Below are 49,947 nucleotides of genomic sequence, written 5' to 3'. Positions count from 1 at the left end.
CCCGCCGAGCATACAGGCCTCGGAAGAACCAATGGTGTTGGTGCCAACGGCCTGACCATTTTTCGGTGCAGGCGCATGCCACAGATCGGCAACCATGTTTACGCAACGCAGGTCGATTGCAGCGGATTGCGGATATTCTTCTTTGTCGATCCAGTTTTTATTGATCGACAAATCCATCAATTTATGGACGTTTTCGTCGTCCCAGGTCTGGCAGAAAGTGGCCAGGTTCTGACGAGCGTTGCCATCAAGATATAATTCATCATTGATAATCTGAAATGCAACATCATCGCGCATTTCGTGCAGCGGAAATCGTTTTGACTCCGCGATAGTAGAAATGGCCTTTGCACCAAAACGTGAATCGAGTAGTTCTGAGCGGAAATCCGTTAACAGCTTCTGGTCCATTTCGAACTCCTTAAATTTATTTGAAGGCAATAAAAAAGTAGGATTTATCCGCAATGGAAGCAAGGCATTACAGGCTTAATTTAAATAACAAAATCCTAAGCAGAAAAACGACTTTTTATAATATAAACATTTAATATGATAATATTAAAAACAGACTTTATTATCGTAATAAAAATCGCCCAAACACTCCTGTTCGGGCGATCAAATTAATTATTGTTTATCCTGCATATACGGCGTGTAAACCCCGTTCAGACTGTGCAGGAAAGCTACGATATCATCCACATCTTCCTGCGGCAGCTCTTTGCCTACCTGATAGCGCAGCATCAGTTTCACCGCCCCGTCCAGCGTCGGCACGTCACCGCGATGGAAGTACGGTGCCGTTAAAGCAACGTTACGTAAACCGGGTACTTTCTGACGCAATTTATCACGCTCTTCTTTAGTAACATTCATACGACCAATATCCGCCGCCGTAATTTCACCAAAGTTAAAGTCTTTTTTCAGCCCCAACGGTTCAAAGGAACGTCCGCCGAGAATAATACCACCATGACAAGTTGCACATTTATTATCTTTAAATAATTGATAGCCTTTTTTCTGTTGTGCCGTCAGAGCATTCTCATCTCCACGCAACCATTTATCAAATGGGGAATCCGGCGTAATTAATGTTTTCTCAAATTCAGCAATGGCATCAGTAATATTTTCGCCACTGAAACCTTGCGGATAGACTTCGAGGAACTGCGCTTTAAGCTGCGGATCTTTTTCCAGCTTAGCAATAATTTCGTCCCAGGATTTCGACGCCATTTCAATCGGGTTCAACGGCGGTCCACCAGCCTGATCCTGCAATGTTGCCGCACGACCATCCCAGAACTGCTCAACGTTAAATACTGAGTTAAATACCGTCGGCGCGTTAATCGGCCCAACTGCGCCACCAACACCAATCGATGTTTTTCTACCATCGACGCCTCCCGCATTCAACGCATGGCAATGAGCGCATGAAATGGTGCTATCAGCCGATAAACGAGGATCGTGATACAGCGCAAAGCCCAACGCCACTTTTTGCGCATCGGTAGGCAGTTTTTGCGGGATGGGCTGCACCGGTTCATTGCGATGCTCCGGAGCAGTATCATTGCTGGCGTAATATTCCGCGCGCTGTTTTGCAATCCAGGCCAGTATTTCCGCCCGCTCTTCATCACTCACCTTACCCGCCCAGTGTAGCGCGGTATAACGCGTTGGCGGCATAGTTTCATACTGCATCACCCATTCAATCTTATTCAGATCGCTTTGCGAAACGGGTTTATTAGCCAGCAGAGCCGCACGCACGGCCTCGAGGTTAAAAGATTTATATCCAAGCTTTATGTCGTAATCCATCAACTGTTTCGCGCCGGGAATATAATAATAGGCAGGTAATTCTGCCGAAGGCGTATGGCAATAATCGCATCCTTTTTCGCGGAGAAAGCCTAAAACCTTATTATTTTCACTGACAGCAGATGCCTGAACATCGGCCTGTTTACTGCGTTTATTATCGTGGTACCACACATAACCAGATAACCCTAAATAGCAAATCGCGACGCCAGCCAGGCCGATCGCGGTAATACGTGAGACCATTTTCATTATTCTTCCCTCACGGTGGTGAGTTATTGTGACCCAGAAAATTTTCCAGAATGCTGCAAACGTCTCTGCGAGACAAAGCCATCATAAAAAACAGGGAGATATGCTTTTTGATAGGAATCAATCAATTACATGAATATAAACTATCAATAAGATAGCCAGTGCCTATTACCCAGATCAGGAATGGCATATCATGATTGCGGCGAGAGCAGGATTGAATGTTCTGAAAATGAAAAACAACACGAAATCCGTATTTTTATAAATTCCATTGATATTAGTGCGTTATATTTTTTGGCAGGTTAATAAACGTGATCCACCGCACGCTTTGTCGCCCACCAGGCGGAGCGAATGACTACCCTTAAAGAAAAGCCCGATAATTAGCGACGAATTTCGGAGGTCGGATCCTTATGCTCAATCAGAAAATTCAAAACCCTAATCCAGACGAACTGATGATCGAGGTCGATCTCTGCTATGAGCTGGACCCGTATGAATTAAAACTGGATGAGATGATCGAGGCAGAACCGGAACCCGAGATGATTGAAGGGCTGCCCGCCTCTGATGCGCTGACGCCTGCCGATCGCTATCTCGAACTGTTCGAGCATGTTCAGTCGGCGAAAATTTTCCCCGACAGTAAAACCTTTCCCGACTGCGCACCCAAAATGGACCCGCTGGATATTTTAATCCGCTACCGTAAAGTGCGCCGTCATCGTGATTTTGACTTGCGCAAGTTTGTTGAAAACCACTTCTGGCTGCCGGAGGTCTACTCCAGCGAGTATGTATCGGACCCGCAAAATTCCCTGAAAGAGCATATCGACCAGCTGTGGCCGGTGCTAACCCGTGAACCACAGGATCACATTCCGTGGTCTTCTCTGCTGGCGCTGCCGCAGTCATATATTGTCCCAGGCGGCCGTTTTAGCGAAACCTACTATTGGGATTCCTATTTCACCATGCTGGGGCTGGCTGAAAGTGGTCGGGAAGATTTGCTGAAATGCATGGCCGATAACTTCGCCTGGATGATCGAAAACTACGGCCACATCCCCAACGGCAACCGCACCTATTATTTGAGCCGCTCGCAACCACCGGTTTTTGCGCTGATGGTGGAGTTGTTTGAAGAAGATGGTGTACGCGGCGCGCGCCGCTATCTCGACCACCTGAAAATGGAATATGCCTTCTGGATGGACGGTGCAGAATCGTTGATCCCTAATCAGGCCTATCGCCATGTTGTGCGGATGCCGGACGGCTCGCTGCTCAACCGTTACTGGGACGATCGCGACACGCCGCGTGACGAATCCTGGCTTGAGGACGTTGAAACCGCGAAACATTCTGGTCGCCCGCCTAACGAGGTGTACCGCGATTTACGTGCGGGGGCGGCCTCCGGTTGGGATTACTCTTCCCGTTGGCTGCGTGATACTGGTCGTCTGGCGAGCATTCGTACCACCCAGTTCATCCCCATCGATCTGAATGCCTTCCTGTTTAAACTGGAGAGCGCCATCGCCAACATCTCGGCGCTGAAAGGCGAGAAAGAGACAGAAGCACTGTTCCGCCAGAAGGCCAGTGCCCGTCGCGATGCGGTAAACCGTTACCTCTGGGATGATGAAAACGGCATCTACCGCGATTACGACTGGCGACGCGAGCAACTGGCGCTGTTTTCCGCTGCCGCCATTGTGCCGCTCTATGTCGGTATGGCGAACCATGAACAGGCCGATCGTCTGGCAAACGCCGTGCGCAGCCGGTTACTGACACCTGGCGGGATTCTGGCAAGCGAGTACGAAACCGGTGAACAGTGGGATAAACCCAACGGCTGGGCACCGTTACAATGGATGGCAATTCAGGGATTTAAGATGTACGGCGATGACCTTCTGGGTGATGAAATCGCGCGCAACTGGCTGAAGACGGTGAATCAGTTCTATCTGGAACAGCACAAACTGATCGAGAAATACCATATTGCCGATGGTGTTCCTCGCGAAGGCGGCGGTGGCGAGTATCCGTTGCAGGATGGGTTTGGCTGGACTAACGGTGTGGTACGCCGTTTAATTGGTTTGTACGGCGAACCATAATATTTTTACAGCCAGCCGCTAACTTCCTGCTGGCTGTAAAATTATCCTCTTCAGGAGGAGATATTTAACATCATTGCCGCCTGGGTGCGATTTTTGACTTCCAGACGGCGATACAGTGATTCCAGATGCGCTTTTACCGTTCCGGTACTGATATTCAGCGCCCTGCCGATCTCTTTATTTGATTCGCCCGCCGCTAACATGGTTAAAATCTCCCGCTGGCGGGCGCTTAACGATTTGAGATCTTTAATGTCCTTTTCCGGCGTCGTTCGCCAGTCTCCAGGCAGAAACATCATCCCCATCGCCGCACTATTGACCGCCAACGCAAATGTCTCGACGGTTGAATCACGAGGCACAATGGCCAGCACATTAAAATGAATAACTTCCTGTAACCACCGTTTGTTGCAATCCGTCGCCGTAATTAACACCTTAACCTCAGGAAATTGCACCACGGTTTTTTGCAGCAACCTGTAGCAAAACTCACCATCCTGATCGCCATCGAGCATCACTAAGGCTTCAGGGTAACTTTCCAGCTTTTGCCATAACTCGTCTGCCTGACTGGCCCCCTGAATACTCACTCCTGGAATACGATGCTGTAAACTGATTTTCATTCCATGAATAAATATTGACTGCCTGTCAAACATGACTATTTGCATAACTGAATCTCCACCTGAATACGTTAAAAAGACTTAAGTAGTGGAAGGGTATTACCCGCGAGAAAAAATAAGAATTCGCCATTTGGCGGTGGCCATTCTACAGAGATGACGCGTAGAAAATAGTTACCGATATAAATAGTTACAGCTAAACGCCTGAAATTACATGTCGAGGGCACTATTTAAAACAATTTTGAGGATTTCCTTATATTGATGGTTAGTACGCATGCAATTAAAAATGAAACTCCGCGACCACAAGCAAAAATAACAAATGGCAATGAGACAAAAATAAGCACAAATAGCCAACACGTCCTCTGTTCACTTTAAAGGGAATCGCTGAAAAAAACGCTCTGTTTAGGGAAATTCACCTTTCTCATAAAGCTATTCCGCCCTTTTCCTGCTGAGAAATCGCCACATTCGTCATGACAACATTGTGAAACCCGGCATTAGATGTTAGAAAAAACAATAAACAATGCGATATGCGCGCTACTGTTTCGCTGTGAACAACAATTGGTCAAAGAAATGGATAAAATTCACGCAATGCAGTTGTTCATCAAAGTCGCTGAGCTGGAAAGTTTTTCCCGCGCAGCGGATTTCTTTGCTTTGCCAAAGGGAAGTGTTTCGCGCCAGATACAGGCACTGGAACATCAACTTGGCACCCAGCTTCTCCAGCGCACCACGCGGCGGGTCAAACTCACGCCAGAAGGCATGACCTATTATCAACGGGCAAAAGATGTGTTGAGTAATCTCAACGAACTGGACGGTCTGTTTCAACAGGATGCCACCAGTATCAGCGGTAAATTACGCATCGACATCCCGCCAGGAATCGCGAAAAGCCTGTTACTGCCGCGTCTGTCGGAATTTCTCTATCTGCATCCGGGAATTGAGCTGGAGCTGAGTAGCCATGACCGTCCGGTAGATATTCTTCACGATGGTTTTGATTGCGTGATACGCACTGGCGCGTCACCGGAAGATGGCGTTATCGCCCGTCCCCTCGGCAAACTGACCGTGGTCAATTGTGCCAGTCCACACTATCTGACGCGCTTTGGTTATCCGCAAAGCCCCGACGATCTGGCTTCACACGCAATAGTGCGTTACACACCGCACCTGGGTGTACATCCGTTAGGTTTTGAGGTTGCCAGCGTTAATGGCGTCCAGTGGTTTAAGTCTGGCGGCATGTTGACGGTAAACAGTAGCGAAAACTATCTCGCCGCCGGTCTTGCCGGTCTGGGGATTATTCAGATCCCGCGCATTGCCGTGCGCGAAGCCCTGCGTGCCGGGCGGCTTATTGAAGTATTACCTGGCTACCGTGCCGAGCCGCTGTCCCTTTCACTGGTTTATCCGCAGCGTCGGGAGCTTTCCCGGCGTGTAAACCTGTTTATGCAGTGGCTGGCTGGCGTAATGAAAGAGTACCTGGACTGACCGACTATACTTTTTAAGAATGACCACGACAGAAGGACAAAAGAGCGGATGACGCAGGAAAACGAGATCAAACGTCCCACCCAGGATCTGGAGCACGAGCCGATTAAGCAGTTGGATAATAGCGAGAAAGGCGGCAAAGTTAGCCAGGCGCTGGAAACCGTCACCACTACTGCCGAGAAAGTCCAACGCCAACCGGTTATTGCGCACCTGATTCGCGCGACAGAACGCTTTAACGATCGGCTGGGTAACCAGTTTGGTGCGGCTATCACCTATTTCTCATTTTTGTCGATGATCCCGATTTTGATGGTGTCGTTTGCCGCAGGGGGCTTTGTGCTGGCCTCCCATCCGATGTTGCTACAGGATATCTTCGACAAAATTCTGCAAAACATCAGCGATCCGACGCTAGCCGCCACGTTGAAAAACACCATCAACACCGCCGTTCAGCAGCGTACGACTGTAGGGCTTGTCGGCCTGGCGGTGGCACTTTATTCCGGCATCAACTGGATGGGTAACCTGCGTGAAGCGATTCGTGCCCAGTCGCGCGATGTCTGGGAACGCTCGCCGCAAGATCAGGAGAAGTTCTGGGTAAAATATCTGCGTGATTTTATTTCGCTGATTGGTTTGTTGATTGCGCTGATTGTGACGCTTTCTATCACCTCGGTTGCCGGTTCTGCGCAGCAAATGATTATTAGCGCCCTGCACCTGAACAGCATTGAGTGGCTGAAACCGACGTGGCGGTTGATTGGCCTGGCGATTTCCATCTTCGCCAACTATCTGCTTTTCTTCTGGATCTTCTGGCGGTTACCGCGCCACCGTCCGCGCAAAAAAGCCCTGATCCGCGGAACATTTCTGGCTGCTATTGGTTTTGAAGTGATTAAAATCGTGATGACCTACACCCTGCCATCGTTGATGAAATCACCCTCTGGCGCAGCATTTGGTTCCGTGCTGGGGCTGATGGCATTTTTCTACTTCTTCGCCCGTTTGACGCTGTTTTGCGCGGCGTGGATTGCCACCGCCGAATATAAAGACGACCCGCGAATGCCGGGGAAAACGCAGCCTTAAAATAGGCCGGATGCGGCGTACGAATTTATTCGGCCTGGCTCCCCGTAGGCCGGATAAGATGCGCCAGCATCGCATCCGGCTATAATGCACACATAACCTCTTGAAACTCTTTCCCAGAGCCTCTTTAGCCATCTATTCAGGAGCAAACAATTTCATTCCAACTCATAACCCCAGCATATAAATCCAGTTGGTAACTTTTATTTAACCTAAAACCAGTTTAATCCACCATTTATAAAATTATGTGAAGCATTTCATAGAAGAAAAATCACTGGCTTAAACATTATCCCCTTTTTGCCTGATTTTTGACCATTTCCGTGATTTGTTACACATTGAAATATCACTTTTGCTGTGCGTAATATGGCTATTCGTTAGCCAAAAAATAAGAAAAGATTATGCAAGCAACAGCCACAACACTCGACCACGAGCAAGAATACACGCCGATCAACTCGCGTAATAAAGTCCTTGTCGCCTCTCTCATTGGCACGGCCATTGAGTTCTTCGACTTTTACATTTACGCCACTGCGGCCGTTATTGTGTTTCCGCATATCTTCTTCCCGCAGGGCGATCCAACGGCAGCAACGCTACAGTCGCTCGCCACCTTCGCCATCGCCTTCGTCGCGCGCCCCATTGGCTCTGCCGTTTTTGGTCATTTTGGCGATCGCGTTGGGCGTAAAGCGACGCTGGTCGCCTCGTTGCTAACGATGGGGATTTCGACCGTGGTGATTGGTCTGCTGCCAGGCTATGCCACGATTGGTATTTTCGCCCCGCTGCTGCTGGCGCTGGCTCGATTTGGTCAGGGTCTGGGCTTAGGTGGTGAATGGGGCGGCGCGGCGCTGCTGGCGACTGAAAACGCCCCACCGCGCAAACGTGCATTGTACGGCTCCTTCCCGCAGCTGGGCGCACCGATTGGCTTCTTCTTTGCCAACGGCACTTTCTTGCTGCTTTCCTGGCTACTGACCGACGAGCAGTTTATGAGCTGGGGCTGGCGTGTGCCATTTATCTTCTCGGCGGTGCTGGTCATTATCGGCCTGTATGTTCGCGTGTCGCTGCATGAGTCGCCGGTGTTTGAGAAAGTCGCTAAAGCGAAAAAACAGGTGAAGATCCCGCTGGGTACGCTGCTGACCAAACATGTTCGCGTAACCGTACTGGGTACGTTCATTATGCTGGCAACCTATACGCTGTTTTACATCATGACGGTCTACTCTATGACCTTTAGTACCGCAGCGGCGCCTGTTGGCCTTGGTTTACCGCGTAACGAAGTACTGTGGATGTTGATGATGGCGGTTATCGGTTTTGCAGTGATGGTTCCGTTGGCGGGTCTGCTGGCAGATGCTTTTGGTCGCCGTAAAAGTATGGTGGTGATCACTACGCTTATCATTCTGTTTGCCCTGTTTGCCTTTAACCCACTGTTGGGTTCTGGTAATCCAGCATTGGTGTTTGTTTTCCTGCTGCTGGGCTTGAGTTTGATGGGCCTGACCTTCGGTCCGATGGGCGCGCTGTTACCAGAGCTGTTCCCGACAGAAGTGCGTTACACCGGAGCATCGTTCTCTTACAACGTATCGTCGATTCTCGGGGCTTCCGTTGCGCCATATATCGCGGCCTGGTTGCAGACTAACTATGGGTTAGGCGCGGTGGGGTTATATCTGGCGGCGATGGCCGGACTGACGTTAATTGCCCTGCTGTTAACGCATGAGACGCGGCACCAGTCGTTGTAGTCGTTTTAACTGCCGGATGTCAGACATCCGGCAACTATCATCACTTCTTCATCTGCGACAAAATTGTCCGGCACTGATTAGCCTCCCCTTCGGAAGGTGAGATCAGTGCCAGCAATGCTGCCGCTGGCGTAACCAGCGTTGCCAGTGCCGCCGCAACGGCTCCGCGAGCAATCAACGGCCCGGCTTTCACCCCAGCCTGCGGATTTTTAAACGTCCCACGCACATACAGCGGCGAACGCAGTGTGATAATCCGAATCCCTTTACTCTCCGGATCAATAGTCAAATCCAGCTGTTCCGAAGCAAAACTTGCCGTGCCGGTAACGTTAATCAACGCGTTCTCAGTATCGAAAGCAAAAATCTGCGGGCGCGCCACGCCGTTGGCAATATCCAGATTCGCCGCCGCGCAGTTCACCCGCACCTCATCGTCACCAAATATCGCACCGACAATGTAGTTACCAACATTCAGCCCGACAATCTCCATCAGGTTGCGGCTCACCAGCCCGTCATTCATCAACAGTTTCAGGTTGCCATTACTGTTGCCTAAAAGCGCCGCCACCGAGTTACCGCTACCGCGTAGTTCCGCGTCACCATTCATTTCCCCCAGCGTCTTCTGCATCAGTTCCACATCCGGCATCAGTTCTTTCAGTTTCAGCCGACGGGCCTGAATATCTGCCCGCCCCTGCATCGGCTTTTTATCGCCTTCCAGATGAATATTCGCCGCAATGCTGCCGCCCGCTATGCCAAATTTCAGCGGTTGCAGGCGCAGGTCAGCATTTTTGAGGATGATATGAGTAGAAAGATCGCTAATCGGCAGGCTGCTGCCATGCTCAATGCGCCGCCCTTTGAAGCGAACATCGGCATCCATAACGTCCCATTTATCGGTTTCGAAGCGGTCATAAGGCAGCACTTTACCCGCAGGCTGAACGCTTTTTTCGCCCTTCTTCTGTTCAGACCGTTTCGACTTTTCTGCCCCTTTCCCGGAATCAACGCCAATCAACGGTCCCAGGTCCGCCAGCCGCAATTGCCGCGACTCGACATCACCTTCCAGTTTTGGTCGTGGCTTGCCGGTGGTGTAGATCAGAGAACCGTGGATATCGCTATCGCCAATGCGCCCATTAAAACCGCGATAATCAAAGACCGACGATTTTTCAGTGTCGATTTTCGCTACCAGCCGACCATCCGTTTCAAACGGCGGTGTATCGGGCAGCAGAACGCCCGTCAGTTCATAGAGATCACCCAGCGAATCGCCAGAAAATTTAAGCCGTAAATCGACACCCCCCATCTTCATTGGGTCATTCACAACGCCATCAAAAGCAACACGGGTGTTACCAGAGCGGAAATCAGCCTGTATCGGAAACGGCGTTCCTTCGCCACGCAGCGCCAGCATACCGCCTATTTTTCCCGTACCAGTGAGCGGTTCACCGTTATAACGTCCCTGCGCCTTCAGGCCAAAAACGTAATCGCCCACCTTTTCTTTATCCGCTTTACCTTTCGATCCGGTAACTTCGCTGAACGGCAGCGGCTTGCCTAACGGATCGACAAAAATTTCCAGATCCGCTTTGCTTACTTTGTCATCAATGGCGATCCGCCCTTGATCGAAAAGAATATTATCCAGCTGAAACGACCACGCCGACGGCTTTGCATTCGCGTCTTTGTTGTCATCGTTGGCGAGATTAAACGTCCAGTTATTGTTCTTTTCGGAGAGGCGAATCAGGCGCGCGTCGGGCTTTTCGAGCTTGATCCACGGCAACCAGACCGTTTTGGTCAGCAGCGCCAGCGGGGCCAGCGTCGCTTCTACTCGCGGCAAATGCACCATTGTGACTTCGGGAATATCCGGTGGATTGCCAAGAATGATGTCTTCCGCGTGTACATGGGGCCACGGCACCCAGCTGCGCCAGCCAGTTTCTTGTTTTTGCCGCTCCCACACCACGCCCAGATCGCCACGGATAGCGAACGGACGATTCAACTCCGCAGAGACTTTCTGGTTGATGGTCGGTTTGAGTCGATTCCAGTCAAAAGTTGCAATCAAAATGATCGCCACGACAATCAACAACAAGAAAGCCCCTGAAATCGCAGCGGTTATTTTGCCTGCCTTGCTCATCGTTCGCTTCCTCATATTCTTCCTGTGCCAGTCCTAAAGATAGTCCAGCCAGGCGGAAAATGAGGCAGCTTATAGCGCCAGAACCGCCGTATTCAGCGTTTCTATCGGTGCCGGGCGTGAAAGAAACCAGCCTTGTGCGGCGAATGCGGGCGAGTTCTGAACATCACGCCACTCTTCTGGTGTTTCTACGCCCTCGACAATCACCCCGCGACAATAGCGATTCATTAGATGTAAAAGCTGAGAAAAGAGTGTGCGTCCTTCCGGTGACTGACGCAGCATCACAAACAGTTCTCGCGCGATTTTGATGTAGTCATAACGCACTTCACTTAGTGCAGAGAAATTTGCCATCCCGGTACCAAAATCATCCAGCCACAGCGGGCCAAATTCACACATCGAGGCAAAGGTTGAATCTTTCGGCAGGCGGATGTGTTCCACCAGTTCGAAACGCAGCCAGGGAAGACGCTCAATCTGGCGCAGGATTTTTGGTTGCTGACGCAGGGCGATGAGCGTAGGGCCATCAATATTGACCGATGCCAGCAGGCCGTGCTCTACAAAGAAGTCGGCTTTTTGCGCCAGCAAATCAATCTGCTCTTTCACAACCTCCATCCGATGGCTAACGGTGATTTCAGTAAAATAGCGATCCGGCGGCAGGCGTTGCGAAGGGTTCAAGGGATGCGTGACCACCGTTAATAGCTCCACGGCCATTAACCGCCCGCATGTTTGATAGATCGGCTGCCAGGTGTAAGCACGCTCACACTGCAACCAAAAACGCCGTTCCTGCAAGCTCTCGATGCTTGCTTCAGGGTTGCTTATTCGCTGGATAACCTGCCTTATCATCAAAGATGTCCTGTGTTTAAAAGTGATGCTGCCCGGACTCGACAAAGATTATCGGCGCGCAAAGGCAGAACTTTACCGCCTGGCCGGGGTAAATTTCCCCACTCCACAATGGAATCTTTCAGGAATACGTTCTGGCTCAAAAAAATAATGGAACACTGTTTTAATATGGTTGACCAGCAAACCACCACAGCGCAAACTAACGCTAATTTTTTACAGATCAGGTTCACGACTATGTCCAAAAAGATTGCCGTGATTGGCGAATGCATGATTGAGCTTTCCGAGAAAGGCGCGGACGTTAAGCGCGGTTTCGGCGGCGATACCCTGAACACTTCCGTCTATATCGCCCGTCAGGTCGATCCTGCGGCATTAACCGTTCATTACGTAACGGCGCTGGGAACGGACAGTTTTAGCCAGCAGATGCTGGACGCCTGGCGCGGCGAGAACGTTGATACTTCCCTGACCCAACGGATGGAAAACCGTCTGCCGGGCCTTTACTACATTGAAACCGACAGCACCGGCGAACGTACGTTCTACTACTGGCGTAACGAAGCCGCCGCCAAATTCTGGCTGGAGAGTGAGCAATCCGCGGCGATTTGCGAAGAGCTGGCGAATTTCGATTATCTCTACCTGAGCGGGATTAGCCTGGCGATCTTAAGCCCGACCAGCCGCGAAAAGCTGCTTTCCCTGCTGCGCGAATGCCGCGCCAACGGCGGAAAAGTGATTTTCGACAATAACTATCGTCCGCGCCTGTGGGCCAGCAAAGAAGAGACACAGCAGGTGTACCAACAAATGCTGGAATGCACGGATATCGCCTTCCTGACGCTGGACGATGAAGACGCGCTGTGGGGTCAACAGCCGGTGGAAGACGTCATTGCGCGCACCCATAACGCGGGCGTGAAAGAAGTGGTGGTGAAACGCGGGGCGGATTCTTGCCTGGTGTCCATTGCTGGCGAAGGGTTAGTGGATGTTCCGGCGGTAAAACTGCCGAAAGAAAAAGTGATCGATACCACCGCAGCTGGCGACTCTTTCAGTGCCGGTTATCTGGCGGTACGTTTGACGGGCGGAATTGCGGAAGACGCAGCGAAACGCGGGCACCTGACCGCAAGTACCGTTATTCAGTATCGCGGCGCGATTATCCCGCGTGAAGCGATGCCAGCGTAAAAGCAGCATATGCAAAAGGCTGGATAGAGTGTTACCCCCCTATCCAGCTCATCCATAAATACCTGATGGTTGTGCTAACTCATCACCATCAGGCATTACTGTACAGGTGGAATATCCGTCACTTCAGGATGTACGTCATCCGTGGCGACAGATGTGGCGGCAGCCGCAGTCGATGGGGCCATGATTTGATCCCAGGCCGCCTGCAACGCTTTCATGTTAAATTCCGGCTCGCCTTTCGGCTGCAGCAGTATTAACGCCATATCATTCGACAACTGCTGACGCAGATCCTGATTTAACATCTCCACCGTCAGGCTGTTAAGGAAATCCTGACGCAGTTTCTGATATTGCTCCGGCGCGATATCGACGACCTGATTTTGCAACGAACGCATCCGCTGCCCCATCAGAATATCGGTATCAGCTCGCGCATAGGCGGCAAACAGTTTCTGCAGCTCCAGTTTCTTTTGCGCCACTAACGCATTGAACTCTTCTTCCGGCAGACCTTTATCGCGAACCTTCGCCAGTTCACGCGCCACCAGATTAAGGTTGCTGTTCAGCTTGTCGTTTGGTGATTCGATGTTGATGGCACACTGCGCACGCAGATACAGCACACGACAGTCAAATCCAAGACCGATGTCTTTACTGTTACTGGCGCTTAACGCTTGCTGAACATGCCAGAACAGCGCCTCACGGGCCAGGTCCGCACGCCAGTAGCGCAGCAGTGCGGCTGATTCACGAATCGGCTGCCACGGCGTATCCCACATGATAGATAGCCGGTCCTGACGCACCGCGTCGGTCATAATACTCACCGCTTCCGCACGCAGCGGAGAAAGCGTCGGCACCGGAGCCGGTGTTTCACGTTTGCCTTTCAGTTCGCCAAACGTTTTATTGATTTGGTCGACGACCGAGCGCGCATCCACGTTTCCCACCACCAGCAGCGTCATTGCATCCGGGGTGTACCATTTCTGATAGAAATCTTTAATCTTTTCCGCTTCAACGGGTTGTTTCAGCGGATCGGCAGGATCGTGACCTAACAAGGTTGATCCTTTCAGACGATAACGCCACCAGCCCTCTTTAGTATCGGCAGGCCAGGTTGCCACCATGTCCTGACTTTGCAACGCATGGTTGATGGTTTCTGGCGTGATAGTCAGTTTGCCAGTGGCATTTGCCAGATAAGAGAGCGCCTCTTTCAGCAAGTCGTTACGGTTATTGGGCAAACTCAGATTAAACAGCGTGGTGTCATAAGAGACAATTACCGGCGGCATCGGGCGTTTAGGGTCGATCCCCTGCTGCCACAATGAACGCGCCTGCGCTGCGTCAAGGCCACCGCTTTGCGTTAGCGCAATACGAGGGATGGCGTGACTGTAACCGCTCTGTTGTGTACTTTCGGCGAGCGAACCGGTATTAACCAGCAGGCGAATTTCAACACGATCGCTGGGACGTTGGGGCGTAGTCAGCACTTGCCACTGTAAACCGTTGGAAAGCGTCCCCTGTTGCCATGCTGGATCAGGCTGGAGCGCATCTGCCTGCACATAGCCAGCAGTGGCCATCATCAGCAAACCGCCCGCTAAAAGTCGAATTTTTGTGCCCTGCATGTGAACCCCTGATCAACTATCCTGGTAATAAAAAACTGCCCGTTGTCGGTCAGTCTAAATGACGTTAAAAACACTTCGTGTTAGACCGCAAGAACATGAAAATGTCACGGAAGAAGTGAAATAAACCTGAACTCACCCAGGTGGTAAGTTCAGGCACAGGGGTCAATTATGCGCAAACACCCGCACTCGGGGAAGGGAGTGCGGGCATAAGTGGTGAGATTAAGAGGATAATTCGTGCGTTTTGCCATCCGGCGCACGATTATTCAGCACATCGTCCAGTTTTTTGTGGTCCAGTTCTTTCACCCACTTAGCAACGACAATGGTCGCTACGCCGTTACCGACCAGGTTAGTCAGCGCACGAGCTTCTGACATAAAGCGGTCGATACCGAGGATCAGCGCCAGACCCGCTACAGGCAAATGGCCCACCGCAGAGAGCGTCGCCGCCAGCACGATAAAACCACTACCCGTTACCCCTGCCGCCCCTTTAGAAGAAAGCAGCAACACGATTAACAGCGTGATTTGGTGGACGATATCCATCTGACTGTTAGTGGCCTGGGCGATAAACACCGCCGCCATTGTCAGGTATATCGATGTGCCATCAAGGTTAAACGAGTAGCCTGTCGGGATGACCAGCCCCACCACCGATTTGCGGCAGCCGAGTTTCTCCATCTTGTCTAGCATACGCGGCAGCGCCGACTCGGAAGATGAAGTCCCCAGTACAATCAGCAGTTCTTCACGGATGTAACGGATAAATTTGAAGATACTGAAACCAGTCGCTTTAGCGATTGAACCCAATACCAGCACCACAAACAGGATACAGGTGATGTAGAAACAGATAATCAGCTGCCCCAGTTGCACCAGTGTGCCGACGCCGTATTTACCGATGGTAAACGCCATTGCCCCGAACGCACCAATAGGTGCCAGACGCATGATCATATTGATGATGCCGAAAATGACCTGCGAGAAACTTTCGATCACGTTAAAAATCAGTTGGCCTTTGCTGCCCAGACGGTGGAGCGCAAAACCAAACAGTACGGCAAACAGCAGTACCTGCAGAATGTTACCGCTGGCAAATGCGCCAATGACGCTCGCCGGGATGACATCCATAATGAAGGCGACAATGCCCTGGTCTTTCGCCTGATCGGCGTAAACCGCTACCGCTTTCGCATCAAGCGTTGCCGGATCGACGTTCATTCCGGCACCAGGCTGCACGACGTTAACGATGATAAGACCAATAATCAGCGCGATGGTACTGACAATTTCAAAGTAAAGCAGTGCGACTGCGCCGGTACGACCGACCGCCTTCATGCTTTCCATGCCCGCAATGCCCGTTACGACGGTACAAAAGATGACAGGAGCGATGATCATCTTAATGAGCTTAACGAAGCCGTCGCCAAGCGGTTTCATTTGCTCGCCTATTTCAGGATAGAAATGGCCAAGGAGAATACCAATGGCTATCGCTGTCAGGACCTGAAAGTAAAGGCTTTTAAACAGAGAGGTTTTCATAGGGTGTCCTTTAGTAAAACCACAGGTCTTGTAAGGTTATGGGGTACCTGCGGCCTTAAAATAACACCCAGACAACATCACAGAAATGTACCTGGATCATAATTGAAACAAAAAGGTTAAAAAGTTTGAGCTGGCTCGCACAAACCAGCACTTTTTAAAGTTTTGTAATCAGTTTGGGGTAGCTACTTTTCTTCCAGGTAACTCTCTTCGAAGATTTCAATAGGGAGTGGGCGAGCAAAAAGGAAGCCCTGGGCAATACCAACGCCCGCTTTTGCCAGCCAGTCGCGTTGTGCTTCAGTCTCCACGCCTTCGGCAATCATTTGTAAGTTCAGGCTCTGCGCCAGCATGATAATTGCAGCAATCATGCTGCTATCTTCCGGCAAACCTTCAACAAACATTTTGTCGATTTTCAGTACGTCGATTGGCAACGATTTCATATGCTGCAGCTGACGCAGCCCTGCGTAGCCCATGCCGAAATCATCCAGCGCCACCCGAACTCCGGCATTGCGCAGCGGACGGAGGATTGCCACCGCAGCATGAGGATCGTCAATACGTCGGCTTTCTGTCACTTCCAGAATCAGTGTTCCCGGCTGAATGCGATAGCGGGTTAACAGTTCCAGCATATCCGCCACCATATTTGGATGCATCAGTTGCAGCGCTGAGAGGTTTACCGACAAGGGCAGCATAATGCCGCGCTCTTGCCAGGCAGCAAGCAATCGACAGGACTCTTCCAGCACCCAGTGACCGACGGTAACCATCAGCCCACAGCACTCAATGCGATCGATTAAGCCATCGGGCAGGTCCCAACTGCCATCCGGTTGCTGGATACGCAGTAACACTTCCGCACTGACCAGTTTACCGCTGGTCATCTCGACCTGTGGCTGTAACCAAATTGCAAATTGATGATTTTCCAGTGCATTAAGGATATCGCTCTCTTCCGTCAACCGCTTCTGGGCGGCTTCCATCTGCTGCGGATCAAAGAACTGAATCTGATTTTTGCCTTTATGGCGAGCGGTAAATGCCGCAGAAATAGCGCGACTGTAAAGCTGTTCGGCGGTGAGATCGCCGTAGAACATCGCCACGCCAATGCTACAGTGCGGACGGAGTTGAATACGTTCAATCGGCAGGCGCTCGCTCATGATAGTGAGCACTTGCTGACCTAATGTGATAGCGTGCCACGGTTCCTGTACACCGTTGGCAATGACAGCAAAGTCATAACCGCTAATCTGCGCGAGGATCATGCGGGGCGACAGTACCGATTTGAGTTTTTCCACCAGCGTCAGCAGCAGAATTTCTCGTTGCGCCTCTTTCAGCACACCCGCAGTATCACGCAGGGTTTCACAGGTGATGATCATCAGCGCGGTGGTTTGTTTACGCGCCACCACCTGCTCCAGCATCTCCATCAGCAAGGCTTTGTTCGGCAAATCCGACACCGGGAAGCGCATCGCATTTTCGTTCTGTTCTTCATAATGGCGCTGCAGCAATTGCTGGTTGAGGTTGTAACTGCGCACCAACATACCGATTTCATCGTCCTGATGCAGACGCGGTAATGCCAGTTGGTGACCAACAAGCTCCTGGGGTGGGATGGCGTTAAGTTCGCGAGCAATATTGCGTAATGGATGCAAAATCAGGCGGTTAATGCACCAGCTAATCGCCACCGTCAATATTAACGACAAAAGTAAGTAAATGGTCACTAACGTTGAGAGGGTGCTCATCACGAACTTATACATGCGGAAGGAATCCGCCTGTAACACCAGATAGGCAATTGGCTGCGGGTTTGCCGGACGTTCCAGCGAGTAAACGCCCAGCGAGATTTGCACCGGTAGCTCAAACAGGCGAGTAACCATTACCGGCACCGGACGCTCTGGAATAAAACTTTTACGCAGCGCCTGGAACTGGTTGGGCAGCACTACATCGGCACGGCTGACCACGCCGGCCGGTTTAATGCTGGCAAGAATAGCTTCCGCTTCGGGAATATCGCCTTTCAAAATGGCAGAAGATAAGGGTTCGCGGACAGAGCGAGCAATGCTTTCCAGTTGCGTAGCCGTGTTATAGCGATTCTGCTGGACCAGATGGAACAGCAAAACGGTGCAAAAAATAAAAACGAACACCAGGACAACGGCTGCCACCATTGCCATCTGCTTGATTGTTAACGAGCGACTTACGCGCAAATTGTCTCCCCCCGGAAATCCCAGATTGCCGCCCGAGTATACCCGATCGCAGCGGCATTAAGAGAGGCGCTATCTGAAAACTTACCAGTCGGCGTAAGGTATCAGCGGCTGCGGCGGTAAATCCATGTCACCCTGCCATCCGGCGGCGGAATAACGTACGTAGAGCAGGAAATGGCTGGGTGCGTAATCTTTTGCCTGCTGGATATCAATTGCCGTGCCGACAAACCAGTTGGAAGTAACACGTCGTTCAAGTAATGCCCGCGCCGTGTAGCCAAAGCCCTGACTGCTGCCGCCATCGTTGGATTGCCGCGCAGCTTCTTCCTGCCAGTCGGTCGGGATCAGATTCATCAGCGGATAACGCGGCATGGTTTTGGTGCGTGAATGCGACCACGAGCCAGACGCCCCCAGCTCCCACGACCAGTTTTCCGTGCGCTCCCGCCACATCACCGGTATGGCAAACGACAGGTATTCCTGCGGACTGTAGTAACCGCCCTGACCGAGTGAGTAGCCACTCAGGTCTTTGTCATAATGCCAGATCATGTTGTTCAGGCCGATTGTGACGCGGCGATTGTTCTGGTTGATGACCTTATAGTAATAGCCCGTCATCCAGCGCACACGCCAGTTATCTTCGACATTTTTACCGGTTAACTGATCACCGCTAAGCGATGCCCAGACGCCGTTTGCTTCACCTTTATCGTAACTCAGACTTAGCCCCACGCCGTCGGCACGCACGCCGCCCCATTTTTTCCCGGTATTGCTCGGAGAGTCTTTTTGCCCACCAAAGGCCAGCAAAGAACTGGAGATGGGCCGACGGTGGGCGTTAACGGTGTAACCCAGCGGCCCGATATCATCGCTGTAACTGATGCCGCCGACCACATCCACCACGTTGAAGCCCATCGGCGTGGTACCGATATCCCAGCTCCAGACGTCATTTCGCCAGCCGACCGCCACGCTGGCACCGGAATCCGACTGGCTGCGGTTGCCGCTACAGTCCTGTAATGTACAGGTGCCCCAGTTGTCATCCCATTTGCCATCGGCATTAGTGGAGAAACTGCCGACGTTCATATTGACGAAATCACTGCGAAAGAACATCCGCCCGTCAGAATAGGGCGCGTCCACCTGCAACATAGTGGTGTGCGCTTTCAGATCGGAGTAACCACCGGTACCGCTCGAACCCCAGTAATCGTGCTCGAGAGTGACGTTAAGATCCTGCTGGCGATAGAGGTCCGCCGTATCGCTGCGCACGCCGCGTTTCAGCCAGTCATCTTTCTCGTCGTTACGGGTCAGCCGGGTAAAGGTGTCGTTATCCTGCGGACGCGTCGTGGTCACACCGGATGCAACCATAGCGTCTTTGTAGGTTTCCAGCGCCTGCGTTGGATCGCCCGCCAGCGCTTCAAACTTCGCACCATCACGCAGTACCATCGCGCTTTCCATCGACGGTGGCTGAGATTTTGCCTGCGGGATCAACTTATTAAATGTCTGCTGCGCCGCTGCGGTATCGCCAAGCTGCGCCTGTGCCAGCGCCACGCGCCGCTGTGTGTTCAGCGAGGCGTTATCAATGGCAGGCAGTTTCGCCAGCTGGCTACGTGCCGCCGCTTTGTCACCGGCAGCAATATCCACTTCCGTCAGACCAAGAATGGCATCGGCGTTAGTTGGCTCCCGCGTCAGGACATTCTGATATGCAGCGCGGGCGGCGGTGTAATCACGTCGCTGCTGCGCCCAGTCAGCCAGCGTGAGGTCAATACGCGAGGAAGGCGGTTGCTGGCGCAGCATCGCTTCCGCTTCTGCCTCTTTACCGTTTTCTCGCAGGCGATTAGCGGTTTCCAGCACCTGATCGTTTTGCAGTCGATTAACCAGCTCCTGAATATTGCTGTTCCACTGCCCGCGCGGCAGGCTGTTGATATGCGCCAACGCCGCTCTGTCCTGGTCGTGACCGGAGAGGTACAGCCCGTAAGCGTAAACCTGCTCCGGGTCGTTCGGCTTCTGCTGCGCCAGATTGCGCATTAACGTATCGGCCTGGCTGCGTTGTCCGGCCTGCCAGAGATCCTGCGAAAGTCGGTAAGTAATCCATACACTGCCGGGGTCCAGCGCCAGTCGTTGCCGCTGAAGTGCTGCCGCCTGCGCCCATTTCCCCTGGTTTTCCAGTGCCTCTGCCTGCTGTGCCAGACGGTCGTTTTGCAGGCTGCGTTCGATATCATCAATGCTGCGCCGCTGGCTGGCAGAGAGCGAGGCGATATACGCTTCGGCTTTTTCTGGCGACTGCTGGCGGTAAATATTCGCCAGCCCGCGCACGGCGTTAGTGTTGCCGCTGTCCATACGCAAGGTCTGCTGGTAATAGCGTTCGGCGGCGGGATAATCTTTGCGCGCCATCGCCACATCGCCCAGCCCAAGCACTGCATAGCTGTCGGTGTTATCGACATTACGTGCCTGCTGGAACAGCCGTTCTGCCCGGTCAGGATTATTGGCTTTCAGCGCGGCATCGCCCTGCTGGATCGCCAGCCAGTAGCGGTTTACTTTCAGCAGACTGTTCCATTTGTCGTTATTGCTGTTGTGCGGATCCAGCGCGAGGGCTTTTTCCAGATTCGCCACTGCATTGGCGCGATCACCTTTCTGGGAATACGCCTGGCCCAGCGCCCCCAGAGCCTCACTGTCTTTCGGGTTCGCCCGCACCGCCTGTTGTAGTTCGGGAATGGCTTTACCCGCCATGCCAGAGTCCACCGCCGCTAAACCTTGCGCACGAGCGCGGAAAGCAGGGTCGGCCAGCTGTTTTTGCTGTTCTGCCAGTTGCGATTGTGCAGCAGCTACGCTATCGCCATCGCTAAAGATCGAGAGATATTTTTTCAGTGCCTGCACGCTGGCATCGCTGACGGGCATGTCTTTAATCTGCCCGTACCAGATTTTAGAGGCCCCTTCGCGCCCGGCGTTCGATTTCGCCATCTGTTCCAGGACGGCAAAACCTTCGTCACGGCGATCGCTACTAAACAGTAATAGCGCCAGATTGTTTTGCAGGCCCGTGTTGCCCGGCGTATCCGCATTAATGCGTTTTAGCTGATTAATCGCTTCGCCACGGCGGGCCGGAATTTTCGCCACCGTACTCCAGTACTCGACAGCAATGTCACCTTCCGGCGGCGCACCGTTGAACAGTTTGTTGTAACTCGCCACAGCTTCTTCCGCATGACCAGTCGTCGCCTGCAATCTTGCCTGTTGCAGTGCCTGACGACCATCCGGCGTGGAAAGCAACATTGTGGTCCGTGACGATTTATACGCATTTGAACTCGGCGCTAACTGCGACAGCCGATCGAGCTGTTTTTGTGCGCCATCAATATCGCCCTGACGTAACAGAGAACGAAAACGGGCAGCAATCACATCCGGGTTATTCGGATCAATAAGTTCCAGCCGATACAACGACTGTTGCACCAGGTCTTCACGATGGGTCGCTTCGCCTAACCGAACTTGCTCCAGCAACTGTTGCTGAGCGGTTGGTGCTGCCTCGACCATCGGCATGACGGCCAGAGCGAGGGAAAGCGTGAATATGTTTAGTGTGAATTTGCGCATTCCTGGCCCCAGTCAGGTAATAACTCACCTTTTGTCGAGAAGCGGAAACGGTGTTGATCCCAGCCTTGTCCAAACAGGGTCAGCACATAGTTGTAATAGGCATCGCTGCCGGGAAAGTTATCGGCCACGCGCTGGCGCTGAACGGCCTGCGCATCGCGGTTTTGTAAAAAGGGCAGCATGGCGGCAGAAAAACCGACCGGTCCTTTACCCTGCGCTTTCCCCGTAGCCACATCCACTTTTTCCGGCGGATAACCGTTTTTCTCAGTGAATGTCGCCATCGGTTTAAACCGGTTGAGCATCCGCGCTTTTTGCGGATCGCTGTCAGGCATCATGCCTACCCACATGTAAACGCGGATAGCGTCGTAGCTGCTGATCAATGTTTTTTCGGCTTTTAGCTGCCAGCCTTTGTCTTTCTCATAGCGCACCCAGTCTGGCGAAAAGCCTTTCGGGGCGGTTTCCAGCAATAAACGTTGATTGGTTTCGCGCAGCGTGGTCCACGGCGCGCCAAAGCGGGTGAAATACTGCGCCAGCGTCGGCGGCAGGTAGCTGGGGTTAAAACGCCAGCTGTTATCCTCAGCAAAACCCACTTTGCCCGGTAACAACATGGAGCCCAGCCCAGGCACCGTCACCACTTCCTCCCGCGCGATACGTTTTAGCAATGCGCTGCCGATGTCGGTATAACGCTGCTCTTTCCACAAACGCCCCGCCTCCAGCAACGACCAGGCCATCCAGACATCACCATCGGAGGCCGAATTGCTGTCCAGCACTTCCCACTTACTGTTCTCTTTCTTGCCCCACAGCCAGGCGGGCAAATGTTCTTTTAAAGAACCCTGAGCGAGATTGTTCTGCGTCCAGTCGAGAAGATTATCGAAAGCTGCACGGTCGTTAGCCGCCAGGGCAAAGAACATGCCGTAACTTTGCCCTTCGGAGGTGGTGATTTTGCGCGCGTCGCTGGGGTCGATGACGCGCCCTTCCTGACTGATGTAATCCTTTTTAAACTGCTCCCAGGCAGGCCAGGTACAGGCTGCCTGAACACTAAAGGCAGCCAACAGCAGCATCGTCACGAGTCCACTACGCAACACATTCATCTTCAATTACTCGTTATCCGGGTTAAGACGACGACGACTAATAATACGCAGCAGACGCCACAGTACCCACGCCAGCAATATCACACTGATAGCCGCCAGTACCGCCAGCAGAATCGGATGGTTTGCCAGCGCATACCACAAGCGCTCGAACCACGGCAGATGACCTACGTAATAAACATCGCCAACACGTAGGCTGTTGATACCGGACTCGCGGATCACCGCGACCGAACCGAACATGGTGGCGCGTTTGCCGCTATCGTTCACCGCATCGTTAAGCATTTCATAACCGCGTGGGCTATCTGCCAGCAGCGCAATCACGCTGCGCTGGTCGTTATACGGCGACTGGAAGCCAATCACCGCCGCCATCGCACCGGAAGAGGTCAGCGTTGACTGAGTTTCTGCCGCGCGATCGCTCTCGTCCGGCACAATACCGGGGAACGGGGTCTGGCGCATCGGCGTTTTCACCCAGCTTTCGGTAGCCTGCACCAACAGGTCGATCTGCTTATCGTCTTTCAGTTTGTCCGGGATACCACCGACGATCATGATGTCGGCATCTTTGCCCTGAATGGTGCTGCCATCATCGGTCACCGTCAGGTTAATCGCCGGGAAGCCCGTCTGCGCACCGATAAAGCCAACGGTATTCAGCAAGGTTTCCATCTGTGCTTCGTTTGGCGTTTTCGGCATCACGGTGATGGTTTGCGACAAATCCGCCATCCGGCTGAACGGGAAGCCCGCGTTAGCAAAGGCGCGTAGATCCGGCATCGGGATGAAGTGGTAATACTTCGAGAAGTCGATGGTGGAGTCGTCACCAATCACTACATGATTCTGCACCGGCTGGAAGGTAATACAGTTATCCACCGAACCGCCCGGCATCGGGTTCATATACTCAAAGTCGAACCGCAACTGGTTGGTCGCGCCCAGTTTCAGCGCCGGAATAGAGACATCCGTTTTGCCATCCAGCAAACCTTGTAATACCGGAATACGCAGCAGCAGGCGGTTCGCCTCCTGTTTGCTGCTCAGGTTGAAGGATTGCAGGAACTGGTTATTCAGGCTGATATCCATCCGCGAACTGTCTTTCACCGGCGGCATGGTGTAGCGGTAATTAATATCCATATCAATGCCGGTACTGCGCATCAGGTAGAGATCCGGCGGCAGGTTTAGTGAAACGTTAATCGCTGCTGGCTCAAGACCGCTGGATTGTAATTGTTCTTCATAGGTTTTCAGTTCACCAAAGGTAACCGGACGATCGGTACGCACCCAGTTCGGCGCATCGTACGGCTTACGCGGTAGCAGCGGTTTCACTTCATTCACTACCACACTTTCACCACGGAACAGAATGTTACCCTGAGCGATACCTTTCGCTGCCTGCAACAAGTCTTTGTCGTCACGGCCAAACACCACCAGCAGTTTGACGTAAGGATTCTGCGGATGGTTAATCATCTCAATCACCGGGGCTTTTACCGCCGGATGATCGCGCAGGAAGTCCGGGCGTTTGTCATTGGTGGCAAAGACAATGGCATTGCGATCCGGCAGTTGGTTATAGAGCACCGGGAAGTTCTGCCCACGCCAGCCTGAACGCGAACCAAACCACGAGGCGACAATGGCAGATGCTTGTTGCAGCTCAACATCCGGCGCACCCGCAAAGACCATCGGCAAGGTGTTGGTGCGGTTATCACGCGGGTCAAAGAATGGCACCGGGAAGTGTGACAGGTCATTCTTCACATTCAGGGTCTGATAGGTCAGATCCAGTCCACTGCTCCGCCCAACATCCAGCCAAAGCGTGGTGCTGGCCGGGTTTTCGCACACGTCCTGATAATGGCCGACAAACTCCAGCCGCACACGGTTGAAATCAGTAATAAACAGCGGGTTAATGGGCATTTGTGCCAGCGTTTTTTTACCCAACTGTTCTTTGGTCACTGGCAGCACGCCCATCAGTTCATCATTGAGATAAACCTTTAACTGCGACTGGACAGGCAGTAATGATGGCGATGGCGTGTATTCGAGGTTGAGCATCGCCTTCGTCACCACTTCATCGCTGCGCATACCAAACTCAATGCTGCCGTTTGGGTTAATGCCACGTAGCACCATGCTGCCCGGCGGCGGCGCAATTTGCGCAAAGGTCAGCTTCACATCACGGGAAGGACCGTTCTGCGCCACGACTGGCGCATCTGCGCCCTGCACGCCCGGCATCACTTGCCCCACCTGCGGATTTTGCTCCGCCTGGGCGGTTACAGCTGGCTCAGCATTGATCAGTGGTTGCGTTGCTGGCGTCGCCTGCGTCATGAAAGAGGGGAACGCACTCATCCCCAGAGCCACTGCACAAATCCAGAATATTTTTCTTTTCATCGCGTTATCATCATTGTTGAGCCAAAGCCTGATCCGATGGTTGTGCCGTTTCGCTCCGCTCCGGGCGGCGCGGAATAAACGATACAACCCAGGAAACCAGAGAAGTCAGCACACGGAATATGCCCTTCACCGAAGAAGGCGCAAATTCCGCCAGATGGCGGTAGCCACGGAAGCCGAGCTTCAGAATATCCAGCAGACTTTCCAGCGGCTTATCTTCCGGGTAGCTGTCCTGCCAGAGCGCCCATGTATCCGCACGGGCAAACGTACACTGCACAAAATCGATATGTTGCTGGGTAGTGAGCGGCATTAATTTCAGCCCAACTTCATTACCCATCACGCGCGCCACCTGAGCCGGGAAGACGTATTCCTGCTGACCGCGTTTAAGCAACAGATTCACTTTCTGCCCTTCCAGAATCTGCGCCTGACCGTTGATCTTGATCCCCAAACCACCGTCGGAGAAATCCTGAACGGTACACGAGAAGAGGTGACCATCTTCGCGGGCAATTGCTGCGGGCATCGTCATCTCCACGCGGTGCGATCGGCGTACCTGTTTGCTTTCTACCGATACTGCGACTGCGCCGCCGAGAATAATCAGGTTGTAGAATACCCACACCATACTGACGACCACGGTGAGCATCTCGGTTGGCGGACCATAGAAGTAGCGCCAGATCCCAACCGCTACGCCCACCAGGTTGAGCAGAACAAGGAAGATGTAGGGCCGCGAGATCACCCAGTCGACGTACTCTTCTTCCACCAGTCCACCTTTGGCGGTGACGTTAAATTTGCCTTTGTGCGGGTTAATCAGCGCCACCAGCGTCGGTGGTGCGATATACCACGCCAGCACCGTTTCGTAGATTTCACTCCAGAAAGAGTGGCGATATTTGCCCTGGATCTTCGAGTTAGTCAGGCTGGCATGGATCATATGCGGTAGCACAAACAGGGCGATCATCAACGCTGGCGCGTAGATGATGTAGGCATGAAACAGCAGGAACGCCAGCGGCGCAGTCAGGAAGATCAGCCGTGGAATGCCCGACAAGAAGTGGAACATGGCGTTGACATAGCACAGTCGCTGAGCAAACTTCAGCCCTTTACCGGTGAGCGGGTTATCGAGACGGAAGATTTGCACCATCCCGCGCGCCCAGCGAATACGCTGACCGATATGCGCCGAGAGACTTTCGGTCGCCAGCCCCGCTGCCTGCGGAATACGCATATACGCGGAGGTGTAGCCACGACGGTGCAGACGCAGAGAAGTGTGCGCATCTTCGGTTACCGTTTCGACAGCAATACCGCCAATCTCATCCAGCGGCTTACGGCGAATCACCGCACATGAGCCGCAGAAGAAAGTGGCATCCCACATATCATTGCCGTCCTGCACCAGACCATAGAACAGCGTGCCTTCGTTCGGTGTTTTACGGAAACGCCCCAGGTTGCGTTCAAACGGATCCGGCGAGAAGAAGTGGTGCGGCGTCTGCATCATCGCCAGCTGTTTCTCTTTCAGGAACCAGCCCATGGTCATTTGCAGGAACGATCGCGTTGGTACGTGGTCGCAGTCGAATATCGACACGAACTCGCCTTTGGCATATTTCAGCGCATTGTTGATGTTGCCCGCTTTCGCATGTTCATGAGTGGTACGGGCGATATATTTCACCCCCACGTTTTGCGCAAACTGGCGAAACTCTTCCCTGCCGCCGTCATCGAGGATCCAGATGTTCAGCTTGTCTTTCGGCCAGTCGATACCCAGCGAAGCGTAAATGGTATTTTTCACTACGTTGAGATCTTCGTTGTAAGTCGGGACAAAGATATCCACCGACGGCCACAGCGACATATCTTTCGGCAATGGCACCGGCTGACGATTCAGCGGCCATACGACCTGGAAATAGCCGAGCACCAGCACAATCCACGCGTACGTTTCGGCGAACAGCAGAATAAGCCCGCACACCAGGCTGACCGGATCGTCCCAGTTTAACGTCGAGGTGTAACGCCACCAGATATAACGGCAAGAAACGGTCAGCGACAGCACAATCAGCATCAGCGCCGAGAAGCGCCCCGGCATCCGCCGTACGATCAGCGCTACCCCCCACAGCAGCATCAGGAAGATAAACTGCGCTAGCGGGTTAAACGGCTGAGTAACGCAGATTAACGCCAGAATCAGCGAGAAGGTGACGATGATACCAAGGATCAACCGCCGCGCCCCGGCACTCAAATGACCGAGCTCTTTTTTCTCATCAAGATGCTGTGTTTTATGGCTAACGCGCTCAGGCAGCTCGTTCATCCATTGATGGTAACGTCCACGAATATTTTGTAGACCTGAAAATGCCCGCCTGCGCGGTTTCGGCGTTTCTTTGCGCGATGCACCGATCAGTAACCAGCATGTTTGAATAAGATAACGGACCGGGTCCAGCGGACGCGGACGCGAGGCGTTGATATGCGGATACAGGTTTTTATGTTCTGCGCGAATACGCTGCCAGCGCGGGTGCTCCAGCGGAATAAAAATCCAGGCCAGGATCATCCAGAAACAGCCGAGCGTCGCGCTGAAAGCCGACGCGCCGTGACGACGATAATCGCGATAACGCCCGATAAGCCGTGCGTTGACCGGCGGGATAAGCAACCACCGGGTCAGGATACTCATGATGCACTCCCGACTGGCGTTTTCAGCCCGGAATAGTTTAACAGGCACCAGTTAGCCAGCGTCAGTATTTCTTCAGCCGCCAGCGCATCACTGCGAAATTCACCGACTGGTTGCTTAGCTGCCAGACATTCAGCCATCGCTTCATCACGATGAATGAGCATCGGCAGCAATCGGCGCTGGCTTTGCAACCAAAGCTGGTAAATATCGTCCTGAACCTGGCTGCCAATACGGAAGTCATTAATCAAAATATGTGCACCATCCGGCAGCGCTTGCTGATGCAGTCGGATATGGCAGTTGGCATCCACATTGACGATTGCCAGCGAGTGATCGCACAAACTCAGCAGCTGGTGGGTTATCTGCGAGGCATCACGCGGTAAGTCAATTAAAATCCACTGGTAACGCCCGCTGGCTTTTAGTTGCTGTAAGCCGGAGCAAATATCGCTCAGCCGGGTTTGCCAGTGCTGTGGATTTTCTTGTTCTTCAATGGATAACTGACCAAAAGGCAGCAAATCGAGCTGCGAGGTATAGCGTAACCCGGCGTCACGCCAGTCCTGGCCATCCAGCATAGCTCTGGCCCAACCCTGACGGTGGGTAAAATCAACGTTAAATGACAGGCGCAACAAGTTGTCCGGGCAGGCATCGACCACCAGGACATTTTCTCCCAACATTTGTAATGACCAGGCTAATGCGGCGGTGATGGTTGTTGTCCCCACGCCTCCCCGAACCCCCTGCAATCCCAGTACGGCCATTCACCAATCCCCTACTTTTGTTGCGCAAACTCTGCCAGCAACGGCCAGCGTTTTAATGCCGCGGCCAACTGTTCGCGTTGGGAAATATCGGCATAATCAATATCAGGCAGTGAAAATGCCTGCTTTAACGCCAAAATATCATTCTGGAAGATATAGCCTATCGCGGGATCAGGCAGAGTATCTGGTTCATTGTTATTCATTTTTCTTGATCCCTATGAAATAACCGTACCGTTCATGAGACAATTCTAACTGTGAGCATTTCGTCGGTTTATTGTTTACGGCGAGACGGGAATGTGCTCACTTTTTGACTTTCCGTTACGCAACAGAAAAAGTTAAAAACGAAAAGACTAAAATCACATGTCTTGTGACCTGCTAAATTGATTCACATGCTAAATCTGATAAGTTTTAATTTCAATGGTAGGTTTATTTCTTAGCTTTCGCTAGTAAACTGATAATCAGACAAAATGTTGACATGAGGGACATTGTGGACCCTGTATTCTCTATCGGTATCTCATCATTATGGGATGAGCTGCGACATATGCCAGCAGGCGGCGTCTGGTGGTTTAACGTCGATCGCCATGAAGATGCTATCAGTCTGGCGAATCAAACAATTGCATCCCAGGCTGAAACCGCACACGTCGCGGTCATTAGCATGGACAGCGATCCAGCGAAAATCTTTCAATTAGATGATTCTCAAGGGCCGGGAAAAATAACATTATTTTCAATGCTAAATCATGAAAAAGGTCTATACTATTTGGCCCGTGATTTGCAGTGTTCTATTGATCCCCATAATTACCTTTTTATTCTTGTTTGCGCAAATAACGCATGGCAAAACATTCCTGCCGAGCGGCTTCGCTCATGGTTGGATAAAATGAATAAATGGAGCCGGCTAAACCATTGTTCGCTTTTGGTAATTAATTCCGGAAATAATAACGATAAACAATTTTCATTGTTACTTGAGGAATACCGTTCACTTTTTGGTCTTGCCAGTTTGCGTTTTCAGGGCGACCAACATTTGCTGGATATTGCTTTCTGGTGCAACGAAAAAGGGGTCAGCGCCCGTCAGCAGCTTAGCGTTCAGCAACAAAATGGTTGCTGGACATTAGTTCAACACCAGGAGGCGGAAATCCAACCACGCAGCGACGAAAAACGCATTCTGAGTAATGTTGCTGTACTGGAGGGTGCTCCGCCGCTATCGGAACACTGGCAACTGTTCAACAATAACGAAGTCCTGTTCAATGAAGCCCGTACCGCTCAGGCGGCGACGGTGGTCTTTTCTTTACAGCAAAATGCACAAATCGAGCCACTGGCCCGCAGCATTCATACTCTGCGTCGCCAGCGCGGTAGTGCGATGAAAATCCTCGTACGGGAAAATACCGCCAGCCTGCGCGCCACCGATGAACGTTTATTATTGGCCTGCGGTGCAAATATGGTTATCCCGTGGAATGCGCCACTCTCCCGCTGTCTGACGATGATCGAAAGCGTGCAAGGGCAGAAGTTTAGTCGCTATGTGCCGGAAGATATCACTACCTTGCTGTCAATGACCCAGCCGCTCAAACTGCGTGGTTTCCAGAAGTGGGATGTGTTCTGTAATGCCGTCAACAACATGATGAATAACCCTCTATTACCTGCCCACGGTAAAGGCGTTCTGGTTGCCCTACGTCCGGTACCGGGTATCCGCGTTGAGCAAGCCCTGACGCTATGTCGCCCTAACCGTACCGGCGATATCATGACCATTGGCGGTAATCGGCTGGTGCTGTTTCTCTCATTCTGTCGGATTAACGATCTGGATACCGCGTTGAATCATATTTTCCCATTGCCTACTGGCGACATTTTCTCAAACCGAATGGTCTGGTTTGAAGATGATCAAATCAGTGCCGAGCTGGTGCAGATGCGCCTGCTTGCCCCAGAACAATGGGGCATGCCGCTGCCTTTAGCGCAAAGTTCTAAACCGGTCATCAATGCCGAGCACGATGGTCGCCACTGGCGACGAATACCAGAACCAATGCGACTGTTAGATGATGCTGTGGAGCGCTCATCATGATGACCATCAGCGATATCATTGAAATTATTGTCGTTTGCGCACTGATATTTTTCCCGCTGGGCTATCTGGCGCGGCACTCTTTGCGACGCATTCGCGACACCTTACGTTTGTTCTTTGCCAAACCTCGTTATGTTAAACCGGCCGGGACGTTACGCCGCACGGAAAAAGCCAGGGCAACCAAAAAATGACTCAATTTACGCAAAATACCGCCATGCCTTCTTCCCTCTGGCAATACTGGCGCGGCCTTTCCGGCTGGAACTTCTATTTTCTGGTTAAGTTCGGTCTGTTGTGGGCGGGATATCTTAACTTCCATCCGCTCCTCAATCTGGTGTTTGCCGCGTTTCTGCTAATGCCCATTCCGCGCTACAGCCTGCATCGCTTGCGCCACTGGATTGCCCTGCCGATCGGCTTTGCTTTGTTCTGGCATGACACCTGGTTGCCTGGCCCGGAAAGCATAATGAGCCAGGGTTCGCAGGTGGCGGGGTTCAGTACCGATTATTTAATCGATCTTGTCACACGCTTTATTAACTGGCAGATGATTGGGGCCATTTTTGTTTTATTCGTGGCCTGGTTATTCCTGTCACAATGGATTCGCATTACCGTTTTTGTGGTTGCCATTCTGCTATGGCTGAACGTACTTACCCTGGCGGGACCAAGTTTCTCCTTGTGGCCAGCCGGTCAACCGACGACCACTGTAACAACGACGGGTGGTAACGCAGCGGCAACCGTTGCGGCGACGGGTGGCGCACCGGTAGTGGGTGATATACCCGCACAAACTGCACCGCCAACAACAGCAAACCTTAACGCCTGGCTGAATAATTTCTATAACGCGGAGGCGAAACGTAAATCGATCTTCCCGTCTTCGCTGCCCGCTGATGCTCAGCCATTTGAACTACTGGTGATTAATATCTGTTCGCTTTCCTGGTCGGATATTGAAGCCGCCGGATTGATGTCGCATCCACTGTGGTCGCATTTCGATATTGAGTTCAAGAACTTTAACTCCGCCACCTCCTACAGTGGCCCGGCGGCGATCCGTTTACTGCGCGCCAGCTGCGGGCAGACTTCGCACACTAATCTGTATCAACCGGCAAATAACGACTGCTATCTGTTTGATAACCTGTCGAAACTGGGCTTTACCCAGCACCTGATGATGGGACATAACGGCCAGTTCGGTGGTTTTTTGAAGGAAGTTCGCGAAAATGGCGGCATGCAGAGCGAATTGATGGATCAAACAAATCTGCCGGTTATTTTGCTGGGCTTTGATGGTTCGCCGGTTTATGACGATACCGCCGTGCTTAACCGTTGGCTGGACGTTACCGAAAAAGATAAAAACAGCCGTAGTGCCACGTTCTACAACACGCTTCCACTGCATGACGGCAACCATTATCCGGGCGTCAGCAAAACAGCGGATTACAAAGCGCGGGCGCAAAAATTCTTTGATGAACTGGACGCCTTCTTTACTGAACTGGAGAAATCGGGTCGTAAAGTGATGGTGGTCGTGGTGCCGGAACACGGCGGCGCGCTGAAGGGCGACAGAATGCAGGTATCTGGTCTACGTGATATCCCTAGCCCGTCTATCACAGACGTCCCCGTTGGGGTGAAATTCTTCGGCATGAAGGCACCACATCAGGGGGCACCGATTGTCATCGACCAACCGAGCAGCTTCCTGGCTATCTCCGATCTGGTGGTTCGCGTTCTTGATGGCAAGATTTTCTCCGAAGACAATGTTGACTGGAAAAAACTCACCAGTGGGTTACCACAAACAGCACCGGTCTCTGAGAACTCAAATGCAGTAGTTATTCAATACCAGGATAAACCGTACGTTCGCCTGAACGGCGGCGACTGGGTGCCTTACCCGCAGTAAGAACGAAAAAGGCCGCAGAGTTTCCCCCTGCGGCCTGATCCGGGCGCAAATTGCCATTACGGCAGCCTGACGCCCGCATGACACGTTACTTCCGCTTATTCAGCCAGTTCACGATCATACTGGCAAGAATGCCAGCAATGACCGGAGCCGCTAAATCATGCCAGAAGGCCATGCCCAGTTCTGCGAGCGTCATATAGCCGCCTGTGTTGTAATGACAACGTTTCGCGGCTATTCTTGAGTTGTTAAGGTTCAAGATTAGCCCCCGTGATGTTGTCAGGTGCATACCTGCAACGTGCGGGGGTTTTCTCTCTCCAGCAACCAATGCCACCAGGGATAAAGCCCCCGCAACATTGCGCCTCACCGGAACCTTTCCGGCTTGCCGCTGATTCTACGACTGTTTTTCTGCTCCGGAATCCGTCACTTCTTCACTCTGTGCTGCGCATTCCGCAGAATATTATCCGCTTGCAACCGTTGCATTTTCCTTACGAAAAAGGCCGCAGAGTTTCACCTCTGCGGCCTGGTCCGGGCGCAAATTGCCATTACGGCAGCCTGACGCCCGCATGACACGTTACTTCCGCTTGTTCAGCCAGTTCACGATCATACTGGCAAGAATGCCAGCAATGACCGGAACCGCTAAATCATGCCAGAAGGCCATGCCCAGCTCTGCGAGCGTCATATAGCCGCCTGTGTTGTAATGACAACGTTTCGCGGCTATTCTTGAATGGTCTAGATGCAAGAATGGCCCCCGTGATGTTGTCAGGTGCATACCTGCAACGTGCGGGGGTTTTCTCTCTCCAGCAACCAATGCCACCAGGGATTAAGCCCCCGCAACATTGCGCCTCACCGGAACCTTTCCGGCTTGCCGCTGATTCTACGACTGTTTTTCTGCTCCGGAATCCGTCACTTCTTCACTCTGTGCTGCGCATTCCGCAGAATATTATCCGCTTGCAACCGTTGCATTTTTCTTACGAAAAAGGCCGCAGAGTTTCCCCCTGCGGCCTGGTCCGGGCGCAAATTGCCATTACGGCAGCCTGACGCCCGCATGACACGTTACTTCCGCTTGTTCAGCCAGCTCACGATCATACTGGCAAGAATGCCAGCAATGACCGGAGCCGCTAAATCATGCCAGAAGGCCATGCCCAGCTCTGCGAGCGTCATATAGCCGCCTGTGTTGTAATGACAACGTTTCGCGGCTATTCTTGAGTTGTTCAGGTTCAAGATTAGCCCCCGTGATGTTGTCAGGTGCATACCTGCAACGTGCGGGGGTTTTCTCTCTCCAGCAACCAATGCCACCAGGGATAAAGCCCCCGCAACATTGCGCCTCACCGGAACCCTTCCGGCTTGCCGCTGATTTTACGATTGCTTTTTGCCGTCAGCACCCGGCAATCTTCCTCATTGCGTGATGCCTTCCAGCTTAATTTCTTTATTTGCAATAGTTGCAGCTCATATCCGGGCCGACTCCAGACTAGTAGTGAAATGCGCAATTTTGTAGAATTGCGCCTCCTCGCGACCTCCCCAGTGAATCTGTTGCCTCATTTTTTACATACTGCGTATTCGACTTCTCCACCTGTTGCGCAAGAGAAACTGGGTTTATTCATTTTTGCGAGGCCGACTTCTTTCTGGACAGGACTTTATGCAGCACAACACACTACCGAAACACGATCAGAAATTGCCGTTTACACGCTACGACTTCGGCTGGGTTTTATTATGCATAGGCATGGCGATTGGTGCCGGAACCGTGCTGATGCCAGTACAAATTGGCTTGAAGGGAATTTGGGTATTTATTACCGCAGCGATCATTGCTTATCCTGCCACCTGGGTAGTACAGGACATTTATTTAAAAACCCTTTCTGAAAGCGATTCCTGTAATGACTACACCGATATTATCAGTCATTACCTGGGGAAGAACTGGGGAATTTTCCTCGGGGTTATCTACTTTTTGATGATTATCCACGGGATTTTTATCTACTCTCTCTCCGTGGTTTTCGACAGCGCCTCGTACCTGAAAACCTTCGGTTTAACCGATGCCGATCTTTCTCAATCTCTATTTTATAAAGTCGCCATTTTCGCCGTACTGGTGGCGATTGCGTCTGGTGGTGAACGATTACTGTTTAAGATTTCCGGACCAATGGTGGTGGTCAAAGTGGGGATTATTGTCGTGTTCGGTTTTGCGATGATCCCGCACTGGAATTTCGCCAATATAACCGCCTTCCCGCAAGCCTCCGACTTTTTCCGCGATGTCCTGCTTACTATTCCATTTTGCTTCTTTTCCGCGGTATTTATTCAGGTACTTAACCCAATGAATATTGCCTATCGTAAACGGGAAGCGGATAAAGTACTGGCAACCCGGCTCGCGCTGCGTACCCACCGGATTAGCTATATCACGCTCATTGCGGTGATCTTGTTTTTTGCCTTTTCGTTTACCTTCTCAATTAGCCACGAAGAAGCCGTTTCTGCCTTTGAACAAAATATCTCGGCACTGGCACTGGCCGCGCAGGTGATCCCTGGGCATATCATTCATATCACCTCTACGGTACTGAATATCTTTGCCGTACTGACTGCATTCTTTGGCATTTATCTCGGTTTCCACGAGGCCATTAAAGGCATTATTCTCAATCTGTTATGCCGAATTATTGATACCAGGAAAATTAACTCACTCGTGCTGACTCTGGCGATCTGCACTTTTATCGTCATTACGTTGACGATTTGGGTTTCGTTTCGTGTATCGGTACTGGTGTTCTTTCAGTTGGGAAGCCCGTTATATGGCATTGTGTCGTGCCTCATTCCGTTTTTCCTGATCTATAAAGTCTCACAACTGGAAAAACTTCGCGGGTTTAAAGCCTGGATGATTCTGCTGTACGGCATTTTGTTATGCTTGTCGCCACTGTTGAAGTTGATTGAGTAAACCGGAGCGCATGGCCCCGGTTTTGTGAGTTAACGCTGCGGATTTTCATCCTGATCAACGGCAAAACAGGCTACCAGTTGACCGCCGTAGTCTTTTAGCTGCGGCTGCAACTGGATGCAGGGGCCGAAGCGCCGACGACAGCGGGCGTTGAAGGCGCAGCCTGGCGGTGGATTCAGCGGGCTTGGCAGTTCACCGGTAAGTTTGATGCGTTCGCGACGATCGTCCGGGTTCAGGCGTGGTGTCGCGGAGAGCAATGCCTGAGTGTACGGGTGGCGCGGGTTATTGAAGATTTGGTCCTTCGTCCCCTTCTCCACGCAGCGGCCCAGGTACATCACCATCACTTCATCAGCAATGTGCTCCACCACCGACAGATCGTGCGAGATAAAGACATAAGATAGCCCCAGTTCCTGCTGCAAATCCATCATCAGATTCAGCACCTGCGCACGCACTGAGACGTCCAGCGCGGAAACCGGCTCATCGGCAATCACCACATCCGGGTCGAGCATCAGACCTCGGGCAATGGCGATACGCTGACGCTGACCGCCGGAGAACATATGTGGATAGCGGTCGTAATGCTCGGTTTTCAGGCCGACTTTCGCCATCATCGACAGGGCTTTTTCCCGACGCTGTTCTTTGCTTAAGCTGGTGTTGATCAGCAGCGGCTCTTCGAGAATCTGCCCAACTTTTTTACGCGGATTCAGCGAACCGTAAGGGTTCTGGAAGACAATCTGGATTTTCTGCCGACGTAGCTTCTGCGCCTGCGGATCGTGCTTGAGCAGATCCTGCCCCTGGTAATACAGTTCGCCGCCGGTGGGCGTTTCAATCATCGTCAGCAACCGACCGAGGGTCGATTTACCGCAGCCAGATTCACCTACTACTGCCAGCGTTTTGCCACGTTCAAGGTTAAACGAAACGCCATCCAGCGCCTTCACCAGACGTTCCGGCGCGAACATGCCTTTCTTCACCGGATAATGTTTTTTCAGGTCGATAGCCTGCAACAGCGGTTGTTGCGAGGTGGCCTCATGCGTACTCATAGTGTCGGCCTCCCGGCATCATCAAGTGGGTAATGGCATTTGGACTGACGCCCGTCAGCGAGCATATTCAGCGCCGGTTCTTCAGCACGGCATTTGTCAGTGGCGTAGGGGCAGCGCGGGTTAAGCAGGCAGCCGTTCGGGCGGTCGTACTTGCCGGGAACGACACCTGGCAACGACGCCAGACGTTCTTTGTCCTGAGCAAATTCCGGCAGCGCACGCAGCAATGCCTGAGTATACGGGTGACGCGGCGCATGGAAGATAGCGTGCGCATCGCCCGTTTCTACTACCTGGCCTGCATACATCACGATAATTTTATGTGCCGCTTCCGCCACCAGCGCCAGGTCATGGGTAATTAACACCAGCGCCATGTTCTCTTTCTGCTGTAGCTCCAGCAGCAGTTCGATAATTTGCGCCTGAATGGTCACGTCCAGCGCAGTGGTCGGTTCATCGGCAATCAGCAGTTTTGGTCGACAGGCAATCGCCATGGCGATCATCACGCGCTGGCTCATGCCGCCGGAAAGCTGATGCGGGTAAACATCCAGACGCGATGCCGGATCGGGAATACCGACCAGATTCAGCAGGTCAATCGCTCGCTGACGGCGGGTACTTTTGTTGCCGCCCTGATGCACCTTAATCGCTTCCATAATCTGGAAACCCACGGTGTAGCACGGGTTAAGGCTGGTCATCGGGTCCTGGAAGATCATTGCCACTTCGGCACCCACCAGGTTGCGGCGCTCTTTTTCTGAGATACGCTGCAAATCCTGACCGTTAAACTCCAGCTTTTCCGCCATTACGCGGCCCGGATAATCAATCAGCCCCATAATTGCCAGCGAACTGACCGATTTACCAGAGCCGGACTCACCCACAATCCCGACCACTTCACCCTGTTTTACGCTGTAGCTGATGCGGTCTACGGCGCGGAACGGTGCGCTTTCGTCGCCGAAATGCACCGATAATTTATCTACATTTAATAACGCCATCTCGAACCTCTTACTGCTTCAGTTTGGGATCGAGCGCGTCACGCAGACCGTCACCCATCAGGTTAAATGCCAGCACCGTCAGCAGGATCGCCAGACCCGGGAAGGTCACGACCCACCAGGCGCTTTGCGCGAACTGCAACACATCAGAGAGCATGGTGCCCCACTCCGGCGTTGGCGGCTGCGCGCCCATGCCGAGGAAACCAAGAGCAGCCATATCGAGAATGGCGTTAGAGAAACCGAGCGACGCCTGAACAATCAGCGGCGCAAGGCAGTTCGGGAAGATGTTAATAAACATCTGGCGCATTGCCCCGGCACCCGCCACGCGAGACGCGGTGACGTAATCGCGGTTAACTTCCACCAGCACGGCGGCGCGGGTTAAGCGCACATAATGCGGCAGCGCAACGAAGGTTAGCGCCAGCGCGGCGTTACCAATCGACGGGCCGAAAATCGCCACCAGCACCAGTGCCAGCAGTAGACTTGGCAGCGCCAGCATGATATCGACCACACGCATGATGATGTTATCGACCAGACCGCCAAAGTAACCAGCGATCAGGCCGAGAATAACGCCCATAATCAGCGATAACACCACTACCAGACAGCCAACCAGCAGCGACAAGCGCGCGCCGTACATCAGCCGCGACAGCACATCACGCCCCACGTCATCAGTGCCCAGCAAGTGCGCCATGCTGCCGCCTTCCTGCCAGGCTGGCGGGGCGAGCAGTGCATCGCGGAACTGTTCCGCTGGGTTATAGGGTGCAATCCAGTTGGCAAAGATCGCGATAAACAGCACGATGACGACGTAAACCAGCCCGACAACCGCGCCTTTGTTGCGTTTAAAATAGTGCCAGAACTCCTGTAACGGGGTCATCGGCACCGGTGCGCTAATCACTTTATTTTCAGTAACCTGTGACATGATGTCCCCTTACTTCTTATGACGAATACGCGGGTTCACCACGCCGTACAGCAGATCGACCAGCAGGTTGACGAGGATAATCATCGTCGCCACCAGCAATACGCCGCCCTGCACTACCGGATAATCGCGGCGTTGCAGTGCGTCAATCAACCAGCGCCCCAGACCGGGCCACGAGAAGATGGTTTCAGTCAGAATCGCCCCCGCCAGCAATGTTCCCACCTGCAGGCCGATAACGGTCACCACCGGCAGCATCGCGTTACGCAGCGCATGGACGATAATCACCCGCATCCGGGTAAGACCTTTGGCACGCGCGGTGCGGATATAATCTTCGCCCAGCACTTCCAGCATCGAGGAGCGCGTCATACGCACAATGACCGCCAGCGGGATGGTACCCAGCACAATGGCGGGCAGGATCATATGGGCGACGGCATCGATAAAGTTACCGTCTTCACCCCAGATGGCGGTGTCGATCAGCATAAAACCGGTTAACGGATTGGAATCATCGAGGAACACCATGTCGCTCACACGACCGGAGACAGGCGTCAGGTTCCAGTGCACCGAAACCAGCATGATCAGCATCATGCCCCACCAGAAAATTGGCATCGAGTAGCCGGTCAGCGCCAGGCCAACCGCTGTGTGATCGAAAATGGAACCACGTTTAACCGCAGCCAGCACACCAACCGGAATCCCGACTGCGGTCGCAAAAATCATCGCGCAGACGCCAAGTTCCAGCGTGGCCTGAAAGCGCGGCACGAACTCTTCCCATACCGGAATTCGGCTTTTCATGGAAATGCCTAAATCACCGTGCATTACGCCCCAAATGTAATGGAGATACTGCTGCCACATCGGTTTATCTAAGCCGAGTTCAGCCAGCAATTGCGCGTGACGCTCTGGGGAGATCCCACGTTCGCCCGCCATGATCATCACCGGATCGCCCGGGATCATGTGGACAAAGGCAAATGTGAGAAGGGTAATACCGATAAACGTGGGGATGACGAGTCCCAAACGTCGGAGAATAAACTGCAACATAACCCGGATTCTCTATAGTGACCCGCAGCCTGGAACTGCGTGTCTGTATTGCTCACAAATCAATTCCCGCCCTTGTGGAACAGGGAATGAAGTATTGCTGCCGGATGGCGCTGCACGCAGAGGCACAGCGCCACCGGGTATGCAGATTGTTGACAAAGAGCGCTTTGTTTATGCCGGATGCGGCGCAAACGCCTTATCCGACCTACAAAATCGTGCAAACTCAATACATTGCAGAGTTTTCGTAGGCCTGATAAGCGGAGCGCATCAGGCAGTTTTGCCTTTGCCATCAGTCTTGCATGGCTTTAATTATTCGATAGAGACATTTTCGAAGTGATGTTTGCCTAATGGATCAACCACATAGCCTTTAACTTCTTTGCGTACCGGTTCAAACACGGTGGAGTGAGCGATGATCAGTGCCGGAGCCTGATCGTGCATCACGACCTGTGCTTGTTTGTACAGTTCAACACGTTTATTGTGGTCGTCGGTAGCACGCGCCGGTTGAATCAGATCTTCAAACGGTTTGTAGCACCATTTTGAGTAGTTGGAGCCTTGTTCAGAGGCGGCGCAGCTGAACAGGGTGGCGAAGAAGTTATCCGGATCCCCGTTATCGCCAGTCCAGCCCATCATTACCGTCTGATGCTCGCCATCTTTCGCACGCTTGAGGTACTCACCCCATTCGTAGGTGACGATTTTGGCCTGCACGCCCACTTTCGCCCAGTCTGCCTGAATCATCTCCGCCATGCGGCGAGCATTCGGGTTATACGGACGTTGTACCGGCATTGCCCACAGGTCGATGGAGAAACCTTTTTCCAGACCCGCTTCTTTCAGCAAGGCTTTCGCTTTTTCAGGATCGTAAGTGTAGTCCTGAACGTCGTCGTTATAGCCCCACATGGTTGGCGGGATCAGGTTTTTCGCTGATACGCCCGCGCCCTGATAAACCGCTTTGATGATGGCGTCTTTGTTCACCGCGTAGGTCAGAGCCTGGCGAACTTTCACGTCATCCAGTGGTTTTTTCTGCACGTTATACGAGAGATAACCGACGTTCAGCCCCGGCATTTCCATCAGGTTGATGGATTTATCCTGCTTCATGCGGGCGATATCTGCCGGGTTCGGGTACGGCATCACCTGGCATTCGTTCTTCTGCAATTTCGCGTAACGCACGGAAGCGTCAGGAGTAATAGAGAAGACCAGCGTATCGATCTTCGGTTTGGTGCCCCAGTAGCCATCAAACGCTTTATAGCGAATACGGGAATCTTTCTGGTACTGCTGTAACTGGAACGGGCCGGTACCGATTGGGTTGAGGTCCAGTTTTTCCGGTGTACCGGCTTTCATCATCGCGTCAGCATATTCTTTTGACAGAATAGAGGCGAAGTCCATTGCCAGGTCAGCGAGGAACGGCGCTTCCGGGCGAGTCAGCACAAACTGAACGGTGTTATCGTCCACCTTTTTCACTTCGCTGATCAGCTCTGGTAAGCCCATGCCTTCGAAGTATTCGTAGCTGCCGCCAGAGACTTTATGGTACGGGTTTTGCGCGTTTTTCTGACGATCGAACGAGAACACTACGTCATCGGCATTCAGTTCGCGCGTCGGTTTGAATTCTTTATTGTCGTGCCACTTCACACCTTTACGCAGATGGAAGGTATAGGTTTTACCGTCTTCGCTGACTTCCCACTTTTCAGCGAGGCCCGGGATCACTTCAGTGGTGCCGATTTTAAATTCAACCAGACGGTTATAAAGCGGTACGGAAGAGGCGTCATAGGTGGTGCCGGAGGTAAACAGCTGCGGGTTAAACCCTTCCGGAGATCCTTCTGAGCAATAAACCAGAGTTTTAGCCTGAACACTTGCTGCGACGGTCATAGCCACCAGGCTGAGACCAAGCTTCAGCATCCCTGACTTTTTCAAGGAAATACGCATTATTCTGCTCCAATTGTGATGTTTGTTGTTTTAACCCTTTGCAGTGGGTTGTCGCTGCCTGACCTTTTTTGTTTTTTGCCCGGTCGGGTCAACGTTATGAGGTGGGGATGCCGTACTAATTAACATCAGTGTAACAGTGCGGATCCTCCATAAAATGCCCCTCGTGACCTACAATCTGTCAACAGAATGTGAAAACGTCAATACAGCCAACCGGGATTTACACCAACGGTGAGAATCCACAAACAAAGATTAAAAAAACTTCAAACAGCTATTTGCAGCAGAGAAATTTGTGCTACGCCAACACAACCAGAACAATCAGCTTAATATTTAGCAACATTTGGTGATTAAGTTTTATGCATTTAATGAAAAAAATCTGAGGTAAAGGTGGATATCTGAGCGATTAATACCATGAACGCTAAAACGCACAGCGGAAAATGCCAGCGCCAGCCATAAGTAACGCAAAAAAAGATTTAAGCAAATATAAAAAAAGACAATGGTTTCTGTCACAAATCCGTTAATGGATAGTGAGATATGGGGCGCAAATTTGGCAGGGAAATGTGTGGTGTGTAGGTCGAATAAGGTGTTCACGCCGCATCCGACAATGGGCCGGCACATTTGCCTGATACGACGCTGGCGCGTCTTGTCAGGCCTACGTCGAATCGAACCTCCCCGCCCCCGGAGGTTCTCTTCCTCATGAGTTACAGATGCAAAAAAGCCTGCTCGTTGAGCAGGCTTTTCGAATTTGGTCGGTGATAGAGGATTCGAACCTCCGACCCCTTCGTCCCGAACGAAGTGCGCTACCAGGCTGCGCCAATCACCGAATGCGGGGCGCATCTTACTGCGCAGATACGCCCTCGTCAATCCCTTAATAGCAAAATGCCTTTTGATCGGCGAGAAAGTCAGCAGGCCTAGTTAGCCGACGCCTCTTTTGCCTGCGGGATGTGACACCAGTTGTTGTTTTCGTTAATTCCACCATCCGGTGAAGTATAGCCAAGACAACCCATGATGGTGTCGTACAGCTCTACATGACGGCGTGGCACTTTCATGTCGGCTTCTTTTTTCAGCTGCGCAAATGCCTGCGCATTGACCGGATTTTCCAGATATTTATCCGACATCCAGACCATCATCGGCACACGGAACTGTTCCGGCGGTGCCAGTTCACGCGGCGTGCCGTGCAGGTGCTCGCGTTCATTAATTGACTCACCGTGGTCAGCTGCATAGAACACAATCGCTTTCTTATCGCGAACCTGATCAATCACGCTGGAAATAAAGTGATCCACATAGGTCACCGAGTTGTCGTATGAGTTGATCATCTGCGCTTTGGTACAGCCGCTATCAACACCAATACATTCCGGCTTCCACTGCGCAAAGCTGCGCGGGTAACGCTGGGTGTAGTTAAAGTGTGAGCCTTTGGTATGCAGAATGATCAGATGCTTACCATCCGGGTTGCGCCCCAGCGATTGCTGCATTTCGTCTACCAGCAACATATCATCTACCGGTTTGCCACGGTTACGTGGCTCCGCACCAATCTGCTCACGATAAGCAATGTTGTCCGCCATCGTATTGCTGTAGAACCACATTTCGCTTTGCATAGCGTACAGATCAGAACTGAATCCTAACTGCTTCAATACCGCGAAAATGTTCTGTTCTTTTAATGTGCGCTGCGGATTATCTTCTGCTCCACCCTGACGTACAAACATGCAACGCAGTGAGAGTTTGGTTGCAGTATCACAGGAGTAACCACGGAACGCCGCCAGATTTTTCTCCTGAGCCAGCTTCGGTGTGGTATTGCGTTCATAGCCGAAAATGCCCATATGATCCCAGCGCGTGGTTTCACCAATAATGAAAACGACATATGTATCATCAACGTTTTGTGGAGCCTGGTACGTAAACTTCTTCGCAGGGTTAAGGAGAGAATTGTTATCGGAAGATTCATCGACCCGCGCCCAGGCATAAAGACCTAATGCCGAAAGCCAGTTTGATGGCAGATAAGAGTTCGCGACGACGCCGCCATAACTCGGCAAATCAACACCTGTCGCCCTCTCCACTTTCTTCTGCTGGATATCCAGCAAACGAATCGGTGCCCAAACCATAATACCTGCCAGTACGACGACCGCCAGGCTGCGAATACGTTGCCCTGGGGTTCGCAGTTGTCGGAGCAAGGTGTAACGACAGCGGTTATTCCAGATAAGGATAAGAGGCAACGCGCTTACGGCGATTAACCAGAGAATAAAGTTCAGACCAACAACTTCTTTTGACAGGTCGATATCGGTGGTCATGACGGATGCGATGATGCCATAACCAATGACTACATTAAGGAAGGTCATGTAATAGCTGGCACCTGCGGAAAAGAGCACCACCAGCGATGCCAGAATACGCCAGCTGCGGCGGCCAAACAGCGAAAGAAGACGCAGTAAAAAGAAGGTCACCAGTACGGTGGCGGCCAGTTCAACAACAGCAGAAATACCTTTCCAGACGGTAAAATCGTGCGCATAGCTGCCGAAGCGGCGGTAAAAAACCGCGCCATTCATAAAAAGGCCAATATAGATTGCAAGCAAGAAGCTCAGCTTCTGCTGTGTAATCGATTTGATGTATCTCATGCAAACAAACCCTGGACAAACAGGTGATAACACCCTGCTTAGTGGCTTTTCAGGCCAGGCAGGGGAAAAGTGCGGAGGTAGTCAGATAAGTAAAATCTACACGCGCGAATAAGTAGACCACAGCAAAGGGAAAAAGTGTGGGGAAAGAGTGTGCACGAAGCACAAATTTACAAAAATGCAAGTTTGAAAAGAGACTTTAGCGTTACAAAAAGCAGTAAAAAGGGCCAGTTAACTGGCCCAAATTTTACGCGTTATTGTTTATACATTTCGTTGATGCGTTTGATGCACACTGAAGCTGAAGCCCAGTAGCTCACGGCTGAGCATTAAAGGGAGCCATGCGCCTCACGCAACATTTTCTGCTCTGGCTGGCGAATGGTCGTAGAAAGCGCCAGTGACAGAATCAGCAGGGCGAAAATCACGTAGAAAGTCACATAGAATCCGCCAAACAGTGAAGCGATAATCGAACCACAAATGCTGCCGATACCGAAACCGAGGTAAATGACGCCGTAGTTTTTCGCCAGGTTATTGAGGCCGAAGAACTCACTGACCAGTGACGGGAACACCGTAATCGTGCCACCAAAGTTAAATGCCACACAGGCAATCGCTGCAAAGAACGTCACTGCATTCAATGGTGCAAACAGCAGGGCCGCCATACCCACCAGCGCAATCACCTGACCAATGGTGATAACACGGATACGGGCGATTTTGTCAGACAGAATGCCCAGCACCAGACGACCAGAAAGGTTGGCGATGGAAATAACCGTCACAGCATTGGCTGCGGAAATTGCATCAAGATGCGCCAGACTTTGAGCGATATCTTTCGCTACACCAATCACATACAGACCACTCATGCACGCAGTCAGGAACATAACCGCTAACATCCAGTACTGCGGTTTACGCATCGACTCTGCCAGGGTGTAGTCCTTCTCCACCACACCATTGCTGGTTTTCACTTCCTGCTTCGGCGCATCTTTCATTAACGTTGCGCCAAAGACAATCATCACCAGTACAATCGCGCCCCAAATAACAAAGGTTTTTTCCAGACCCACCGTTTCGAGCAGGTGCGTGTCGATAAATTTAAAACCCAGGCTGCCCAGACCATAAGAACCGATAGCAAAAGCAGAGATAAGTCCCTTACGCTCCGGAAACCACTTCACGCAGTTAGAGAGCGTCAACAGGTAACCCGCACCATCCGCCAGACCAACCAACACACCGGCGCTTAACCACAGCATCATCAGGTTGTTGGAATGTGCTGTCAGGAAGAAACCTAATCCCAGCAAAATGCCGGAAGCCATAGTGACACGTTTAACACCAAAACGTTCCTGCAATTTGCCCGCAACAGAAGACGAAATTGCCAGCCCCAGACTTAACAAGCCGAAAGAGAAAGCAACCTGGCTTACAGGAGCCCCCAGCTTGGCAGAAAGCGCACCGTTAAACAGACTCCAGGTATAAACCGACCCCAGAGCAAACTGGGTAATGATAGTACCGATGAGTGTCAGCCAGCGAGTACGCTGATAATTTGAAGGTGTCATGGCAGTATTCCTGCAGTAATAAAAAGGAAAAATCTCTGCTGACAACCATAACGAAGTGCGCTTTATGCCTGGGGAAAAACGGCATGAAATGCCATCAGAACGGAATGAAATGCATTAGTTCAGGAATGAATGACTCGACAATTATTCGCCAAATTTATTATTTAGTAAGTTAGTCCCCACTATCGCCACATTAGTTGTTATTTATGGGTTTCAATTGTATCTATAACGTTAAAATCTGGCGCTAACCCCCATCGTATACAGATAGTCGCTATTGTTAGTGGTATTTTCTGCCTGAGATAGCGCAGCATAGGCAGCAATATTTTGATTGAGCAACATATCAGCGCCTACGGTGACATCCAGCCAGTTGCCGTTCTGGTTTGTCGCCGTCATCCGGCTCAGGCCTGATTGCGCCTTCCAGATATTCTCGCCAAATTGCTGGTTATAGCTGATTTGCGCCCAGGGTCGAAGATCGCCAAGCCGGGAGTCAACACGCCAGCCTAAGGTACTCACGCTGGCATGCCATAACGGATCGGCCAGCGTGGTAGTACTGTCGCCAAACTCGTTATACATCGAGGTAGTTGTGCCATCGTAATGTAATGCCGCGACCGGGCCGGTTGTAACCTGCTCATATAAAGGAAAATTCCAGCCCATACTCATACTGCTGGTCACATCCACAGGGGTTTCTTCCGCCAGATTGACTTCCAGTCCCAGCGCCCTTTGGCTACTTTGAATACGTTGCGACAAAATATCGTTGTAATCAGGTTGATGATCGCTATCCCAGGTGTAACGCTCTGTGGAATGTCCGGGTTGCGTATCAACGATATATTCTTGTTGCCAGGCGTAAGCTGTGTTGAGAAAAAAGGCACTGATTACCGCGCTCGCAAGCAGGCTTAGCTGCCAGCGACCACCGCTTTTTTTTATGATCATTAACACGACTCCAGGGAAGAGCCGAATTCGGCAATATTATTGTCATTGTATGAAGGATATCGGGCATAGTAGCCCTGTATTAAATATTGACTTTTTCACCGATGCGTCAAGAAAAGCGGCTGAAATTTTACGATCGGGTACATAGCGAGGGAAAGTATGGAACGTTGCGGCTGGGTGAGTCAGGACCCGCTTTATATTGCCTACCATGATAATGAATGGGGCGTGCCTGAAACTGACAGTAAAAAACTGTTCGAAATGATCTGCCTTGAAGGGCAGCAGGCTGGGTTATCGTGGATCACCGTCCTCAAAAAACGCGAAAACTATCGCGCATGCTTTCATCAGTTCGATCCGGTGAAAGTTGCCGCAATGCAGGAAGAGGATATCGAAAGACTGGTACAGGACGCCGGGATTATCCGCCATCGTGGGAAAATTCAGGCAATTATTGGTAATGCGCGGGCGTACCTGCAAATGGAACAGAACGGCGAACCGTTTGCCGACTTTGTCTGGTCGTTTGTCAATCATCAACCACAGGTGACACAAGCCACAACGTTGAGCGAAATCCCCACATCTACACCCGCCTCCGACGCCCTATCTAAGGCACTAAAAAAACGTGGTTTTAAGTTTGTCGGTACCACAATCTGTTACTCCTTTATGCAGGCATGTGGGCTGGTGAATGATCATGTGGTTGGCTGCTGTTGCCATCCGGGAAATAAACCATGATTCGGGAAGTGCAACGTTCAGAACTCCCCGCGATCCTCGAACTGTGGCTGGAAAGTACAACCTGGGGGCATCCCTTTATAAAATCGAGTTACTGGCGTGACTGCATTCCGCTGGTGCGGGATGCGTATCTTGCCAACGCGCAAAACTGGGTCTGGGAAGAAGACGGTAAGCTTCTCGGTTTTGTCAGCATTATGGAAGGCCGATTCCTCGCAGCAATGTTTGTCGCACCGAAGGCCGTCAGACGCGGTATTGGTAAGGCGCTAATGCAGTATGTGCAGCAGCGCCATCCCCATCTGATGCTGGAGGTTTATCAAAAAAATCAACCGGCGATAGATTTCTACCATGCGCAGGGTTTTCACATTGTCGATTGCGCATGGCAGGATGAAACCCAACTCCCCACCTGGATTATGAGCTGGCCGGTGGTTCAAACGCTGTAAGTGTCAGTTCCGGACCGTTGTATTTTTCCAGCCATGCCAGCGCCGTATTACCCGCACAGCCATTCCCCAGCCGCGAGCTGGGGAGATCTTTGGTCAGCACGTTCACTGCGCCGTTTTTACAAATGCCGCCAGCGGTTAAATCCAAATCCGGCCATGCGCCTTCGTGAATACAAATCACGCCAGGTTTAATTCCCTCGCTAATGACCGCTCCGGCAAGAATTTGCCCGCGTGAGTTCCACAGCCGAACAGTATCGCCATCTTGTATGCCGCGCGTCTGGGCATCGTCAGGATGAATGGTGACAGGCTCACGATTTGCCACCGCGTACAATTCGCGCAGAGAACTGTAATTCAGCTGGCTGTGCAGACGATGCGCCGGATGAGCAGAAAGTACCTGCAACTGTTCCGGTTCGGCACTGCCCTGCCATTCGTCCGGCGCCAGCCACATTGGATGCCCCGGGCAATCCGGATAAGCGTAATCGGCAATACGCTGCGAGAAGATTTCAATCTTACCGCTGGCGGTTTTTAATGGATGCGCCTGCGGATCGCGGCGAAAATCGGCGAAGCGAATAAACCGCTCACTGTCCGGGTTTTCCGGCATCTCAATTAACTGGTTGGCTTGCCAGAACTCAGCAAATGGTGGCAATTCAACCTGCTGGCTTGCCCCGCGCTGCCGGGCAACGTTATAAAACGTTTCCAGCCATTGCAGCTCACTTTTTCCTTCCGTAAAACGTGTATAACCGCCCTTCTCCCAACGTTCACTCAAGTCGGCAAAAACATCAAAATCATTACGCGCTTCATCGCGTGGCGGCACCACTTGCTTCATCGGCACCAGATGCTGATTACTGTAATCACCGGTCATGGTGAGATCATTACGCTCAAAAGAGGTTGTCGCAGGCAGAACGATATCCGCGTGTTTCGCCGCAGCCGTCCAGAAGCATTCGGAGATCACCACCAGCTCCGGTTTTTGCCAGGCACGGATCAGGCGATTGGTATCCTGATGATGAGTAAAGTTGGCACCACCCGCCCACCAGATAAAACGAATATCCGGGAAATGTCGGTCCATACCGTTATGTTGATATGCGCCACCAAGGTTTTCCAGTGCTTCAACAATGCGGGCGACAGGGATTTTATCTACCGCATCGGTGCCACCCGGCAAGCTGCCCTGCATGGAAGAGAGCACCGCAGCGCGGCGCGTGGGGTTACCACCATTGGCAAAATGGTAAGAAAGACCAAAACCGCCGCCGGGTGTGCCGATTTGCCCCAACATTGCCGCCAGCGTGACGAGCATCCAGTGTTTTTGCTCACCAAACTGTTGGCGCTGCATTCCCCAGCCTGCCATCAGCATGGTTGTATTTTGGTGGAAAATAGCCGCCAGCTCGCGGATTTTCGCTGCGCCAACACCACAAATCTCTGCCGCCCATTCGGCGTTTTTCGCTATACCGTCACTCTCGCCCAGCAAATAAGAGGCGAAGACGGCATAACCTGTGGTGCAACGCGCCAGAAACGCTTCGTCGTGCCAACCATTTTCCACCAGCGTATGGGCGATCCCCAGCATCAACGCAACATCGGTGCCCATGTGTGGTGCCACCCACTCCATTTTATCGCCAAAGAAATCGACGGTTTCCGATCGCATTGGATCAATGCAGATCAGCTTTTTCCCGCTGTCACGCAGTGCAGAAAAGTAAGAAAGCCCCTGCTCATCGGATGCATTCCACGCAATTTTCAGCGTATTGAGTGGATTAGCACTCCACAGCACCACAACATCGCTATGTTCCAGCACCAGCGGCCAACTGGTTTGCTGTTGATAAACTTCGCTGCCACCCACGACATACGGCATGATCGCCTGTGCCGCGCCGGTCGAATAATCCCCCAGATGCCCGGTATAACCGCCTGCCAGCGCCATATAGCGTTGTAATAATGTCGAGGCCTTATGCAGCACGCCGTTTGAACGCCAGCCGTAGGAACCAGCAAAAATCGATGCCGGACCATAAGCCTCACGAATACGTTTATGTTGATGGTGAATAAGCTCCAGCGTCTCATCCCAACTCACGCGAACAAATTCATCCTGCCCACGAATGCCTTGCGGATTTTCCGGTGACGCAAGAAAGCCTTTGCGCACCATTGGAAATCGCACCCGCGTATTGCTGTGAACCTGGTCGCGAACCGCGCTCTGCAAGGAGTTTTCCATTCCTGTGGCTAACGCGCCACGCGAGCTAAACACGGTTTCGCCGTCGGTTTCAACCAGCATAGGCCCCCAGTGGGCGGCAGTCAGAACGGAATATCGTGAGGATGAGTTGGCCAAACCGAAGACTCCTGAAAGGTTAGATGTATTGAGCAGTTAAATATTACTTACAAATTTCCGAGTATTCCCAGGAATAATCTTCATGCTCACGCGGCATA

The 49,947-nt window shown here is 52.0% G+C and carries 37 protein-coding genes and 1 tRNA gene; 11 read left to right on the top strand and 27 right to left on the bottom strand.

The annotated features are described in order from the left end of the window. Window positions 1-402, bottom strand: a 402-nt coding sequence (locus tag ACJHYO_RS13245; protein WP_000372192.1) for a pyridoxal-dependent decarboxylase, incomplete at its 3' end; no start/stop codon positions are given. 210 nt (window positions 403-612) lie between these two features. Next, window positions 613-2,010 (bottom strand): cytochrome c peroxidase, encoded by a 1,398-nt coding sequence (ccp, locus tag ACJHYO_RS13240; RefSeq protein WP_000784837.1) that lies wholly within the window; start codon window positions 2,008-2,010, stop codon window positions 613-615. 404 nt (window positions 2,011-2,414) lie between these two features. On the opposite strand from ccp, the gene ACJHYO_RS13235 reads away from it, so the two are divergent. Further along, entirely contained in the window at window positions 2,415-4,064 is a 1,650-nt protein-coding gene (locus ACJHYO_RS13235) for an alpha,alpha-trehalase (protein WP_000934214.1), read from the top strand. Window positions 4,065-4,114: 50 nt separating this feature from the next. Here the strand turns inward: ACJHYO_RS13235 and ACJHYO_RS13230 are convergent, their stop codons facing one another. After that, complete coding sequence (locus tag ACJHYO_RS13230) at window positions 4,115-4,717, bottom strand: helix-turn-helix transcriptional regulator (RefSeq protein WP_001167661.1); 603 nt, start codon at window positions 4,715-4,717, stop codon at window positions 4,115-4,117. Window positions 4,718-5,236: 519 nt separating this feature from the next. Between ACJHYO_RS13230 and ACJHYO_RS13225 the strand changes: the two genes are divergently transcribed. The 3 genes from ACJHYO_RS13225 (at window position 5,237) to ACJHYO_RS13215 (ending at window position 8,913) form a co-directional block, all read left to right on the top strand. Next, on the top strand, window positions 5,237-6,136 hold the full coding sequence (locus ACJHYO_RS13225) for a LysR family transcriptional regulator (protein ID WP_024188357.1): 900 nt from the start codon (window positions 5,237-5,239) through the stop codon (window positions 6,134-6,136). Window positions 6,137-6,184: 48 nt separating this feature from the next. Then, complete coding sequence (yhjD, locus tag ACJHYO_RS13220) at window positions 6,185-7,198, top strand: inner membrane protein YhjD (RefSeq protein ID WP_000191257.1); 1,014 nt, start codon at window positions 6,185-6,187, stop codon at window positions 7,196-7,198. 392 nt (window positions 7,199-7,590) lie between these two features. Beyond that, a complete protein-coding gene (locus ACJHYO_RS13215) occupies window positions 7,591-8,913 on the top strand; it encodes an MFS transporter (protein WP_001148998.1) in 1,323 nt (440 codons plus the stop codon). A gap of 40 nt (window positions 8,914-8,953) precedes the next feature. Here the strand turns inward: ACJHYO_RS13215 and ACJHYO_RS13210 are convergent, their stop codons facing one another. After that, on the bottom strand, window positions 8,954-11,014 hold the full coding sequence (locus tag ACJHYO_RS13210) for an AsmA family protein (RefSeq protein WP_085455590.1): 2,061 nt from the start codon (window positions 11,012-11,014) through the stop codon (window positions 8,954-8,956). Window positions 11,015-11,083: 69 nt separating this feature from the next. Continuing rightward, a complete protein-coding gene (gene pdeH / locus ACJHYO_RS13205; RefSeq protein WP_001304951.1) occupies window positions 11,084-11,851 on the bottom strand; it encodes a cyclic-guanylate-specific phosphodiesterase in 768 nt (255 codons plus the stop codon). A 231-nt stretch (window positions 11,852-12,082) separates the two neighbouring features. Between pdeH and kdgK the strand changes: the two genes are divergently transcribed. Then, entirely contained in the window at window positions 12,083-13,012 is a 930-nt protein-coding gene (gene kdgK, locus ACJHYO_RS13200; RefSeq protein ID WP_001297976.1) for a 2-dehydro-3-deoxygluconokinase, read from the top strand. Window positions 13,013-13,107: 95 nt separating this feature from the next. Here kdgK and ACJHYO_RS13195 read toward each other — a convergent pair whose 3' ends face one another. From ACJHYO_RS13195 to bcsR, 9 genes are all read right to left on the bottom strand, one after another. Next, the gene (locus ACJHYO_RS13195) at window positions 13,108-14,604 is read right to left on the bottom strand and encodes a M16 family metallopeptidase (RefSeq protein WP_001163136.1); all 1,497 of its coding nucleotides are present in this window, start codon (window positions 14,602-14,604) and stop codon (window positions 13,108-13,110) included. 219 nt (window positions 14,605-14,823) lie between these two features. Further along, window positions 14,824-16,110 (bottom strand): C4-dicarboxylate transporter DctC, encoded by a 1,287-nt coding sequence (dctA, locus tag ACJHYO_RS13190; protein WP_000858214.1) that lies wholly within the window; start codon window positions 16,108-16,110, stop codon window positions 14,824-14,826. A 182-nt stretch (window positions 16,111-16,292) separates the two neighbouring features. Then, the gene (gene hmsP / locus ACJHYO_RS13185) at window positions 16,293-18,281 is read right to left on the bottom strand and encodes a biofilm formation regulator HmsP (RefSeq protein ID WP_001266324.1); all 1,989 of its coding nucleotides are present in this window, start codon (window positions 18,279-18,281) and stop codon (window positions 16,293-16,295) included. Between the two features lie 81 nt (window positions 18,282-18,362). Beyond that, complete coding sequence (gene bcsC, locus ACJHYO_RS13180) at window positions 18,363-21,836, bottom strand: cellulose synthase complex outer membrane protein BcsC (RefSeq protein WP_001225061.1); 3,474 nt, start codon at window positions 21,834-21,836, stop codon at window positions 18,363-18,365. Continuing rightward, the gene (gene bcsZ / locus ACJHYO_RS13175; protein WP_001304954.1) at window positions 21,818-22,924 is read right to left on the bottom strand and encodes a cellulose synthase complex periplasmic endoglucanase BcsZ; all 1,107 of its coding nucleotides are present in this window, start codon (window positions 22,922-22,924) and stop codon (window positions 21,818-21,820) included. The genes bcsC and bcsZ overlap by 19 nt, the downstream gene beginning before the upstream one ends. 6 nt (window positions 22,925-22,930) lie before the next feature. Further along, window positions 22,931-25,270, bottom strand: coding sequence for a cellulose biosynthesis cyclic di-GMP-binding regulatory protein BcsB (gene bcsB, locus ACJHYO_RS13170; RefSeq protein ID WP_001332146.1), 2,340 nt, complete (start codon window positions 25,268-25,270; stop codon window positions 22,931-22,933). A gap of 10 nt (window positions 25,271-25,280) precedes the next feature. Continuing rightward, on the bottom strand, window positions 25,281-27,899 hold the full coding sequence (gene bcsA, locus ACJHYO_RS13165) for a UDP-forming cellulose synthase catalytic subunit (protein ID WP_000025883.1): 2,619 nt from the start codon (window positions 27,897-27,899) through the stop codon (window positions 25,281-25,283). Further along, the gene (bcsQ, locus tag ACJHYO_RS13160) at window positions 27,896-28,648 is read right to left on the bottom strand and encodes a cellulose biosynthesis protein BcsQ (protein WP_000279525.1); all 753 of its coding nucleotides are present in this window, start codon (window positions 28,646-28,648) and stop codon (window positions 27,896-27,898) included. Before bcsQ ends, bcsA begins: the two co-directional genes overlap by 4 nt. Before the next feature lie 11 nt (window positions 28,649-28,659). Then, complete coding sequence (gene bcsR, locus ACJHYO_RS13155) at window positions 28,660-28,848, bottom strand: cellulose biosynthesis protein BcsR (protein ID WP_001063314.1); 189 nt, start codon at window positions 28,846-28,848, stop codon at window positions 28,660-28,662. A 272-nt stretch (window positions 28,849-29,120) separates the two neighbouring features. Between bcsR and bcsE the strand changes: the two genes are divergently transcribed. Genes bcsE through bcsG form a run of 3 tightly spaced genes read left to right on the top strand, consistent with a single transcriptional unit; the run spans window position 29,121 to window position 32,556 of the window. Further along, window positions 29,121-30,692, top strand: a complete 1,572-nt coding sequence (bcsE, locus tag ACJHYO_RS13150) for a cellulose biosynthesis c-di-GMP-binding protein BcsE (protein WP_001204945.1) — start codon at window positions 29,121-29,123, stop codon at window positions 30,690-30,692. Next, window positions 30,689-30,880, top strand: coding sequence for a cellulose biosynthesis protein BcsF (bcsF, locus tag ACJHYO_RS13145; RefSeq protein ID WP_000988308.1), 192 nt, complete (start codon window positions 30,689-30,691; stop codon window positions 30,878-30,880). Before bcsE ends, bcsF begins: the two co-directional genes overlap by 4 nt. Beyond that, the gene (bcsG, locus tag ACJHYO_RS13140) at window positions 30,877-32,556 is read left to right on the top strand and encodes a cellulose biosynthesis protein BcsG (RefSeq protein ID WP_000191567.1); all 1,680 of its coding nucleotides are present in this window, start codon (window positions 30,877-30,879) and stop codon (window positions 32,554-32,556) included. Before bcsF ends, bcsG begins: the two co-directional genes overlap by 4 nt. A gap of 85 nt (window positions 32,557-32,641) precedes the next feature. Here the strand turns inward: bcsG and ACJHYO_RS13135 are convergent, their stop codons facing one another. The 3 genes from ACJHYO_RS13135 to ACJHYO_RS13125 all read right to left on the bottom strand — a co-directional run bounded on the left by ACJHYO_RS13135 (window position 32,642) and on the right by ACJHYO_RS13125 (window position 33,714). Beyond that, window positions 32,642-32,749, bottom strand: a complete 108-nt coding sequence (locus ACJHYO_RS13135; protein ID WP_001295224.1) for a type I toxin-antitoxin system toxin Ldr family protein — start codon at window positions 32,747-32,749, stop codon at window positions 32,642-32,644. Between the two features lie 375 nt (window positions 32,750-33,124). Next, on the bottom strand, window positions 33,125-33,232 hold the full coding sequence (locus tag ACJHYO_RS13130) for a type I toxin-antitoxin system toxin Ldr family protein (RefSeq protein ID WP_000170747.1): 108 nt from the start codon (window positions 33,230-33,232) through the stop codon (window positions 33,125-33,127). Between the two features lie 374 nt (window positions 33,233-33,606). Beyond that, entirely contained in the window at window positions 33,607-33,714 is a 108-nt protein-coding gene (locus ACJHYO_RS13125) for a type I toxin-antitoxin system toxin Ldr family protein (protein WP_000170745.1), read from the bottom strand. Between the two features lie 475 nt (window positions 33,715-34,189). On the opposite strand from ACJHYO_RS13125, the gene ACJHYO_RS13120 reads away from it, so the two are divergent. After that, window positions 34,190-35,461: an aromatic amino acid transport family protein gene (locus ACJHYO_RS13120; protein ID WP_001334058.1), complete on the top strand. Its 1,272-nt coding sequence runs from the start codon at window positions 34,190-34,192 to the stop codon at window positions 35,459-35,461. 29 nt (window positions 35,462-35,490) lie between these two features. Here ACJHYO_RS13120 and dppF read toward each other — a convergent pair whose 3' ends face one another. The 9 genes from dppF to ACJHYO_RS13075 all read right to left on the bottom strand — a co-directional run bounded on the left by dppF (window position 35,491) and on the right by ACJHYO_RS13075 (window position 46,390). After that, a complete protein-coding gene (gene dppF, locus ACJHYO_RS13115; RefSeq protein ID WP_000103579.1) occupies window positions 35,491-36,495 on the bottom strand; it encodes a dipeptide ABC transporter ATP-binding subunit DppF in 1,005 nt (334 codons plus the stop codon). Beyond that, window positions 36,492-37,475 (bottom strand): dipeptide ABC transporter ATP-binding protein, encoded by a 984-nt coding sequence (gene dppD, locus ACJHYO_RS13110; RefSeq protein WP_001196477.1) that lies wholly within the window; start codon window positions 37,473-37,475, stop codon window positions 36,492-36,494. Before dppD ends, dppF begins: the two co-directional genes overlap by 4 nt. 10 nt (window positions 37,476-37,485) lie before the next feature. After that, on the bottom strand, window positions 37,486-38,388 hold the full coding sequence (gene dppC / locus ACJHYO_RS13105; RefSeq protein WP_000084677.1) for a dipeptide ABC transporter permease DppC: 903 nt from the start codon (window positions 38,386-38,388) through the stop codon (window positions 37,486-37,488). A 9-nt stretch (window positions 38,389-38,397) separates the two neighbouring features. Then, window positions 38,398-39,417: a dipeptide ABC transporter permease DppB gene (gene dppB / locus ACJHYO_RS13100; protein ID WP_000938855.1), complete on the bottom strand. Its 1,020-nt coding sequence runs from the start codon at window positions 39,415-39,417 to the stop codon at window positions 38,398-38,400. A gap of 306 nt (window positions 39,418-39,723) precedes the next feature. Further along, window positions 39,724-41,331, bottom strand: a complete 1,608-nt coding sequence (dppA, locus tag ACJHYO_RS13095) for a dipeptide ABC transporter substrate-binding protein DppA (RefSeq protein WP_001222871.1) — start codon at window positions 41,329-41,331, stop codon at window positions 39,724-39,726. 743 nt (window positions 41,332-42,074) lie between these two features. After that, window positions 42,075-42,151: transfer RNA gene (locus ACJHYO_RS13090), tRNA-Pro, on the bottom strand. Between the two features lie 88 nt (window positions 42,152-42,239). Continuing rightward, the gene (gene eptB / locus ACJHYO_RS13085; RefSeq protein WP_001269201.1) at window positions 42,240-43,931 is read right to left on the bottom strand and encodes a kdo(2)-lipid A phosphoethanolamine 7''-transferase; all 1,692 of its coding nucleotides are present in this window, start codon (window positions 43,929-43,931) and stop codon (window positions 42,240-42,242) included. 323 nt (window positions 43,932-44,254) lie between these two features. Beyond that, window positions 44,255-45,463: an MFS transporter gene (locus tag ACJHYO_RS13080; RefSeq protein ID WP_000189046.1), complete on the bottom strand. Its 1,209-nt coding sequence runs from the start codon at window positions 45,461-45,463 to the stop codon at window positions 44,255-44,257. A gap of 228 nt (window positions 45,464-45,691) precedes the next feature. Continuing rightward, window positions 45,692-46,390 carry an autotransporter outer membrane beta-barrel domain-containing protein gene (locus tag ACJHYO_RS13075; protein WP_000584459.1) on the bottom strand — a complete coding sequence of 233 codons (699 nt, stop codon included), beginning with the start codon at window positions 46,388-46,390 and terminating at the stop codon, window positions 45,692-45,694. A 156-nt stretch (window positions 46,391-46,546) separates the two neighbouring features. Between ACJHYO_RS13075 and tag the strand changes: the two genes are divergently transcribed. Together tag and ACJHYO_RS13065 are read left to right on the top strand one after the other, a co-directional pair. Beyond that, window positions 46,547-47,110: a DNA-3-methyladenine glycosylase I gene (gene tag / locus ACJHYO_RS13070; protein WP_000438940.1), complete on the top strand. Its 564-nt coding sequence runs from the start codon at window positions 46,547-46,549 to the stop codon at window positions 47,108-47,110. Beyond that, window positions 47,107-47,547 (top strand): N-acetyltransferase, encoded by a 441-nt coding sequence (locus tag ACJHYO_RS13065; protein WP_000617661.1) that lies wholly within the window; start codon window positions 47,107-47,109, stop codon window positions 47,545-47,547. Before tag ends, ACJHYO_RS13065 begins: the two co-directional genes overlap by 4 nt. Here the strand turns inward: ACJHYO_RS13065 and bisC are convergent. Then, window positions 47,516-49,849 carry a biotin sulfoxide reductase gene (gene bisC / locus ACJHYO_RS13060; RefSeq protein WP_085455591.1) on the bottom strand — a complete coding sequence of 778 codons (2,334 nt, stop codon included), beginning with the start codon at window positions 49,847-49,849 and terminating at the stop codon, window positions 47,516-47,518. The two genes, ACJHYO_RS13065 and bisC, sit on opposite strands and share 32 nt — an antisense overlap. Window positions 49,850-49,947: the final 98 nt, after the last annotated feature.

The sequence above is a fragment of the Escherichia sp. WS1118 genome (assembly GCF_046487695.1).
Lineage (GTDB): Bacteria > Pseudomonadota > Gammaproteobacteria > Enterobacterales > Enterobacteriaceae > Escherichia > Escherichia coli.
Note: the sequence above shows the minus strand (reverse complement) of the source record. Positions and strands in the feature narration are given on the sequence as shown.

Excerpts from the sequence above, each read along its gene's own strand:
- bcsC (WP_001225061.1), bottom strand. The coding sequence starts at position 21,836 with ATGCGCAAATTCACACTAAACATATTCACGCTTTCCCTCGCTCTGGCC.
- bcsE (WP_001204945.1), top strand. The coding sequence starts at position 29,121 with ATGAGGGACATTGTGGACCCTGTATTCTCTATCGGTATCTCATCATTA.
- ACJHYO_RS13210 (WP_085455590.1), bottom strand. The coding sequence starts at position 11,014 with ATGAGCAAGGCAGGCAAAATAACCGCTGCGATTTCAGGGGCTTTCTTG.
- ACJHYO_RS13225 (WP_024188357.1), top strand. The coding sequence starts at position 5,237 with ATGGATAAAATTCACGCAATGCAGTTGTTCATCAAAGTCGCTGAGCTG.
- bcsA (WP_000025883.1), bottom strand. The coding sequence starts at position 27,899 with ATGAGTATCCTGACCCGGTGGTTGCTTATCCCGCCGGTCAACGCACGG.
- ACJHYO_RS13125 (WP_000170745.1), bottom strand. The coding sequence starts at position 33,714 with ATGACGCTCGCAGAGCTGGGCATGGCCTTCTGGCATGATTTAGCGGCT.
- dppD (WP_001196477.1), bottom strand. The coding sequence starts at position 37,475 with ATGGCGTTATTAAATGTAGATAAATTATCGGTGCATTTCGGCGACGAA.
- ACJHYO_RS13080 (WP_000189046.1), bottom strand. The coding sequence starts at position 45,463 with ATGACACCTTCAAATTATCAGCGTACTCGCTGGCTGACACTCATCGGT.
- ccp (WP_000784837.1), bottom strand. The coding sequence starts at position 2,010 with ATGAAAATGGTCTCACGTATTACCGCGATCGGCCTGGCTGGCGTCGCG.
- ACJHYO_RS13195 (WP_001163136.1), bottom strand. The coding sequence starts at position 14,604 with ATGCAGGGCACAAAAATTCGACTTTTAGCGGGCGGTTTGCTGATGATG.
- dctA (WP_000858214.1), bottom strand. The coding sequence starts at position 16,110 with ATGAAAACCTCTCTGTTTAAAAGCCTTTACTTTCAGGTCCTGACAGCG.
- ACJHYO_RS13065 (WP_000617661.1), top strand. The coding sequence starts at position 47,107 with ATGATTCGGGAAGTGCAACGTTCAGAACTCCCCGCGATCCTCGAACTG.
- bcsQ (WP_000279525.1), bottom strand. The coding sequence starts at position 28,648 with ATGGCCGTACTGGGATTGCAGGGGGTTCGGGGAGGCGTGGGGACAACA.
- dppC (WP_000084677.1), bottom strand. The coding sequence starts at position 38,388 with ATGTCACAGGTTACTGAAAATAAAGTGATTAGCGCACCGGTGCCGATG.
- dppF (WP_000103579.1), bottom strand. The coding sequence starts at position 36,495 with ATGAGTACGCATGAGGCCACCTCGCAACAACCGCTGTTGCAGGCTATC.
- pdeH (WP_001304951.1), bottom strand. The coding sequence starts at position 11,851 with ATGATAAGGCAGGTTATCCAGCGAATAAGCAACCCTGAAGCAAGCATC.
- kdgK (WP_001297976.1), top strand. The coding sequence starts at position 12,083 with ATGTCCAAAAAGATTGCCGTGATTGGCGAATGCATGATTGAGCTTTCC.
- ACJHYO_RS13215 (WP_001148998.1), top strand. The coding sequence starts at position 7,591 with ATGCAAGCAACAGCCACAACACTCGACCACGAGCAAGAATACACGCCG.
- bcsZ (WP_001304954.1), bottom strand. The coding sequence starts at position 22,924 with ATGAATGTGTTGCGTAGTGGACTCGTGACGATGCTGCTGTTGGCTGCC.
- bcsB (WP_001332146.1), bottom strand. The coding sequence starts at position 25,270 with ATGAAAAGAAAAATATTCTGGATTTGTGCAGTGGCTCTGGGGATGAGT.
- tag (WP_000438940.1), top strand. The coding sequence starts at position 46,547 with ATGGAACGTTGCGGCTGGGTGAGTCAGGACCCGCTTTATATTGCCTAC.
- dppA (WP_001222871.1), bottom strand. The coding sequence starts at position 41,331 with ATGCGTATTTCCTTGAAAAAGTCAGGGATGCTGAAGCTTGGTCTCAGC.
- bcsF (WP_000988308.1), top strand. The coding sequence starts at position 30,689 with ATGATGACCATCAGCGATATCATTGAAATTATTGTCGTTTGCGCACTG.
- ACJHYO_RS13120 (WP_001334058.1), top strand. The coding sequence starts at position 34,190 with ATGCAGCACAACACACTACCGAAACACGATCAGAAATTGCCGTTTACA.
- ACJHYO_RS13130 (WP_000170747.1), bottom strand. The coding sequence starts at position 33,232 with ATGACGCTCGCAGAGCTGGGCATGGCCTTCTGGCATGATTTAGCGGTT.
- dppB (WP_000938855.1), bottom strand. The coding sequence starts at position 39,417 with ATGTTGCAGTTTATTCTCCGACGTTTGGGACTCGTCATCCCCACGTTT.
- bcsR (WP_001063314.1), bottom strand. The coding sequence starts at position 28,848 with ATGAATAACAATGAACCAGATACTCTGCCTGATCCCGCGATAGGCTAT.
- ACJHYO_RS13135 (WP_001295224.1), bottom strand. The coding sequence starts at position 32,749 with ATGACGCTCGCAGAACTGGGCATGGCCTTCTGGCATGATTTAGCGGCT.
- ACJHYO_RS13075 (WP_000584459.1), bottom strand. The coding sequence starts at position 46,390 with ATGATCATAAAAAAAAGCGGTGGTCGCTGGCAGCTAAGCCTGCTTGCG.
- ACJHYO_RS13235 (WP_000934214.1), top strand. The coding sequence starts at position 2,415 with ATGCTCAATCAGAAAATTCAAAACCCTAATCCAGACGAACTGATGATC.
- eptB (WP_001269201.1), bottom strand. The coding sequence starts at position 43,931 with ATGAGATACATCAAATCGATTACACAGCAGAAGCTGAGCTTCTTGCTT.
- bcsG (WP_000191567.1), top strand. The coding sequence starts at position 30,877 with ATGACTCAATTTACGCAAAATACCGCCATGCCTTCTTCCCTCTGGCAA.
- yhjD (WP_000191257.1), top strand. The coding sequence starts at position 6,185 with ATGACGCAGGAAAACGAGATCAAACGTCCCACCCAGGATCTGGAGCAC.
- ACJHYO_RS13230 (WP_001167661.1), bottom strand. The coding sequence starts at position 4,717 with ATGCAAATAGTCATGTTTGACAGGCAGTCAATATTTATTCATGGAATG.